31 protein-coding genes are annotated in these 41028 nt (G+C 73.1%); 18 read left to right on the top strand and 13 right to left on the bottom strand.

The window, feature by feature from the left end; all coding sequences use genetic code 11:
* Positions 1-139 precede the first annotated feature (139 nt).
* Positions 140-1477, bottom strand: a complete 1338-nt coding sequence (locus ACZ4UB_RS06385) for an LCP family protein (RefSeq protein ID WP_468068635.1) — start codon at positions 1475-1477, stop codon at positions 140-142.
* Positions 1478-1582: 105 nt separating this feature from the next.
* On the opposite strand from ACZ4UB_RS06385, the gene ACZ4UB_RS06380 reads away from it, so the two are divergent.
* The 3 genes from ACZ4UB_RS06380 (at position 1583) to ACZ4UB_RS06370 (ending at position 5145) form a co-directional block, all read left to right on the top strand.
* Positions 1583-2143 carry an acyl-CoA thioesterase gene (locus tag ACZ4UB_RS06380; protein ID WP_354382915.1) on the top strand — a complete coding sequence of 187 codons (561 nt, stop codon included), beginning with the start codon at positions 1583-1585 and terminating at the stop codon, positions 2141-2143.
* Between the two features lie 243 nt (positions 2144-2386).
* Positions 2387-3652, top strand: a complete 1266-nt coding sequence (locus tag ACZ4UB_RS06375; RefSeq protein WP_468068634.1) for an acyltransferase family protein — start codon at positions 2387-2389, stop codon at positions 3650-3652.
* Positions 3649-5145 carry a glycosyltransferase family 39 protein gene (locus ACZ4UB_RS06370; RefSeq protein ID WP_468068633.1) on the top strand — a complete coding sequence of 499 codons (1497 nt, stop codon included), beginning with the start codon at positions 3649-3651 and terminating at the stop codon, positions 5143-5145. The genes ACZ4UB_RS06375 and ACZ4UB_RS06370 overlap by 4 nt, the downstream gene beginning before the upstream one ends.
* A 32-nt stretch (positions 5146-5177) precedes the next feature.
* Here the strand turns inward: ACZ4UB_RS06370 and ACZ4UB_RS06365 are convergent, their stop codons facing one another.
* Positions 5178-6662, bottom strand: a complete 1485-nt coding sequence (locus ACZ4UB_RS06365; protein WP_468068918.1) for an LCP family protein — start codon at positions 6660-6662, stop codon at positions 5178-5180.
* Between the two features lie 156 nt (positions 6663-6818).
* Here ACZ4UB_RS06365 and ACZ4UB_RS06360 point away from each other — a divergent pair, with 156 nt between their 5' ends.
* Positions 6819-7847, top strand: coding sequence for a glycosyltransferase family 2 protein (locus ACZ4UB_RS06360; protein WP_468068631.1), 1029 nt, complete (start codon positions 6819-6821; stop codon positions 7845-7847).
* 70 nt (positions 7848-7917) lie between these two features.
* Here the strand turns inward: ACZ4UB_RS06360 and ACZ4UB_RS06355 are convergent, their stop codons facing one another.
* The 4 genes from ACZ4UB_RS06355 to ACZ4UB_RS06340 all read right to left on the bottom strand — a co-directional run bounded on the left by ACZ4UB_RS06355 (position 7918) and on the right by ACZ4UB_RS06340 (position 13815).
* Positions 7918-9594 (bottom strand): LCP family protein, encoded by a 1677-nt coding sequence (locus tag ACZ4UB_RS06355; protein WP_468068916.1) that lies wholly within the window; start codon positions 9592-9594, stop codon positions 7918-7920.
* 90 nt (positions 9595-9684) lie between these two features.
* A complete protein-coding gene (locus ACZ4UB_RS06350; RefSeq protein ID WP_468068630.1) occupies positions 9685-11448 on the bottom strand; it encodes an LCP family protein in 1764 nt (587 codons plus the stop codon).
* Between the two features lie 221 nt (positions 11449-11669).
* Positions 11670-12881 (bottom strand): LCP family protein, encoded by a 1212-nt coding sequence (locus tag ACZ4UB_RS06345; protein WP_468068629.1) that lies wholly within the window; start codon positions 12879-12881, stop codon positions 11670-11672.
* Between the two features lie 184 nt (positions 12882-13065).
* A complete protein-coding gene (locus ACZ4UB_RS06340) occupies positions 13066-13815 on the bottom strand; it encodes a TIGR03089 family protein (protein WP_468068628.1) in 750 nt (249 codons plus the stop codon).
* A 139-nt stretch (positions 13816-13954) separates the two neighbouring features.
* Here ACZ4UB_RS06340 and ACZ4UB_RS06335 point away from each other — a divergent pair, with 139 nt between their 5' ends.
* Together ACZ4UB_RS06335 and ACZ4UB_RS06330 are read left to right on the top strand one after the other, a co-directional pair.
* Positions 13955-15415, top strand: a complete 1461-nt coding sequence (locus ACZ4UB_RS06335) for a peptidoglycan recognition protein family protein (protein WP_468068627.1) — start codon at positions 13955-13957, stop codon at positions 15413-15415.
* A 458-nt stretch (positions 15416-15873) separates the two neighbouring features.
* Complete coding sequence (locus ACZ4UB_RS06330) at positions 15874-16887, top strand: DNA-3-methyladenine glycosylase family protein (RefSeq protein WP_468068626.1); 1014 nt, start codon at positions 15874-15876, stop codon at positions 16885-16887.
* Between the two features lie 7 nt (positions 16888-16894).
* On the opposite strand, the gene ACZ4UB_RS06325 is transcribed toward ACZ4UB_RS06330, so the two are convergent.
* Genes ACZ4UB_RS06325 through ACZ4UB_RS06315 form a run of 3 tightly spaced genes read right to left on the bottom strand, consistent with a single transcriptional unit; the run spans position 16895 to position 19729 of the window.
* A complete protein-coding gene (locus ACZ4UB_RS06325) occupies positions 16895-18196 on the bottom strand; it encodes a coenzyme F420-0:L-glutamate ligase (RefSeq protein ID WP_468068625.1) in 1302 nt (433 codons plus the stop codon).
* Positions 18193-19152, bottom strand: coding sequence for a 2-phospho-L-lactate transferase (gene cofD, locus ACZ4UB_RS06320; protein ID WP_399267821.1), 960 nt, complete (start codon positions 19150-19152; stop codon positions 18193-18195). The genes ACZ4UB_RS06325 and cofD overlap by 4 nt, the downstream gene beginning before the upstream one ends.
* A 13-nt stretch (positions 19153-19165) precedes the next feature.
* A complete protein-coding gene (locus ACZ4UB_RS06315; RefSeq protein ID WP_468068914.1) occupies positions 19166-19729 on the bottom strand; it encodes a cysteine dioxygenase in 564 nt (187 codons plus the stop codon).
* Positions 19730-20536: 807 nt separating this feature from the next.
* Here ACZ4UB_RS06315 and ACZ4UB_RS06310 point away from each other — a divergent pair.
* The 3 genes from ACZ4UB_RS06310 to ACZ4UB_RS06300 all read left to right on the top strand — a co-directional run bounded on the left by ACZ4UB_RS06310 (position 20537) and on the right by ACZ4UB_RS06300 (position 26143).
* On the top strand, positions 20537-20800 hold the full coding sequence (locus tag ACZ4UB_RS06310) for a WhiB family transcriptional regulator (RefSeq protein WP_003983763.1): 264 nt from the start codon (positions 20537-20539) through the stop codon (positions 20798-20800).
* Positions 20801-21014: 214 nt separating this feature from the next.
* Positions 21015-24650, top strand: a complete 3636-nt coding sequence (locus ACZ4UB_RS06305; RefSeq protein WP_468068624.1) for a glycosyltransferase — start codon at positions 21015-21017, stop codon at positions 24648-24650.
* Positions 24647-26143 carry a DUF5719 family protein gene (locus ACZ4UB_RS06300; RefSeq protein ID WP_468068623.1) on the top strand — a complete coding sequence of 499 codons (1497 nt, stop codon included), beginning with the start codon at positions 24647-24649 and terminating at the stop codon, positions 26141-26143. The genes ACZ4UB_RS06305 and ACZ4UB_RS06300 overlap by 4 nt, the downstream gene beginning before the upstream one ends.
* 613 nt (positions 26144-26756) lie before the next feature.
* Here the strand turns inward: ACZ4UB_RS06300 and ACZ4UB_RS06295 are convergent.
* Positions 26757-27221, bottom strand: a complete 465-nt coding sequence (locus ACZ4UB_RS06295) for a metallopeptidase family protein (protein WP_354382901.1) — start codon at positions 27219-27221, stop codon at positions 26757-26759.
* Between the two features lie 138 nt (positions 27222-27359).
* Between ACZ4UB_RS06295 and ACZ4UB_RS06290 the strand changes: the two genes are divergently transcribed.
* From ACZ4UB_RS06290 to ACZ4UB_RS06265, 6 genes are all read left to right on the top strand, one after another.
* Positions 27360-27782: a DUF3499 domain-containing protein gene (locus ACZ4UB_RS06290; RefSeq protein WP_468068622.1), complete on the top strand. Its 423-nt coding sequence runs from the start codon at positions 27360-27362 to the stop codon at positions 27780-27782.
* 98 nt (positions 27783-27880) lie between these two features.
* Positions 27881-29248 carry a phosphomannomutase/phosphoglucomutase gene (locus ACZ4UB_RS06285; RefSeq protein WP_468068621.1) on the top strand — a complete coding sequence of 456 codons (1368 nt, stop codon included), beginning with the start codon at positions 27881-27883 and terminating at the stop codon, positions 29246-29248.
* A 99-nt stretch (positions 29249-29347) separates the two neighbouring features.
* Positions 29348-29533, top strand: coding sequence for a Trm112 family protein (locus ACZ4UB_RS06280; RefSeq protein ID WP_468068619.1), 186 nt, complete (start codon positions 29348-29350; stop codon positions 29531-29533).
* Positions 29534-29643: 110 nt separating this feature from the next.
* Positions 29644-30777 (top strand): SIS domain-containing protein, encoded by a 1134-nt coding sequence (locus ACZ4UB_RS06275; RefSeq protein WP_468068617.1) that lies wholly within the window; start codon positions 29644-29646, stop codon positions 30775-30777.
* Between the two features lie 46 nt (positions 30778-30823).
* Positions 30824-31987 carry a mannose-6-phosphate isomerase, class I gene (manA, locus tag ACZ4UB_RS06270; RefSeq protein WP_468068616.1) on the top strand — a complete coding sequence of 388 codons (1164 nt, stop codon included), beginning with the start codon at positions 30824-30826 and terminating at the stop codon, positions 31985-31987.
* A gap of 96 nt (positions 31988-32083) precedes the next feature.
* Positions 32084-33052, top strand: a complete 969-nt coding sequence (locus ACZ4UB_RS06265; protein WP_468068614.1) for a cation diffusion facilitator family transporter — start codon at positions 32084-32086, stop codon at positions 33050-33052.
* A 64-nt stretch (positions 33053-33116) separates the two neighbouring features.
* Here ACZ4UB_RS06265 and lepB read toward each other — a convergent pair whose 3' ends face one another.
* Positions 33117-33788 carry a signal peptidase I gene (gene lepB, locus ACZ4UB_RS06260; RefSeq protein WP_468068613.1) on the bottom strand — a complete coding sequence of 224 codons (672 nt, stop codon included), beginning with the start codon at positions 33786-33788 and terminating at the stop codon, positions 33117-33119.
* A gap of 120 nt (positions 33789-33908) precedes the next feature.
* Positions 33909-35972, bottom strand: coding sequence for a fructose-specific PTS transporter subunit EIIC (locus ACZ4UB_RS06255; RefSeq protein ID WP_468068612.1), 2064 nt, complete (start codon positions 35970-35972; stop codon positions 33909-33911).
* 373 nt (positions 35973-36345) lie between these two features.
* Between ACZ4UB_RS06255 and ahcY the strand changes: the two genes are divergently transcribed.
* Entirely contained in the window at positions 36346-37797 is a 1452-nt protein-coding gene (gene ahcY / locus ACZ4UB_RS06250; protein ID WP_468068611.1) for an adenosylhomocysteinase, read from the top strand.
* A gap of 97 nt (positions 37798-37894) precedes the next feature.
* On the top strand, positions 37895-38518 hold the full coding sequence (locus tag ACZ4UB_RS06245) for a hypothetical protein (protein ID WP_354382892.1): 624 nt from the start codon (positions 37895-37897) through the stop codon (positions 38516-38518).
* A gap of 90 nt (positions 38519-38608) precedes the next feature.
* Here the strand turns inward: ACZ4UB_RS06245 and ACZ4UB_RS06240 are convergent, their stop codons facing one another.
* Positions 38609-39538: an RDD family protein gene (locus tag ACZ4UB_RS06240; RefSeq protein WP_468068610.1), complete on the bottom strand. Its 930-nt coding sequence runs from the start codon at positions 39536-39538 to the stop codon at positions 38609-38611.
* Positions 39539-39641: 103 nt separating this feature from the next.
* Between ACZ4UB_RS06240 and ACZ4UB_RS06235 the strand changes: the two genes are divergently transcribed.
* Positions 39642-40649 carry a stage II sporulation protein M gene (locus tag ACZ4UB_RS06235; RefSeq protein ID WP_468068609.1) on the top strand — a complete coding sequence of 336 codons (1008 nt, stop codon included), beginning with the start codon at positions 39642-39644 and terminating at the stop codon, positions 40647-40649.
* The last annotated feature ends 379 nt before the right edge of the window (positions 40650-41028 follow it).

Here is a 41028-nt window from a genome sequence, read left to right as displayed (position 1 = left end):
GCCACAGAGAACACCACCCCCCCCCCCTCCCCCCCCCCCCCCCCCCCCCCACCCCCCCCCCCCCCCTCCCCCCCCCCCCCCCCCCCCCCCCCCCCCCCCCCCCCCCCCCTTCCCCGCCGAGGGCTCCCGCCCGGGACGGCTAGTTCGCCGTCACCGTCACCTTCTGGTCGTTCTGGATCTGCTTGACCAGCTGCTGCACCTTCGTCTTGTCCCAGATGAGGTTGCCGTTCCGCTCACCGGAGATGGGCATGTTCAGCGAGACGCCGTCACCGCCGCTGATGCCCTTCATCGCGAAGAACATCTCGCCCAGGTCCCACAGGCCCATGTCCTTGTCCACGATCAGGGTGTCCAGACCCGCGCCCAGCGTCGGGTAGAGCCGGAACGGGTTCAGGATCGTGCCCGGCGTCGCCGCCTGGTGGGCCAGGGTCGACAGGAACTTCTGCTGGTTCTTGGTCCGCGCCAGGTCCGACTCGGCGAAGGCGTAGCGGGTCCGGACGAAGGCCAGCGCCTGCTCGCCGTTGAGGGTCTGCTCGCCCGCCTTGAAGTCGGCCCCGGACTTCTCGTCCTTGAAGCCCTTCTCGATGTTCATGTCCACGCCGCCGAGCGCGTCCACGATGTTCGCGAAGCCCGCGAAGCCGATCTCGGCGTAGTGGTCGATGCGCAGGCCCGTGTTGAACTCCACGGTGCGCACCAGCAGTTCCGGCCCGTCGTCGGCGTAGGCGGCGTTGAGCTTCTCCCGCTTGCCCTTGCCGGGGAACTTCTTGCCGGACTGCGAGCCGATGAAGGAGGGGATCTCCACATCGGAGTCGCGCGGCAGCGAGACCATGGTGTTCCCGCTGGAGCAGGCCGCCAGGATCATCATCGAGTCGGTCCGCTTGCCCTCGGCCGAGCCGGTGTGCAGCTTCTTCTTGTCCTCGTCGGACAGCCCCTCGCGGCTGTCGGAGCCGACGATCAGGTACGTCGTGCAGTCGCCCTCCTTCGGGCGCTCGATGACCTTGGAGAGGTCGACCTCGCGGCGCACCTTGGAATCGGCCCAGAAGTAGGTGCCGACGGTGGTCACGACCAGCGCCGAGACCAGCACGATCGAGCCGATCTTGATCCGCTTGCGCCAGTCCGGCGCGGCCCCCGGGGCGCGATCGGACCCGCCGCGTCCGCCGGGACCGCCGGGGCCCGCGGGGCCGCCCGGTCCGCCGGGGCGCTGGGGGGAGGGGGACCCGTAGACCTGCCCGGTGTTGTAACCGCCGTCGTAGCCGCTGTCGCGGGACTGCTGCTGGGGCGGTACGCCGTAACCGGGCGGCGCCTGCGCGGGGCGGCCCTGCGGAGGTACGGGCGGGCGTCCGGGCTGCTGGCCGGGGCGCTGCGGCTGGCGGCGCTGGACGTGCGGCATCCGCTGGGCGTCCTCCGGGCGCGCCTGGGCGCCCCGTCCGTACCGGTCGTCGCGGTTCTCGTTCCGCCGCCCATCAGGCCAGTCATTCATGTCCTAAGGATGCCTGGCCGGGGAGGGCCCCGGACAGGGTGGGCGGGGCTTCGTACCGGTGCTGTTGCACAGCTGATGCATCCGCGACAGCTTTAAGGTGGCGGTATGACAGACACACCGGACGTGCGGGGCGACCAGGGTGCACCGGCGCCCGGCAAGCCGATCTCGGCCTCGCGCACCACCCTGAGCCACATCATGACGGCCAACGACACCAACCTCCTGGGCACGGTGCACGGTGGTGTGATCATGAAACTCGTGGACGACGCGGCCGGTGCCGTCGCCGGGCGCCACAGCGGCGGCCCCGCCGTCACCGCCTCCATGGACGAGATGGCCTTCCTCGCACCGGTCCGGGTCGGCGACCTCGTGCACGTGAAGGCCCAGTGCAACTGGACCGGCCGCTCCTCCATGGAGATCGGCGTACGGGTCCTGGCCGAGCGGTGGAACGAGTCCACCCCCGCCACCCAGGTCGGCAGCGCCTACCTCGTCTTCACCGGCGTCGACGCCGAGGGCAAGCCGCGCACCGTGCCGCCGGTGCTCCCGGAGACCGACCAGGACCGGCGCCGCTACCAGGAGGCGGAGATCCGCCGCACGCACCGCCTCGCCCGCCGCCGGGCGATCATGGCGCTGCGCGAGGAGCGGGCGGCCCAGGGCTTCGACGACGAGTGAGCCGCGACGACGAGTGAGCCGCGAGGACGAGTGAGCCGCGACGACGTGTGGGCCGCGGCGACGTGTGGACCGCGGCGGCCCGCCGCACCGAGCCGTACTGAGGTGTCGCTCACTCGGGACCCCGGGCCGTCCCGTCCCACGGACGAGCGCACGTAGACTGATGAGCTGACGTTCTGCCCGGCCCGGTTCGCCGGGATCGGGGCGTCCGCCCGTATCCGGCTCTGCTGCGGAGAAGCTCCTCATATGTCGACGGTCGTACCGCCCTCCCCGGCACCCGGGGTCCACGTGTCCGCCGCCCCGCAGCACCGCCCGGCAGAGGCCCCAGCGGCCCCCGCCCGGCGGCCCCGGCTGCGCGCGCTCGACGGGCTGCGCCTCATCGCCGCGCTCATGGTGGTCGCGTTCCACTGGACCGGTGTCAACCGCTACCCGGAGATCTGGGGCGGCACCCCGCAGAAGCTGATGCCGGACGTGCACCGCTTCACCGCCTACGGATTCCTCGGCGTCGAGCTGTTCTTCATGATCAGCGGCTTCGTCATCTGCATGTCCTGCTGGGGCCGCACCCCGCGCCAGTACTTCACCTCCCGGGTCGTGCGCCTCTTCCCGGCCTACTGGGTCGCGATCATCCTGTCGGCCCTCGTGGTGAACTACGCGGCCACGGCCCGCCCCAGCCGCAGCCACCTCAGCAAGTCCGACATCTTCACCAACTTCACCATGCTCCAGCAGCCGCTCGGGGTCTCCGAAGTGGACCCGGTCTACTGGACGCTCTGGGTCGAGCTCCGCTTCTACCTGGTCTTCGCGGTCGTCGTGGCCCTCGGCCTGACCTACCGCCGGGTGCTGGCGTTCTGCGGGATCTGGATGGTCCTCGCGGTGGTCGCCGGCCAGTCGGACATGGCGCTGCTGAAGATGTTCGCGATGCCGGAGTACGCCCCGTACTTCATCGCCGGCGTGGCGATGTTCCTGATCTACCGCTTCGGGGTGAACTGGCTGCTGCTGGGCGTGGTCGGCTTCTCCTGGCTGGTGGCCCAGCACATGCTGCTGGGCACGAAGGGCAGTTACGAGTACGGCGTCATGCACAAGCTCAGCTGGAACGTCATGGCGGGCTTCTCCCTGCTGGCGTTCGGGATCGTGCTGGCCATCGCGCTGGGCGCCTTCGACCGGATCCAGTGGAAGTGGCTCACCGTCGCCGGAGCCCTCACCTACCCCGTCTACCTGCTGCACCAGGAGATCGGCTTCGCCCTGATCACCTGGGGCCGGAACAACGGCGTGGGCGTCTACCCGATGCTCGGCCTCGCCCTCGCCGCGATCCTGCTGCTGGCCTGGATCGTCCACCGCTACGCGGAGCGGCCGCTGTCGGCCCTGCTCAAGCGGATGCTGGACGCCCCCGGCCTCGCGCTGCCGAAGGGCGACCCGCCCGTCCGGCGCCGCGCCGGCGACCCGGCCGCCGCGGTGCCCGCCCCCGCGGGCGCACCGGAACCCGCCCGAGCCCACGCGGAAGGCCACGGCCGATGAGTCGCACCGAGACCCGGACCGCCCCCGCCCCCGCGTCGCGCACCGCCGCCCCCGGGGCCCGCCGCCGCACCGCCCCCGACTGGCTCTGGGCGGCCCTGCTCACCCTCGCCGTCGGGCTCGTCGGCAGTGGCACCCCGCAGATGTGGCGCGACGAGATAGCCAGCTGGAGCGCGGCCACCCGCGACACCGGCGACCTGCTCGACATGCTCGGGAACGTGGACGCCGTCTCCGGCGCCTACTACCTGCTCCTGCACGGCTGGACCTCGCTCTTCGGGGACTCCCTGGTCGCCCTGCGCGCGCCCTCCGCGCTCGCCATGGCCGCAGCCGCCGCCTTCGTCGTCCTGACGGCGCGCACGCTCTTCGACCGCCGCACCGCGGTCTTCGCCGGGCTGCTCTTCGCGCTGGTCCCGGTCGTCAGCCGCTACGCCCAGGAAGCCCGTTCGTACGCCTTCGTCGTCCTCGCCGTCGCCGCGGCGACCTGGCTGCTGCTGCGGGCGCTGGAGCGGCCGGGCGTGCGGCGCTGGCTGCCGTACTCCGTCGCGCTCTGCGCCGCCGGACTCTTCCACATCGTCTCGCTGCTGGTCCTGCTGCCGCACGCCGTGATCGTGCTGCTGCGGGCCCGCCGGGCCCGCCGGTGGCGGCTCGCCGTCGGGTACGCGCTGGCCGTCGTGCTCGCCCTGCTGCCCGTCCTGCCGCTGGTGCTGCTGGGCCAGAGCCAGGCCGGCCGCCAGATCGGTTGGCTGACCACCCCGCACCTGCGCACCATCGCCGAGGTGTGGAACAGCCTCTTCGGCTCGCCGCTGGTCGCGGCGGGCGTGCTGGCCGCCGCCGCGCTGCCGCTCGCCTGGAGCCGCGGGCGACGCCCGGCCATGGAGATCGCGCTGGTCGGCGCCCTGCCCGTGGTGGGCTGCTGGATCGTCTCGCAGGGCAGCACCGCCTACTTCTTCGACCGCTACCTCGCCTTCACCGTGCCCGCCTGGGTGGTGCTCGCCGCGGCCGGACTGGCCGCGCTGAAGCCCCGCGCGGCCGGCGTCGTCGGGCTGGTGCTGATCGTCGGTCTCGGGGTCACGGACCAGGTCCAGCTGCGCGCCGAGCTCTCCAAGGAGAAGGGCGTCGTCGGCGCCTCCGTCGCGGACGTCATCACCAAGGGCTACCGGCCCGGCGACGGCTTCGTACCGGTCCGCGGGCACGACAGCGTCTACATGGTCGACTACCAGGTCGAGTACAACCTGCCCGACCGGGTCAAGCTGCGCGACGTGTTCGCCGCGAAGTCGGCCGTCGCCAACGACGACCTGTTCCCGGTGGCCTGCGACCAGCCGACCGCCTGCCTCGGCGACACCCGCCGGATCTGGGTGGTCACCTGGAGCGGGACCAAGGACCCCTTCCACAAGCTGCCCGCGGCGGAGGCCGACGCGCTGCGCGCGCACTACAAGGTCGTGGAGAGCACCAAGGTGCGCGGGCTCCAGGTGACCCTGGTGGAGCGCAACCGCTGATCGCGGCGGCGGCCGGGTGCGGCGGCGGGGGCTCAGCCCCCGCACACCACCTGGTCGCCCGTGACCACGCCGAACTCGCCCTGGTAGGGGTCCTCGGCACGGACCGGGACCACCTTCTTGTAGTCCGAGCCCGCCGTCACGATCAGGGTCCGCCCCTGGCCGGCCACCGCCCGCAGCTCGATGCCGGGCAGCGCCGTCGCCACCGTCCGCGCCGAGCGGTCCCAGCGCGGGTCGTAGGTGACCACGGTGCGCTTGATCTCCCGGCTGGCCGCGTTGCCCGGGGCCCGGGTGGTGTCGAAGCCGGTGGCCCGCAGGGCCTCGTCGACCCGGCCGCCCATGCCGTCGATCCGGGTGCCGTTCTCCACCTGGATCCGGATCTGCTGGGGCGCCACGTCCACCGGTACGGCGGGCTGCGGCGCCGCCCTACCCGGCCCCGGCGCCGGCCGGGCCGGGGCCAGCGGGCGGTCGTCGCGCAGCGCGGCGAAGACCTTGGCCGCCTTCGCCTCGTCCCACTTGACGGTCTCGCCGAGCCCCTTCACCGGGAACGAGGCGTCGCCGACCGGTACGGACGCGAACTCCGAGGACGACGGGGCGAAGTCCCGCATCGCCTGCCCCAGCGCCAGCATCTGCTCGGAGCCGAAGCCCCGGTCGGCCCGGACCGAGCCCAGCAGGGTCGAGCTGACCTGCTTGAACTTCACCGGATTCAGCAGGATCCCGCCGCCGGTGGACTGCTTGATCAGCGCCGCGACGAACCGCTGCTGGCGCTGCATCCGGCCCAGGTCCGAGGCCCCGTCCACATGGCGCGCGCGCACGTACTGCAGGGCCTGGCCGCCGGTGAGGCGGTGCGTGCCGGGCTGGAGGTCGAGGCCCGTGTAGGAGTCCTGCATGGGCTTGGCGGTGCAGATCTCCACCCCGCCCATCGCGTCGACGGTCTTCATGAAGCTGGTGAAGTCGACCTCCAGGTAGTGGTCGATCTTCACCCGGGTCATGTTCTCCACGGTGCGCACGGTCAGGTTCGGCCCGCCCTCGGCGTAGGCGGCGTTCAGCTTCACCGGGTGCGCGCGCCGGACCTTGCCGGTCGTGGCGTCGATGTGCTCGGGGACCTCGGCGTAGCTGTCGCGGGGCAGGCTGACCACGCTGGCGCGCTCCCGGTCGGCCGAGATGTGCACCAGCATGATCGTGTCCGTGCAGTGGCAGGGCGCCCCGCCGAGCCGGTAGTCGCGCTTCTGGTCCGGGGTGATCTTGTCCCGGCCGTCGGTGCCGACGAGCAGGAAGTTCACGCCGTGGCCCGCCTGGGGGCGGTTCTTCATGTCCTTGAAGGGGTCCACCCGCTCGATCCCGGTGTCCAGTCCGGTCATCACCGCGTGGCCGATCGCGCCGGAGCCCAGCACCACCACCGACACGGTCGCCGCCAGCCGCACTCCCCAGCGCGGCCGGCGCGCGCGCTTGGCCGGGCGGCCGCCCCGCACGGCGGGATGCGGGGGTGCGGGGCGGGGGGAGCGGTGCGGGTGGGGCACGGGGGACACGTGGGGCACCTCCGCGGCGGCAACAGGGGCAGATTCGTCAGAACAGTAGGCCCATACGATCAGCGACTGACCGTACCGATCGTCCGGCGCGCCCCGGTTCCCCCGTACGCGGTAACGTGACACCGATACCCGACCTTGAAGGACCACATGCCCACCCAGCAGCCCGCAGTCTCGGTGATCATGCCGGTGCTCAACGAGGAGCGCCACCTGCGCGACTCCGTCCGGCACATCCTGGGGCAGGACTACGCCGGCGAGATGGAGGTGGTGATCGCGCTCGGCCCGTCCACGGACCGGACCGACGAGATCGCCGCCCAGCTCGTCCGTGAGGACCCGCGCGTCCACACCGTCCCGAATCCCACCGGCCGCACCCCGGCCGCCCTCAACGCCGCGATCAAGGCCTCGCGTCACCCGATCGTGGTACGGGTCGACGGGCACGGCATGCTTTCCGCGAACTACATCGCCACCGCCGTCCGCCTCCTGGAGGAGACGGGCGCGCAGAACGTCGGCGGCATCATGCACGCCGAGGGCGAGAACGCCTGGGAAGAAGCCGTCGCCGCCGCGATGACCTCGAAGATCGGCGTCGGCAACGCCGCCTTCCACACCGGCGGCGAGGCGGGCCCCGCCGACACCGTCTACCTCGGAGTGTTCCGCCGCGAGGCGCTGGAGCGCGCCGGCGGCTACAACGTGGAGTTCATCCGCGCCCAGGACTGGGAGCTGAACTTCCGCATCCGCGAGGCCGGCGGGCTCATCTGGTTCTCGCCCGAGCTGAAGGTCCAGTACCGCCCGCGCCCCTCCGTACGGGCGCTGGCCAAGCAGTACAAGGACTACGGCCGGTGGCGCCACGTCGTGGCGCGCTACCACGCGGGCTCGATCAACCTGCGCTACCTCGCCCCGCCGACCGCGCTCGTCGCGATCGCCGCCGGCGCGGTGGCCGGCGCGACGCTCACCCCCTGGGCCTTCGTGGTCCCGGCGGGCTACCTGGCCGCGATCACCGCGGGCTCCGTCCCCGCGGGCAAGGGGCTGTCGCTGAAGGCCCGCGCGCAGATCCCGGTGGCCCTGGCCACGATGCACATGTCCTGGGGCTTCGGCTTCCTGACGAGCCCGCGCTCGCTGGCGAACAAGGTCATCGCGAGCCGCCGCCCGTCGATGCGCGAGGACGCCCCGGCGGCCCCGTAGCACGCGCGCGACGTGCGAGAGGGGCCCGGCGGATGCGATCCGCCGGGCCCCTCTCGCACGTGCGCGGTGGCTACCAGGTGAAGCCCGGCTGGATCGCCATGCACTCCTTGTCGTCGTCGCCGTTGAGCGGGCGCGCCGAGTCCGGGGCCTTGTTCAGGGCCGGGGCGGGCGCCGCCGGGGCGTCGCCCGTGCGCCAGTCCTTGCCCACGAACAGGGTGATCCCGCTGACGTCCGTCGAGCGCTGCACGGCGCCGGCGGGCAGGCCGAGCGCGGTGGCCACGGCCTGCGCGTCGGCGGCCTGGTCCAGGCCCGCGTAGCGGACGACGGTGGTGTCCTCGCCGGCGACCTGGTTGTCGGCCACGGCCTTGGTGAAGCCCTTGGTCGTCAGCAGCGCGGTGACCTCGGTCGAGCGGCCCTTGACCTTGTTCTCCGGCGCGTCCTTGCCACCGGTCGCGTTGCGGACCAGGACCGAGATCTTGGCGGGCGGCGCGGGGGAGGCGGCGGCGGGCTGCGAGGGCGCGGGGGAGGCCGGCGCGGCGGACTTGGCGGCCGCCGGGGTGCCCTTGCCGTCGAGCGGGACGTCATCGCGGACCATCTTGAAGAGTTCCTCGGCCTCGACCGGCTTCGGCTCGACCCGGCCCTCCTCGCGGGTGCTGTACACCCACGGCATGGTCGTCATGGTGATCCGGCCCGTGGGGACCTTCTTCAGCTCCATGCTGAGGTCGAACAGCTTGTCGATCTTGTTCAGGCCGGGGTCCACGACCATGGCGTGGATGGCCGCCTGCGCCAGGCTGTTGAGCTTCACCGGGTTGGTGAGCTTGGCGTTCTTGCGGAACTCGCGGGCCATGGAGTTCATGTACATGTGCTGGGCGTGCGTACGGCCGATGTCCGTGCCGTCCTCGAAGCCGTAGCGGGTGCGCAGCCACTGCAGGGCCTGCTCGCCCTGGATGACGTTCTGGCCCTTGGGCAGCTTCAGGCCCGATCCGTGGCCCTCGCTGTTGCGCGAGATCACGTTCTGCTGGACGCAGACCGGGACGCCGCCGATGGCGTCCGCCATCGCCACCACGCCCTTGAAGTCGATCAGCATGAAGTGGTCGATCGGGATGCCGGTCAGCTCCTGCCAGGCCGCGACCGTGCAGCCGGGGCCGCCGCGGCCGAGCGACTCGTTGGTCTGCACGAGCCGCGTGCTGGCCTGGTAGACCTTGCCGTCCGTGTCGGTGCACTTCGGCATCTTGATCAGGGTGTCGCGCGGCATCGAGACGACCGACATGTTGGTGCGGTCCGCCGACAGGTGCAGCAGCATCTGCACGTCCGCCAGCGGCGGCCCGTCGAAGGTGTCCTTGGCCCCGCCGAGGGCCTGGTTCTCCTTGTCGTTGCGCGCGTCGGAGCCGATGAGCAGGATGTTCAGCGGGGTCTGCCCGAAGGCGTTGGGCTTGGACCCCTTCAGCCGGCTGTCCCCGAGGTTGAGGATGTCCGTCTTGATGTTGCCGTTCATGTAGCGGTAGTACAGGTATCCGGCGCCGGCCGTCCCGAGTATCACGAACGCCAGCACCGAGGCCGTCCAGCGCAGCACGCGTCTGCGCCCCCGCCGCCCCGGCCCCGTCGGGCCGCCCGCTCCGGGGCCGTTGCCGCCGGTGGCGGCCCCGCCCCCCGAGCCCTCGCGTGGGCGGGGTACCGCGCCGGGCGCCCCACCGCCGCTGCCGGGTATGCCTCCGGTGGCCCCGGAAGGCGCACCCTCCCCGCGCACGTTGCTGTGCGTCACACGTACCCCCCTCAAGATCCTGATTCGTCAGGCATTGTGCCGGTCATTCCTGTGGCGGTCCCCCATCGGGACCCCCTATTTGGCGCAGACGGCCTTGTCGGCCTCGACCCGCTGGACTCCCTCGGGTGCCTGCTGCGGCGCCGTGAGCGAGATTCCCGCACCCTTGAAGTCCGCGCCGAGCGTGAGCTTCATCGGGGTCTTGGGCGGTGCGTCCGCCGTGCCGGGCTTCAGGGCCGAAGCGGGCAGGCCCATCATGTCGGCGAGCGCCCGGGCCTGGGAGGCCTGGTTGGGCGCGTACTCCAGCGTGGTCCGCTCCAGCTTGGCGGGCGCGTTGCCCAGGTTGCTCGACCGCTCCACACCCTTGGAATTCTGCAGCCACGCGAGCGTGGTGGAGGCGGAACCCTGAGGTCCGCCACCGTTGGTGACGCTCACCCGGACGTCCGCGGCCGGCGCGCGATCGCCCTGGAGCAGCGCGTCCTGCTTGCTCTTGGCCGCGGCCTCGGCGGCCTTCTCCTTCTGTTCCACGGCGGTCAGCGAGACGTCCCCGCGGATCATCTGGAGCAGGGGGTCGGCCTGCCCCGGATTGATCACCACGGTCGCCTTGACCCGCTCGGCCGGATTGTCGAGCACCGGCAGCGTGGTGAAGGTGATGTTCTTGGGGTTGATCCCCTTCAACTCTCCGGCGAGTGCCGTGAGCTGGGAGATCGACCCCATGCCCTTGTCGACGCTCAGCGCCTTGGTGGCCGCCTCCGCGAGCGCGAACAGCTTCTTGGGGCTGCTCAGCGTCTCCTTCGACTTCATCTCGCGGATCATCGAACTCAGGAACTGCTGCTGGGTCTTGATCCGGTCCAGGTCGCTCTCGTTGCCGAAGGAGTGCCGGGTACGGACGAACGCGAGCGCCTGCTCCCCGTCGAGCCGGTGCTCACCGGCCGTCAGGTCCAGCTTCGAATCCCGGTCCTTGACGGCCTTCTCCAGGCAGACGGGCACCCCGCCGACGGCGGTGCTCAGCGTCTTGACCGCGTTGAAGTCCGCCATCAGGAAGTGGTCGACCGGGATCCCGGTCAGCTCCTGCACCGTGCGCATGGTGCAGCCCGGGTCGCGGCCCTCCTGGCCGAGGCTCGTGTTGAAGCGGACCCCGCGCTGGGAGGGGATGTTCTTCGTCGAGCCGTCCGGCTGCTTGGTGGGGCAGGTGGGGATGTTGGTGATCAGGTCGCGCGGGATCGACAGCGCCGTCGCGTTCGTCCGGTCCTTGGAGACGTGGAAGAGGAAGGTGGTGTCCGCGTGCCCGGGGCTGTCCGAGTCGCCGTAGCCCTGGTTGCCGTCACCGGTCCGCTTGTCCGTACCGATGATCAGGATGTTGATCGGCTGGTCCTTCTGGAAGCCGTTGCGGCCGGCACCGAGGGTGTCGGTCGTCTTGATGTTGCCGTTCAGGTGGTCGTAGTAGAGGTAGCCCGCCAGCGCGCCACCCACCAGGACGAAGGCGAGCGAGCCGCCGACGACGGTCAGCCCCTTGCGCCGGCCGCCGCCACCGGCGGCCTTGCGCCCGCCCCGCCGCCCGCCGCCCGCGCCTTCGCCGCGCCGGGGTTTGGGCACTCCCGGGGCCGGCGCGGTCGGGCTCGCGGGAGTGGCGGGAGTCGTCGTGGTCCGGCCGGGCCGGGCCGAGCGGGGGGCGAGCCGGGGGGAGGCGAAGGAGCCGCGGACTCGTCTGGGGGAGGCCAGGGAAGGCTGCTGCGCAGCGGAGCGGTCCAGTCGCAGCTCGTAGTTGCCCGTGCGGGGGTCGATGACCCATTGGTCTGCGGGGTCGACTTCTTCTGCTCGCCCACGGCTGTGCGCATCCACGGTTGCTCGAGTCCTCCGTCGGGTGCCTCGCGACGCGCCTCCCCCCAGGCGCTCGGTCAACGATCCGGCTGGTGCGCGGCCTCAGGCCCGCCCGCGCACCGGATCGCTCACCTTATCCGGCCACTTCGCTGTCAAACCATGCTGGTGAGAAATTCCACTCCCCCTATAACTGGGCAATCGCCCCATCCCGCTCGGTTCGGGCACCGGCTTTTTGGATTGCTTTACCGGCAGGTGGCGGTCCCCGCCGTGGTTCCGGTGAAAGTGGGGACGGGGGAGGCGCTCGCGGTGGTTCCCGTGCCGGCCGTCGGTGCGCCGCTGCCCTCGCCCGTGCCGTTGCCCGAGGCCTGTTCCCGCTGATCAACGGGCGCGGACGGGACCACCGTCACGGGCTCGTCCATGCGCAGCTGGCGGAAGAGCCGCTCCGCGTACGGCTCGGCCAGTTCGTCCCGGTTCGGGTCGGCCGCGTACGGCCTGCGCGGAACCGTCAGGAAGTTGATCCGGTCGGTCGGTATGTCCCGCAGGCCGCGCACCAGTTCGTAGAGTCCTCGCAGCGAGGCCAGCCCCGGGTCGGTGGTCACCGAGGAGGTCGCCGCGTCCAGCAGCGGGTAGAGCTTCGCCGGATTGAGCAACACCCCGTTGCTCTGCACCTTCTTCACCAGCGAGCCCAGGAACTCCTGCTGGCGGTCGATGCGTTCGGTGTCGCTGCCGTCGCCCAGGCCGTGCCGCGCCCGGACGAAGCCGAGCGCCTGCTCCCCGCCGAGGGTCTGCCGGCCGGCGGGCAGCTTCAGCTTGGCGTCGGTGTCGTCGACGGGCGCCTTGAGGCAGACCTCGACCCCGCCGACCGCGTCGACCACCTTCTTGAAGCCACCGAAGTCCACCACGATGTGGTGATCGACCCGGATGCCGGTCAGCTTCTCGACGGTGCGGACCGTGCAGCCCGCCCCGCCCCACTCGAAGGCCCAGTTGAACTGCGCCAACTGCTCACCGGTGCGGGTCCCGTCCGGCTTCACGCAGCTCGGTACGGTCGTCATCAGGTCCCGCGGTATCGACACCGCGGTGGCGCTGCGCCGGTCCGCGGGCAGGTGCAGCAGGATCGCGGTGTCCGAGCGCTGGGTGCCGCCGTCCTGCCCGTACCCGGAGTTCTCCTGGCCGGAGCGCGAATCGGAGCCGAGCAGCAGGATGTTCTGCGCCCCGTCCACGACGTGTACCGGGCGCTCGCGGTCGTAGCGGCGCAGCTCGGCGGCGGCGGAGGTGTCCTCCTTGATGTTGCCGTCGAGCCTGCGGTAGATCCACCAGCCCGTGGCGGCCCCCAGCAGGACCAGCAGGACCAGCCCGAGGCCGAGCCAGCGCAGCAGCCGACGCCGCCGGCGCGGGGGCGGCGTACCGCCCGTGCCCGCACCGGTGTGCCCGGGTATGCCTGCGCCGTCCGTCACGTCCGTGTCCGTCCTCACCGCTGGGCGAGCGCCCCGTACGGGTGAGTACGCGGCCTACGCCGATCCTGCCCCGGGGTCGCCGGAGCGGCCCGGGGGCAGGGGGGCGTACTAGGCCGTGTGGGTGACAAATAGCGCGTTTCCGCAGGTGGGCGATGTGGGAGTGGCGCGGCGGTTCAAACCTCTCCTAGGCGGTGTGGGTGACGCGCTCGCTCTCGGTCCGCTGGGCCAGGGCGCCCTCCGCCAGCTGCTCCAGATGACGGCAGAGCACCACGGAAGCGCCCGCGGCCAGCGGTGCGAACAGCCCCGCCGACAGCCCCTCCCAGGTGTCGAAGCCCTCTCCCGACAGCAGCCGCGAGCCCGCGACCAGCCCGCGCCCGGCCGCGTCCGCACGGGCCAGGTCGACCAGCTCCGCGTACGAGAGCGTGCGGCCCCCGACGCTCAGCGCGGGCCCCGCCGGATCGACCGGTACGAAGGGCGCGAACCGGTCGCCCTGCCCCGGCACCTCCACCGCGTAGTCCGCGAAGCCGGCCGGGGGCTGCGGGAAGCGACCGCCCAGCGGCCGCAGCGCCAGGGCCACCCGCTCCCCGGAACAGGCCAGCGCCTCCTCCAACGTGTCCGGCCCGCTCACCACGAGGTCCGCGTCGGCCGGATCCCCGCCGATCTCGACGCTCACGCCGACCGAGGCGCAGGCGAGCAGCCACACGGCGCTCTGCCAGTGCGCGGGCAGCAGCAGCGCGAGCCGGTCGCCGGGCTCGGCGCCGAGGTCGCCCTGGAGCAGATTGGCGGTCTTGGCCACCCAATTGGCGAAGGTCGCGACGGACAATTCGACGCGCTCGCCCGTCGCGTCGTCGTAGAAGGTGACGAGGGGGCGGCCCGGGTCGGCGGCGAGCGCGGATCGCAGCAGGTCGGCAGGGGTGCGGTCAGTGGTGTTCACGCGGCTCAGGCTACGCGGGGCCCTCCCCCGTACGGCGGTCATACCCCTCCCCCGTACGGAGGAGGGGGCGGGCCGATGAGCCGACGATCCGTCAGTTCTCGGATGGCGGGCCGTCGGGGACGCGTTCAGCATCCATTGCATGCGTGGATTCCTTGCTTCCTCGATCGGCGTCGCGACCGCGGCCGCACTGTCCCTCCCGCTCGCCCTCGCCCTCCCCACGGCGGCGGCGGCCCAGGCCGGGACGGCGGCGGCCCCCGTGGCCCCGACCGCCCCGGCCGGGTCCACCCAGTCGCTGCCACTCGTCCCGCTCCGGTCCGCGGCCGACCGGGACACCGGCGTGCCCGGCATGAGCGCCACCCCCCGCCTCCCCGAGACCAAGGGTCTGCCCGCGCGTGACGTGGGGACCTTCTCCATGGTCGGCGTCGTCTGGGACGACGCGACCACCCAACTGACCGGCCGGGTCCAGGTCCGTACCCGCTCCGTCGGCACCGGCACCTGGTCCGGCTGGCAGGACGTCGAGACCCACAACAGCGAGCACGCCGCCGACCCCGACACCGCGGAACGGGCTGCGGGCCGGGTCCGCGGCGGCACGGCCCCCCTGTGGGTCGGCGCCTCCGACGGCGTCGAGGTCCGCGTCATGGCCGAGCCGGCCGCCGCGCCCCGCTCCGGCGACCGGGCAGCCGTCCCGGGCGGCCCGGGCACCGCGAAGCTGCCGTCCGGGCTGCGGATCGAGCTCGTCGACCCCGGGGCCACGCCGGCCCGGACGCTCCCGGCCGCCGACGCCAAGAACGGGGCGGAGCCGGCCGGTGACGACAAGGGGGAGGCGGCGATCGGCGCCCCCGGCATGAGCATGGAGATGGCCGAGTCCTCGGCGGCCAACGTCCCGCACGCGCCGCTCGGCGCCCTGCTGATCCCGCAGCTGAACAAGGCCGACTCCACCGCCGACGCCATCCTCGCGAGCGAGGGCACGCTCAGCCCGGCGGCCCGGCCCTACATCGGCCCGCGCCCGGCCATCGTCACCCGGCGGGGCTGGGGCGCCGACGAACGGCTGCGCGAGTCCGGGTTCGTCTACACGAACACGGTCAAGGCGGCCTTCGTGCACCACACCGCCTCCGGCAACGGCTACGCCTGCAAGGAGGCCCCGGCGGTGCTGCGCAGCCTGTACCGCTACCACGTGGTCAGCGAGGGCTGGCGGGACATCGGCTACAACTTCGCCGTCGACAAGTGCGGGACCGTGTACGAGGGCCGGGCGGGCGGTGTCGCCAAGCCGGTGCTCGGGGCCCACACGATGGGCTTCAACACGGACAGCATGGGCATCGCGGTGATCGGCACCTTCACGGACGCGCAGCCGCCGGGCGCGGCGGTGAGCGCGGTCGCGCGGCTCACGGCGTGGAAGCTCGGCCTCTTCGGGGCGAACCCGCTGTCGAAGACGACGCTCCGGTCGGGCGGGGGCAACCTCTACGCCAAGGGCACGAACGTCCGGATGAACGTGATCTCCGGCCACCGGGACGGCTTCGCCACGGAATGCCCCGGCCGCCTCCTCTACGGCAAACTCCCCACCACCCGAACCTCCTCAGCCCACCTCCAGGGCCGCCCCTGACCCCCAACCACCGGGCAGGCCCATTGACCCCCACCCCAGCCCCGGCTGGTGCCCTCAATCGCCGGGCAGGCTTGATGGGCCCCACCCCAGCCCCGCCGGCGTTTGAGGCGCGGCTCCGGCCGGAGCTCCCGGGTGCGGGCCGTGCCCCCTCCGGGTGGGTGCCCTCAAGCGCCGGGCAGGCTTGAGGGGCCCCACCCCAGCCCCGCCGGCGTTTGAGGCGCGGCCTCGGGGCGGGTGCCCTCAAGCGCCGGGCAGGCTTGATGGGGTCCACTTCAGCCTCGCCGGCGTTTGAGGCGCGGCCTCGGCCGGAGCCGCCGGGTGCGGGCCGTGTGCCCTCGGGGCGGGTGCCCTCAAGCGCCGGGCAGGCTTGATGGGGTAGACCTCAGCCCCGCCGGCGGATGCGGCCGACCTCAGCCTCGCCGGCGATTGAGGCGTGGTCGCGGGGCTACGCTCGAGGCATGGCCGGCCGCTTCGATCCCCTCACCCGCACCGCGATCCGCGGCGGCCGCACCGACATCCCCCAGCCCCCGCGGCCCCCCGCCCCCGCCCCCGCCCCCCGGTCACGGGAATGGGCCGCCACCGCCCCGATCGACCTGGGCCTAGTCCTCGGCCCGCTCCGCCGCGGCCCCGGCGACCCCACCTTCCGCACCACCCCCGACGGCTCCGTCTGGCTCGGCACCCGCACCCCCACCGGCCCCGCCACCCTCCGCCTGACCCGCACCGCGGACCGCACGGTCACCGCCGCCGCCTGGGGCCCCGGCACGGAATGGGCCCTCGACACCCTCCCCGCCCTGCTCGGCGCCGACGACGACCCGACCGTCTTCGTCCCCCGCCACCGCCTCGTGCACGCGAGCCACCGCCGCCGCCCGGGTCTGCGCCTGACCCGCACCGGGCTGGTCCTGCAAGCCCTGATCCCCACCGTGCTGGAGCAGAAGGTCACCACCGACGAGGCCTACCGCGCCTGGCGCCGCCTGGTGCGCCAGTACGGCGAGCGGGCCCCGGGCCCGCACCCGGACCTGTACGTCATGCCCGACGCCCGCACCTGGGCCCTGATCCCGTCCTGGGACTGGCACAAGGCGGGCGTGGACGCGAAGCGCTCGGCCACGATCGTCCGCGCCGCCCGCGTCGCGCCCCGCATGGAGGAGGCCGCCGCGATGGACCTCCCGGCCGCCGCCGCCCGGCTGGAGGCCGTCCCCGGCATCGGCCCGTGGACCTCCGCCGAAACCCTCCAGCGCAGCAACGGCGCCGCCGACGCCGTCACCACCGGCGACCTGCACCTGCCGGGCACCATCGGCTACGCCCTCACCGGCGACCGCGACGCCGACGACGCCGCGATGCTGGAACTCCTGGCCCCGTACGCCGACCAGGGCGCCGGCCAGCGCCACCGCGCCGCCCGCCTGATCCTGCTCGCGGGCCGCACCCCACCCCGCCGCGTCCCGAAGATGCCCCGCACCGACATCGGCAAGCTCTAGGAGGAGCTCAGCGCACCCGGATGAAGTCCGCCGGATCCCGCTCCGCCCGCTCGCGCGGCGCCCCGGCCGCGTGGCCGACCGCCACCGCGCCCATCGGGTCCCAGTCGTCCGGGAGCCCCAGCACCTTGCGGACCACGTCACGGCAGAACATCGTCGAGGACACCCACGCCGAGCCGAGCCGCTCCCCGGCCAGCGCGACCAGGAAGTTCTGCACGCCCGCGCCCATCGCGACCACGAACATCTCCCGCTCGGCCGCGTCCCGCCGCGCGTGCCCGTAGTCGTGCGCCCCGTCCGTCACCAGGCAGGGCACCACCAGGTAGGGCGCCGCGCGCAGCACGTCCCCGCGCCGCACCCGCTTCGCGATCGAGTCCGCGGACTTGCCGTCCCGGCGCAGGTCCGCGATCCACGCGTCCCGCATCGCGTCCAGCAGCTCCAGCCGTGCCGCGGCCGACTCCAGCAGGACGAAGCGCCACGGCGTCGTGTGGTGCGGCGCGGGCGCGGTGACGGCCGCCGCGACGGCCCGGCGCACGGCGCCCGGGTCGACCGGCTCGGCGGTGAACTCCCGTACCGTCCGGCGCCCGTGCACGGCTTCCCGTACCGCCTCGGAGGTCCCCAGCCGGAACATGTCGTCGGCGGGGGAGCGGATCAGCTCCCCCGCCGAGCCGCCCTCGGCGACCAGGTGGCCGAGCCCGCGCACGACGGCCACCGGCAGCCCGGTCGCCTTGCCCTTGACCAGGTCACCGGCCGCGGCCAGTTCGTCGGCGGTGGCCACTATCGTCGCGCTGAGCGGGTTGCCGTGGGCATCGGCGCCGCCGCGCAGGTCGTCCAGGACGCGCACTCCCGCGGCGCCGATCGCGACGTCGGTGAGCCCGGAGCGCCAGGGCCGGCCGAAGGTGTCGGTCACGACGACGCCGACGTCCACCGACAGCGCCGCGCGCAGTCCTTCGCGGATCGCGCGCGCCGAGGCGTCCGGATCGAGCGGCAGCAGGAGGACCGTGCCCGGCTCCGTGTTGGAGGCGTCGACCCCGGCGGCGGCCATGACCAGCCCCTGCCGGTTCTCGACGATGCGCAGCGCACCGCGGCGCGCGACCACCCGTACCGTCTCGGCGTCGATGGCCTCCTCGCGGGAGTCCGCGGCGACGACGCGGCCCTCCGCCTTGGAGACGATCTTCGAGGTGACGAGCAGGACGTCCCCGTCGCGCAGGTCGGGCGCGGCGCCCGCGATCAGCTCCGCCAGGTCGTCGCCGGGGCGGACCTCCGGCAGCCCGGCCACCGCCCGCACCTCGTAGGAGGGGACGTCCGCGGTCATCGGGAGGCCTCGGCCAGGTCCAGCGCGGCCCGGGCCATCGCGGTGGTGGCGGCCAGGTCGGTCATCATCAGCGGCACCGCGCGGCAGGTGATCCCGGCGGCCTCGACCTCGGCGGTCGCGTCCGCGTCCGAGGTGTCGACGAGCCAGGCGTCCAGGAGCCCCGTGCCGTAGTGCAGGGCGACCGCGGCGGCCGAGGACTCGACGCCGACGGCGGCCAGCACCTTGTCGGCCATGCCGCGCACGGGCGCGCCCCCGACGATGGGGGAGAGGCCGACCACGGGCGCCCCGGCGGCGGCCACGGCCTCGCGGATCCCGGGCACGGCGAGGATGGTGCCGATCGAGACGACCGGGTTGGACGGCGGGAAGACGATCACGTCGGCGGCCGCGATGGCCTCCAGGACGCCGGGCGCGGGCTTGGCCTGCTCGGCGCCCACGGGTACGACGGCCTCCGCGTCCACCGCGGCCCGCAGCCGGACCCAGTACTCCTGGAAGTGGATGACCTTGCGCTCGCCGGTGGCCGCCTCGGTGATCGCGACGTGGGTCTCGACCCGGTCGTCGGACATCGGGAGCAGGCGCACCCCGGGCTGCCAGCGGTCGCACAGCGCTTCGGTGACGGCGCTCAGCGGGTAGCCCGCGGCGAGCATCTGGGTCCGCACGATGTGGGTCGCGAAGTCGCGGTCGCCGAGGCCGAACCAGTCGGGTCCGACCCCGTAGGCCGCGAGTTCCTCCTTGACCTTGAAGGACTCGTCGGTGCGGCCCCAGCCCTGGTCCTCGTTGATGCCACCGCCGAGGGTGTACATCACCGTGTCCAAGTCGGGGCACACCTTGAGCCCGAACAGGTGAATGTCGTCACCGGTGTTGCCGATGACCGTGATGTCCGCGTCGGGCTCGGCCGACTTCAGTCCCCGGAGGAAACGGGCGCCGCCGATGCCGCCGGCCAGTACAACAATGCGCATGTAGCGCAGTGTGTCAGGCGGATACCGGCGTCTGGCGGGTCGGGGAGCAGGAGTGAGCGGCGTTACTCCGGACCGTGTCGCCGGAGTCCTCGGGGGAGCCCTCGCGGGCGCCGCCGCGCGCGTCGTCGTGCATCGGCATCTCGGTCAGGCCGGGGAAGTACACGTGCAGGCTGATCGCGCCGTCGAGGGCGTCGTTGACCACCTCGTGCGCGTAGCCGGGGGCGAAGACCCGCTGGCTGCCGGCGGCGAGGGTGCGCGGTCCGCGGGCGGTGTGCTCGGTGAGCTCGCCCTCCAGGACGGTGAGCACGCCGGAGGAGGGGCCGTGGTCGTGGGTGCCGCTGCCCTGGCCGGGGACCCAGCTGAGCAGCCACACCTCGTAGCCGGGGCCGGTGCGCAGCCGGTGGTACCAGCGGGAGGCGGCGTCGTACTGGACGAGGTGCTCCCACTGGGAGCGGTCGCCGGCGATCGAGCGGGCGAGCCCGACGAACTCGGCGACGGTGCTCGGGTGCTCGCGCCGCGGCTGGAGGAGGTGCTGGACGGAGAGGATGTCGCCCGCGATCTGGAGGTCGCTCTCCATGCCGGCCGGCCATGCGACCTGCCGACCCGGCTGGCCCTGCCGCGCCCGCGGGGCGTCCGGGGCGTCCGGGAGGTGCTGGGCGGCAGCGGCGGGGTCGTGCTGCGGGGTGTGCGTCGTGTGCGTCGCGTTCATTGCGGAGGTACCTCGACGGATGTCAGTGGCGCGGTCGCGCGGTCGGTTGCTGGGGGTGCGAAGCCGGTGCTCGGGGGAGCCGGAGCTCCGTGGGCATCAACAGCTGCAACAGCAACAGCGAACCTGGGCAGCGCACAGGAACCCACGAATGGGGGTCCGGGTGGCGACTGCGGGCGCTGACATGGCAACAAGGAGACCGGCTCCGGGGGGCGACTGTCAACCCAATGTCCGGTTTGGTCGGAAACTTTCACCTCATCCGGTTAAGTTGCCTGGAGAAAGGTTTGTGCAACCCCTGACCGGGGATGTGGCCGTGCAACCACATCGGAATCGCGCCAAGGCGGGTCCCCGACCCCGTCACCTCGTGACCGGAATGTGATCTGCGCCGCTTCCGTGACCGGAATGCAACCTCGATCGAAAACGGCGCGTCGATCTTGGGCGAGGGCGGCTTGGCGCACCATCTGGTCACCATCCGTCCGTACGTGTTGCATGTGTCACGATTTTTGGCGATATGAACACTTTCTGCATACGCTTGGTTCCGCAGAGTGAATAAGGGGCCCAATAGCAGATCTCGGCTTGACTGCGCAGTAGCCCCGCCTTGTAATTTCACTCGTGTCGTTCCGTAGCTATCGGTGACGACAACACCACGGGGACGCGAAAACAGAGCGAGGGGCGCACATGACCGAGCTGTTTCAGGAACTGCTGGTCGAGGAGGCGGACGAGGAGCTCGGCTGGCAGGAGCGCGCACTCTGCGCCCAGACCGACCCCGAATCCTTCTTTCCCGAGAAGGGCGGCTCCACCCGCGAGGCCAAGAAGGTCTGCCTCGCCTGTGAGGTCCGCTCCGAATGCCTTGAGTACGCCCTCGCCAACGACGAGCGATTCGGGATCTGGGGCGGACTGTCCGAGCGTGAACGCCGGCGGCTGAAAAAGGCCGCAGTCTGATTGCGCCGATACGTCCCGGCCCACCCGGTCCGGCCCGCCGCACCGGGGCGATACGCACACCACACCAAATGGGTAACAGAGCAAACGGTCCGCCTCCCGCACCTTCCCCGCAGGAGGCGGACCGTCGTGTTCCCAGCCGTTAGTGTGGGGCGCTGTCCAGCAGCCTCCGAGGGCACACCACCCCCGGACCCCCGGCCGGAGGGCCCGTACCGCGATGTCCCTGCACAGCCACTCGTCCTCCCACCAGGGCGCCGCCGTCCCCGAGTTCCCCCGGCACGTCGTCACCGCGGTCGTCGTCGCCCACGACGGTGCCCGCTGGCTGCCCCAGACCCTCTCCGGACTGCTCGGCCAGGAACGGCCCGCCCAGAACCACGTCGCCGCCGACAACGGCAGCTCCGACGACTCCGCGCGCCTGCTCGCCGAGGCCTTCGGCGACGACCGGGTCCTGCACCTCGCCCGCCGCACCGGATTCGGCACCGCGGTCGACGAGGCCGCCCGCACCGCCGGCGTCCTCACCCCCGAGGAACTGACCTACCTCAAGCGCCCCAGCGGCTGGGACCCCGTCAGCCGCACCTGGCAGGACGACCACTACGACCTCCCCGAACTGCCGTACGGCGAGCCCGTCCAGTGGCTCTGGCTGCTCCACGACGACTGCGCGCCCGCCCCCGACGCCCTCGCCGAACTCCTGCGCGTCGCCGAGGAGAACCCCGAGGCCGCCGTCATCGGCCCCAAGCTGCGCGGCTGGTACGACGGCAAGCAGCTGCTCGAAGCCGGCGTCAGCATCGCCCGCAGCGGCCGCCGCTGGACCGGCCTGGACCGCCGCGAACAGGACCAGGGCCAACACGACCAGGTCCGCCCGGTGCTCTCCGTCTCCACCGCCGGCATGCTGGTGCGCCGCGACGTCTACGACGCGCTCGGCGGCTTCGACCGCCGACTGCCCCTGATGCGCGACGACGTGGACCTGTGCTGGCGCGTCCAGAACGCGGGCCACACCGTCCTGGTCGCCCCCGACGCCGTACTGCGCCACGCCGAGGCCTCCGCCCGCGAACGCCGCACCGTCGACTGCGCCGGGCGCTCCGCCGTCAGCCCCCACCGCGTCGACAAGGCCGGCGCCACCTACACGGTGCTCGTCAACTCCTCCGGCCGCGCCCTGCCCTACGTCCTGCTCCGCATCCTCCTCGGCACCGCCCTGCGCACCCTCGCCTACCTCGTCGGCAAGGCCCCCGGCCAAGCCGTCGACGAGGTGGCCGGCCTGCTCGGCACCCTGCTGCGCCCCGGCCGGATCCTCGGCGCCCGCAGACGCCGCGGCCGCCCCGCCGTCCCCGCCGGGGACCTGCGCCCGCTCTTCCCGCCGCCCGGCGCCACCCTGCGCGCCAACGTCGAACAACTCGCCGGATACTTCGGCGCCGACCGCGACTCGGAACCCGCCCGCGCCAGCCGGCACGGCGGCGCCGTCGAATCCGGACCCGGCGGCGACGACGCCGACTTCCTGGAGATCGAGCAGTTCGCGCGCCTCAGGCGGATCGCCCGCAAGCCCGCGCCCGTCCTCTTCGCCCTCCTGCTCCTCGTCTCCCTCGTCGCCTGCCGCGGCCTCCTCGGCGGCGGCTCCCTGATGGGCGGCGCCCTGCTCCCCGCCCCCGACGGCGCCCTCGCCCTGTGGCGCGGCTACACCGACGACTGGCACCCCGTCGGCACCGGCTCCACCGCCGGCGCACCCCCCTACCTCGCCGTCCTCGGCGCGCTCGCCACACTGCTGTTCGGCTCCACGCAGGCCGCGCTGACCCTGCTCCTCGTCTGCTCGGTCCCGCTCGCCGGACTCACCGCCTACTTCGCCTCCCGGCCGCTGGTCGGCTCCCGGCTGCTGCGCGCCTGGGCCGCCGTCGCCTACGCCTTCCTGCCCGCCATCACCGGCGCGCTGGCCACCGGCCGCCTCGGTACCGCGGTCCTCGCCGTCCTGCTGCCCCTCATCGCCCGCAGCGCCGTCAGCGCCTGCGGGTTCGCGCACTCCCCGGCCGAGGGCGCCAAGGGGAGCTGGCGCGCGGTGTGGACGTACACCCTGCTCCTGACCGTCGCGAGCGCCTTCACCCCGGTGCTCTGGCCGCTCGCCGCCGTCCTCGGCCTCGCCGCGCTGGTCGTGCGCCGGGCCGAGTGGAAGACGTACGCCCCCCGGCTGGCCGCCTCCCTCACCGTCCCGCTCCTGGTCCTCGCCCCCTGGTCGCTGGGCCTGTTCACCCACCCCGCCGCCTTCCTGCGCGAGGCGGGCCTGGCGTACGGCGCCGGCGGGGCCGGGGCCCTCGACCTGCTCGGCACCAGCCCCGGCGGGCCGCGCGCCGGCTCCGGGCTGCTCCTGCTCGGCGTGGTCGTCGCCGCGCTGGCCGCCCTGCTGCGCGCCGAGCGCCGCTTCGCCGTCACCGCGGCCTGGGCCGTCGCGCTCACCGGGCTGCTCCTCGCCGTCCTGGTCAACCGCACCGCCTGGGCCGGTCCCGGCACCCTCGTCTACGGCCTGGCCCTGCTCGCCGCCGCCGCCGTCGGGGCCGACGGGGCCAAGGAACGCGTCGCCGCCCGCAGCTTCGGCTGGCGCCAGCCGCTCGCCGCGCTCGTCGCCCTCGCCGCCGCCGCGGGCCCGCTGGTCCTCGCCGCCGCCTGGATGCTCGGCGGGGCCGACGGCCCGCTGGAGCGCCGCGACCCCGTCCAGGTGCCCGCCTTCGTCGCCGAGGAGAGCGGCACCCGCGATCAGGCCCGCACCCTCGTCCTCGGCGGCTCCTCGTCCGCCCAGGTCGACTACACCCTGGTCCGCGGCTCCGGCGGCCGCCTCGGCGACGCCGAACTCGCCGCCTCCGCGGGCAGCGACGGCCGCCTCGACAAGGTCGTCTCCAGCCTGGTCGCGGGCTCCGGCGCCGACCAGAGCGCCCAACTCGGCGGCTTCGCGATCCGCTACGTGCTGGTCCGCGACGGCGCCCCGCAGCAGATCCGCCGGGTCCTCGACGCCACCCCGGGCCTGAGCCGCCTCAGCCAGCTCGACGGCGACGCGCTGTGGCGGGTCGACCGCCAGGTCGCCCGCGTCGTGATCGTCCCCGGCAAGCCGGGCGAGGCCCCGATCCCGGTCGCCTCCGGCCCCGTCGAGGTCCACGCCAAGATCGCGGCCGGCGAGCCGGGTCGCGTCCTGCGGATCGCCGACCGGGCCGCCCCCGGCTGGCAGGCCACCCTCGACGGCAAGCCGCTGAAGGCCAAGACGGTCGACGGCTGGGCCCAGGGGTTCGAACTCCCCGCCTCGGGCGGCCGGCTGGGCCTGGTCTACGCCGACTCCCTGGCCCGCACCGGCTGGCACTGGGCCCAGGGCGCGCTCGCCGTGCTGCTCCTCGTGATGGCCCTGCCGGGCCGCCGCCGCAGCCTGGACGACGACCTGCCGGACGAGGAGGGCGCCGTACCGGCCCAGCCGGGACCGGCCGAAGCCGGCGAGGGCCGCCGCGCCCGCCGCCTGCGCGCCGAGGCCGCCCCCGCCGCGCAGGAGGCCGTCGTGGCCGACCCGTACGCGCAGATCCCGACCCAGCAGGACCACGCGCACGGCGAGGACACCGCGTACGCGACGTACGCCCCGCAGGACCCGATGTACGCCGACCAGGGCCACGCCCCGGGCTACGGCCAACAGCCCGCCCCGCAGTACGGCCACCCCCCGCAGCCGGGTCAGCAGCCCGACCAGCCGTACGACCCGTACGCGCAGCAGTACCCGACCCAGCAGTACCCGACCCAGCCGTACCCGCCCGAGCAGCCGTACGACTACGACGCGTACGGCCAGTACGACGCCTACGGACAGCCCATCCAGCGCCCGGACGGGAGCCCCCAGCAGTGAACCGCGCCCCCTTGGCCCTCGCGGCCGTCACCGCCGCCCTCGCCGCCGTGACCGGCGTCGCCGTCCTCACCGCGCCCGCGGCCCCGGCCGCCCCCGACGCCAAGGGCCACCAGCGGTCCGCCGCCCGGCTCCCCGTCGAACGCTCCACCCTGGTCTGCCCGGCGCCCAGCACCTCCGACATCGCCGACACCACCTACACGACGATCACCCCGGGCAAGCCCCAGCCGCAGGCCAAGGGCAGCGCCCGGCTCAGCGGCGCCACCAAGGACGCCAAGCCGGTCCTGGAGCCCAAGACCCCGGGCACCCCCGTCGGCGCCACCTCCACCGGCGCCGAGGCCCCCGCGCTCACCGGCACCGCCGACGGCGCCCTCGCCCCCGGCTGGACGGCCCAGCAGACCACCCAGGTCGCCGTGGGCCAGGCGCGCGGCCTGCTCGGGGTCGCCTGCACCGCGCCGGGCACCGAGTTCTGGTTCCCCGGCACGAGCACGGCCAAGGGCCGCCAGGACTACGTCCACCTCACGAACGCGGACGACACCCCCGCCGTCGTCGACGTCCAGCTCTTCGGCCCCGAAGGCGCCCTGAAGACCGAAGCGGGCAGCGGCGAGAACATCAAGATCGGCCCGAAGTCCAGCGTCTCGGTGCTGCTCTCCACGATCGCGCCCACCGCCCAGATCGCCGACGTCACCACCCGCGTGACGACCCGTTCGGGTCGGGTCGGCGCCTCCGTCCAGGTCGCGGAGGAGGGCGTCGGCGCCGACTGGCTGCCCGCCTCCACCGACCCGGCGGGCTCCCTCGTCCTGCCGGGGATCCCGGCCGACGCCACCTCCGTACGGCTGATCGCCTACGCACCCGGCGAGGAGGACGCGGACCTCAAGCTGCGGCTCGCCGGACCCGGCGCCTCGATCACCCCGGCGGGCAACGAACAACTGCACGTCAAGGGCGGCATGTCGGCGAGCGTCGACCTCAAGGACGTCACCCGGGGCGAAGCCGGTTCACTCGTCCTGACGCCTTCGGACAGCCGCAAGGCCGTCCCGGTCGTGGCCGCGCTCCGCGTCGTGCGGGGCACCGGGGCCAAGCAGGAACTCGGCTTCATCGCGGCCTCCGGCCCGGTCGGCGCCCGCGCCACCGTCGCCGACAACCGCACCGACACGGGTGCGACCACCGTGTCGCTGACCGTGCCGGCCGGCGCGGCGGACGCGAAGGTCCGCATCACCGCCTCCCCGGGCACGCAGGGCGGCGAAACGGCCGCCAAGGAGTTCACCGTCAAGGCGGGCACCACCCTGCTGGTCCCGCAGCCACCGGCCCCCGCGGGCGGCAAGGGCTCCTACGCGCTGACCGTCGAAACCCTCTCGGGCGGCCCGGTCCACGCGTCCCGCACCCTGTCCCTCCCGCACGAGGGCGTCCCGATGTTCACGATCCAGCCCTTCGTGGACGACCACGGCGAAGTCCAGGTCCCCAAGGCCGTCCAGGACCTCGAAGTCCTCACCCACTGAGACTCACCCAGCGGTCGGGCCGGGGACGGGCAGGAGTGTCCCCGCAGGCCGAGCGGTCCCCACCGCCCCCCCGGGCAGCAGCATCCCCGGAGGTCGGGCCGGGGACGGGCAGGAGTGTCCCCGCATGCCGAGCGGTCCCCACCGCCCCCCCCGGGCAGCAGCATCCCCGGAGGTCGGGCCGGGGACGGGCACGAGTGTCCCCGCAGGCCGAGCGGTCCCCACGGCCCCCCCCGGGCAGCAGCATCCCCGGAGGTCGGGCCGGGGACGGGCACGAGTGTCCCCGCAGGCCGAGCGGTCCCCACCGCCCCCCCGGGCAGCAGCATCCCCGGAGGTCGGGCCGGGGACGGGCAGGAGTGTCCCCGCAGGCCGAGCGGTCCCCACCGCCCCCCTACTCCGACGGTCCCGAGCCCGCGAGCCGAGGAGACACTCGTGCCCGTCCCCGGCCCGACCGCCACCCGACCCGGCCCGACCGCCACCCGACCCGGCCCGGCCCGACCGCCACCCGACCCGGCCCGACCGCCACCCGACCCGGCCCGGCCCGACCGCCACCCGGCCTGGCCCGGACCCGGCCCGGACCCGGCCCGGACCCGGCCCGGACCCGACCCGGCCCCGGCTACTCCTGCCCGTAACGCGGATCCACCGTCTCGGGCGTCAGCCCGAGCAACTCCGCCACCTGCTCCACCACGATCTCGTGCACGAGCACCGCCCGCTCGTCCCGCGACTTCGTCCGGATCTCCACGGGCCGCCGGTAGACCACGATCCGCGCCGCCCGCCCCCCGTCGGGCGCGACCGTCCCGCCCAGCGGCACCGCCTCGTCGTTCCAGCCGCCGTCCGGCCCGCCGGGCGGCGCCGGCACCTCGCCCACCATGAACTCCACCTCGGCCAGCTGCGGCCAGCGCCGCTCCAACCGCTCGACCGAGTCCCGCACGAGATCTCCGAAGAGCTCCGCCCGACTGGCGGCCAACGGCACCTGCGGGGGCGCGAGCGGTCCGCGCATCCCCCGCCCGTGCCGGTCGCGCCTACGCGTGCGCGGTTCCTGGGGAGGTCCATCGGCAGGGGGAGTCAGAGGGGTGTCCATCACCCTCGCAGGGTAGCCCTCGACGCCGCGCCGGGGGCGGCCCGCAACGACCCCCGGCCCGGGATCGGGTGACGACACGGCACCCGGCCGCGGGGGAGTCGTCGCGGCCCGGTCAAGAGTGCGGTACCGTCCAACGTCGTGAGCCTTGTACGTCGCTGTTCTCGCACCGCGTGCGGCCGCCCTGCCGTCGCGACACTGACGTACGTCTACGCCGATTCGACCGCAGTCCTCGGCCCGCTCGCCACCTACGCCGAACCCCACTGCTACGACCTGTGCGCCGAGCACTCGGAGCGCCTCACCGCGCCCCGCGGCTGGGACGTCGTGCGGCTGGCGGACGCCGGCGCGCCCTCCCGACCCAGTGGGGACGACCTCGAAGCCCTGGCCAACGCCGTGCGCGAGGCGGCCCGCCCGCACGAGCGCACGGACCGGTCCGCGGGCTCCTCGAACGGCGCCCCGCAGAGCGGCGGTCCGGGCGGAACGAACCCCTCCGCCACCCCCGGTCAGGCCAACGGGCCGACCCGGCGCGGTCACCTGCGGGTCCTGCGCTCCCCGGAGTCCTGAGCCGTCCCGACCCCCGGCCTTCATCCGATCGTCGGAAGAGATGCCCGGCGGCCAGGGTAGGTTTGGTGCCCCGCACAGAACCCTCAGGAGGGCAGGCAGTGGCTGCTGATCTTTCGAACATCGTCAAGGCGTACGACGTCCGGGGCGTCGTCCCGGACGAGTGGGACGAGCGCTTGGCGGAGCTCTTCGGCGCGGCGTTCGTAGAGGTCACGAACGCCTCGGCGATCGTCATCGGCCACGACATGCGTCCCTCCTCGCCGGGCCTGTCGAGCGCCTTCGCCCGCGGCGCCGCGGCCCGCGGCGTCGACGTCACCCTGATCGGGCTCTGCTCGACGGACCAGCTCTACTACGCCTCCGGCCTGCTCGACCTGCCGGGCGCCATGTTCACCGCCTCGCACAACCCCGCCCAGTACAACGGCATCAAGCTGTGCCGTGCGGGCGCCGCCCCCGTGGGCCAGGACACCGGCCTCGCGCAGATCCGCGAACTGGTCGAGAAGTGGTCCGAGGAGGGCGCCCCCGAGACCGCCCCGGTCGCCGCCGGCACCATCACCGAGCACGACAGCCTGCCCGGGTACGCCGAGCACCTCAAGGGCCTGGTCGACCTCACCGCGATCCGCCCCCTGAAGGTCGTCGTCGACGCGGGCAACGGCATGGGCGGCCACACCGTCCCCACCGTCTTCGACGGGCTCCCGCTGGAGCTCGTACCGATGTACTTCGAGCTCGACGGCACCTTCCCGAACCACGAGGCCAACCCCCTCGACCCGAAGAACATCGTCGACCTGCAGGCCCGCGTCCTCGCCGAGGGCGCCGACCTCGGCCTCGCCTTCGACGGCGACGCCGACCGCTGCTTCGTCGTCGACGAGCGCGGCGAGGGCGTCTCCCCCTCCGCGATCACCGCCCTCGTCGCGGCCCGCGAGCTGGCCCGCAACGGCGGCACCGGTGTCGTGATCCACAACCTGATCACCTCCTGGTCCGTCCCCGAGGTCGTCCGCGAGCACGGCGGCACCCCCGTCCGCACCCGCGTCGGCCACTCCTTCATCAAGGAGGAGATGGCCAAGTCCGGCGCCATCTTCGGCGGCGAGCACTCGGCGCACTACTACTTCAAGGACTTCTGGAACGCGGACACCGGCATGCTCGCCGCGCTCCACGTCCTCGCGGCCCTCGGCGGCCAGGACGGCCCGCTCTCCGAGCTGGTCGCCGCCTACGACCGCTACCAGGGCTCCGGCGAGATCAACTCCACCGTCGCCGACCAGGCCGGCCGGATGGCCGCCGTCAAGGCCGCGTACGCCGGCCAGGACGGCGTGGGCACCGACGAGCTCGACGGCCTCACCGTGACCGGCGCCGACTGGTGGTTCAACCTGCGCCCCTCCAACACCGAGCCGCTGCTGCGCCTGAACGTGGAGGCCCGCGACACCGCGACCCTGCACAAGGTGCGCGACGAGGTCCTGGCGCTCGTCCGCGCCTGAGGCGCCCCGCACCCCCGCACCACCCACCGCCGGGCCGCGCGAGTCGCGGCCCGGCGGTACGCTGACCTGGCCCAATCCGCATGTTCGAAGGGACGCCCCATGCCGCTCGAAGCCGGCCTTCTGGAGATCCTCGCCTGCCCCGCCTGCCACGCCCCGCTGCGTGACGAGTCGGCCGACGCGGACACTCCCGAGCTGATCTGCACCGGTCAGGACTGCGGCCTCGCGTACCCCGTGCGCGACGGCATCCCCGTCCTCCTCGTCGACGAGGCCCGCCGCCCGGCCTGATCCGGTGACCCGTCGCGTCCGGAGCGCGGTGATCGGCAATCCGCGCCCCCCGCTCCCTCCGGGCGCTACGTTGGGCCCGAGACGCCCCTGACGACGACCGGAGGCCCGCCATGATCGACGACTCGCTCCTCGACGCACCCGAGGAGCTCGCCCGCGCGGACCGCCGCGGCCTGCTCCGCGGCGCTGCCGACGCGGGAGCCCGGGTCCGCACCGCCGTGCGGCACGCCGCCGAGGCCGGCCTGGACGACCTGCGCCCCGACGGGCGCCCGCGCGCCGTCATGGTCGCCGGCCCCGGCACCGCCGCCACCGGCGTCGCGGACCTGATCGCCGCCCTCGCGGGCGCCGTGGCCCCGGTGACCCGACTGCACCCGACGGGCGTGGCCCCCGCCGCCGGAGCCATGCGCTGGACCCTGCCCGGCTGGGCCGGACCGGTGGACCTGCTGCTCCTGACCACCATCGACGGCACCGAGCCCGGCCTCGAAGCCCTCGTCGAACAGTCCTACCGGCGCGGCTGCACCATCGTCGCCGTGGCCCCCGAGCGCTCCCCGCTCAGCGAGGCCGTCCTCGGCGTGCACGGGCTCTTCGTACCGATGGCCAAGGCGCCCTACCAGGAGTACGACGAGAGCGCCGCCGCCGGCCCCGGCGCCCTGTGGGCCCTGCTGACCCCGCTGCTCGTCCTCCTCGACAAGCTCGGCCTGGTCACCGCCGCCCCGTCCACCCTCCAGCTGGTCGCCGACCGCCTCGACCGCACCGCCGAACGCTGCGGACCCGCGATCGCGACCTACGGCAACCCGGCCAAGACCCTCGCCTCCGAGCTCGCCGACTCCCTCGCCCTGATCTGGAGCGAGGGCGCCGCCGCCGGCCCGGCCGGCCGCCGCTTCGCCGCCACCCTCGCCGAACTGGCGGGGCGCCCCGCGCTGGCCGCCGAACTGCCCGAGGCGCTGCCCGCCCACGGGGTCCTGCTCGCCGGCGCCCTCGCCGCGGGCGCCGACCCCGACGATTTCTTCCGTGACCGGGTCGAGGAGCCGCAGGCTCTGCACGCCCGGGTCGTCCTGCTGCGTGACCGGCCCACCGGCGGACTCTCCGCCGCGCCCGCCGCACGCGAACTCGCCCACAGCCACGACACGGCCATCAGCGAGATCGAACCGGAGGAGGGCGGCGAACTGGAACAGCTCGCCGAACTCCTCGCCGTCACGGACTTCGCCACCGCCTACCTCGCGCTGGCCACCAGGGGACGCACCTGAGGGCACGCACCTGTGCCCCGCCCTCCACCCAGGAAGACGAAGACCGATGGACCGCCTCACGAACACGATCCGCCCCTACGCCTGGGGCTCGGCCACCGCCATCCCGGCGCTGCTCGGCAGCGAGCCCACCGGCGAACCCCAGGCCGAGATGTGGATGGGCGCCCACCCCGGCGCCCCCTCCCGGCTCGACCGGGGCACGGGCGGGACGACCCTGTCCGAGGTCATCGACGCCGACCCCGAGGGCGAGCTGGGCGCCGCCACCGTCGCCAAGTTCGGACCGCGGCTGCCCTTCCTGCTCAAGCTCCTCGCGGCCGGCGCCCCGCTCTCCCTCCAGGTCCACCCCGACCTGGCCCAGGCGCGGGAGGGCTTCGCCGACGAGGAGCGCCGCGGCGTCCCGATCGACGCGGGACACCGCAACTACAAGGACGCCAACCACAAGCCCGAGATGCTCTGCGCGCTGACCCCCTTCGACGGGCTGTGCGGCTTCCGCCCGCCGCGCGAGGCCGCCGACCTGCTCGCGGGCCTCGAAGTGGACAGCCTCGAGCCGTACGTGGACCTGCTGCGCGCCCACCCGCAGGAGGCGGCGCTGCGCGAGGTGCTCACCGCCGTCCTGACCGCGGACCGCGCCGAGATGGCCCGTACGGTGACCGAGGCCGCGGCCGCCGCCGAGCGGCTGGGGGGCCCGTACGCGCCCTACGCCGCGCTCGTCCACCACTTCCCGGGCGACCCCGGGGTGATCGCGGCCATGCTGCTGAACCACTTCCGGCTCCAGCCCGGCGAAGCCGTGTTCCTCGGCGCCGGGGTCCCGCACGCCTACCTCGACGGGCTCGGCGTGGAACTCCTCGCCAACTCCGACAACGTGCTGCGCGCCGGACTCACCCCCAAGCACGTGGACGTGCCCGAGCTGCTGAAGATCGTCCGCTTCGAGTCCGGCGACCCGGGCGTGCTGCGCCCCGAGGACGACGGCGACGGCGAGGAGGTCTACGCGACCCCCATCGACGAATTCCGGCTCTCCCGCTTCGTCCTCGCCCCCGGCGGCGCCTCCCGCACCCTCCCGGACGACGCCCCGCAGATCCTGCTCTGCACCGCGGGCGCCCCGAGCGTCGGCGAACTGGCCCTGGCCCCGGGCGGATCGGTGTTCGTCCCGGCGGGCGAGAAGCCCGTCCTGTCGGGTACCGGTACGGTTTTCCGCGCCACGGTGGTGCTCTGACGTACCGTCCGTGGGCAGGGCTGCTGCAACAATGTGCGGCCGTAGCACGGCGCACCGGCCTGGGCCGCCGTACCGATGAAGGGAAGTCACCACACCATGAGCGCGTCGGGCGGTACCAAGGCGATCGTGGCGGCACTCGCCGCCAACCTCGCCATCGCTGTAGCCAAGTTCGTGGCGTTCCTCTTCAGCGGCTCGTCCTCGATGCTCGCGGAAAGCGTCCACTCGCTGGCCGACTCCGGGAACCAGGGCCTGCTCCTCCTCGGGGGCAAGAAGGCCCAGCGCGAGGCGACCCCGCAACACCCCTTCGGCTACGGCCGCGAGCGTTACATCTACGCGTTCCTCGTCTCCATCGTGCTGTTCACCGTCGGTGGCATGTTCGCCATCTACGAGGGCATCGAGAAGATCAAGGAACCGCACGCCATCGAGCACTGGTACTGGCCGGTCGGCGTCCTGGTCTTCGCGATCGTCGCCGAGTCCTTCTCCTTCCGCACCGCGATCAAGGAGTCGAACGAGATCCGCGGCTCGCTGTCGTGGGGCCAGTTCATCAAGCGGGCCAAGGCCCCCGAGCTGCCCGTCGTCCTCCTGGAGGACTTCGGCGCGCTGATCGGTCTCGTCCTCGCCCTCGGCGGCGTCGGCATCGCCCTGGCCACCGGCGACGGCGTCTGGGACGGCATCGGCACCCTGTGCATCGGCGTCCTGCTCATCGCGATCGCGATCATCCTGGCCGCGGAGACCAAGTCCCTGCTCCTGGGCGAGGCCGCGGGCGCCGACGAGGTCGAGAAGATCAAGGCCGCGGTCGTCGACGGGGACACCGTCACCGGCGTCATCCACATGCGCACGCTGCACCTCGGCCCGGAGGAACTGCTGGTCGCGGCCAAGATCGCGGTGCGGCACGACGACACCGCCACCGAGGTCGCCCACGCCATCGACGCGGCCGAGGAGCGCATCCGCGCGGCCGTCCCGATCGCCCGCGTGATCTACCTGGAGCCCGACATCTACAACGCGCAGGCGGCGGCCAAGGGCGCCAACCCCGCCGCCACCCCCGGCGGCCCGGACGGCCACTGACGGCCCCCGCCGCCGTACGCGCGAAGGCCCCCCGCACCCAGTGGTGCGGGGGGCCTTCGCCCGTTCAGAGCGCGCGGGCCGCCCGCCGCCGCGCCACCAGCGAGGCGATCCCGAGCCCGCCGCCGGTCAGCAGGACCGGCACGCCCAGCAGGGACACCGCCCCGGCGACCAGCAGCCCGGTCGGGGTCCCGACCGCGACCCCCCACGCGGCCGACCTCGGCACGCTCCCGCCGTCGTCCGCGATCCGCATGTGCGAATCGGCCGAGTTCACGCGGTTGTCCCCCATGACGAACATCCGGCCCTCGGGCACGGTCACGTCGAAGGGGACCACCGCCGGCACGGCCGGATCCTTCAGGTACGGCTCGACCAGCGGCTTCCCGTTCAAGGTCAGCGTGGCATCACCCTTGGCCCAGGAGATCCGGTCCCCGCCGACCGCCACCACGCGCCCCAGGAGGTCCCCCTCGACGCCCCACGACGCCGGGGGCGCGAACAGCGCGACCTCCCCGCGCGCCACGTCGCGCGCGGCGAGCCGTTCGAGCCACACCTCGCTGCCGCTCGGGTGGGCGGGAGCCATCGACGCACCGGGCACGGAGCGCAGGTCGTAGTCCTTCGTGAACAGCAGCCCGCCCCAGCCGATCCCGACGACCAGCAGCGCGCCCAGCCCGAGCAGCACCACCGCCCAGATCCCGCGCCTGCGCCCCGGTCCGCGCCGTTCCCCTTGTCGTGCCTGTTCCATCTGCCGTGCCCCTCCGATGTGCCGACGTGCGCGGGGAAGCGTACGCAGCGCGCCCGGGCCCCGTACCGCCGAGGTGGCGGTACGGGGCCCGGGGGACGCGAGGAGGGGAGGGGGCCGGGGCTACTGGATCTCGCGCAGCACGTCGAGGATGGCCGCCTCGTCCGGCGCCGACTGGAGCCGGGCCCGGAAGTCGGAGTCCATGAGCTTGCGCGAGAGCAGGGCGAGGATCCGCAGGTGCTCGTCGCCGGCGGCGGCCTCCGGTACGGAGATCATGAAGACCAGCTGGGCCTTCGTACCGTCGAGGGCGCCCCACTCGATGCCCTCGGTGGACCGGGCGAAGCCGACGGTGGGTCGGCTGACCGCGTCCGTCTTGGCGTGCGGGATGGCGATCGACTCGCCGAGCCCCGTGGTGCCCTGGGCCTCGCGGGCCAGGGCGACCCGCACCAGCTCCTCGGTGTCCCGGACGTTGCCGGTGGTGGCCAGCATCGCCGCCATCTCGCGGATCGCGGCCTCCTTGCCGTCCGCGGCCAGCTCGGTCTTCACCGTCTGTTCGGTCAGGTAGCCGGAGAGCACCTCGGCCTTCCCGTCCGCCCTGGCGGGCGCGGCGACGCCCGCGGCGCCCGCGGGGGCCGTCCGCACGGCCGTACCGGCGCCCGTACCGGCGCCCACGCCCGCTCCGACCCCGGCGAGGACCGGCTCGGGGGCGAGCGCGCCGCCGCCGGAGCCGGCCGCGCCGCCGTTCTGCTTGCGCGCCTTCAGCTCGATCAGCGCGTTCGTGGTGAGCGCGGTGACCACCGTGCCGGCCGCGATGGCGATGAGGAACCAGACCCAGCCGCTGATCGCGCCGAGGGCGGCGACGACGGGACCGCCGTGGGGGACGTGGTCGCCGACGCCGGCGACGCCCGCGATGGCACCGGCGACGGCGCCGCCGAGCATGTTCGCGGGGATGACGATGGCGGGGCGGGCCGCGGCGAAGGGGATGGCGCCTTCGGAGATGCCGAACATGCCCATGAAGAGGGCCGCCATGCCGGTGTCGCGCTCCTGGTCGGAGTACAGCTTGCGGCGCAGCACCGTGGCCAGGCCCTGGCCGAGCGGCATGACCGGAATGGCCGCGGCGCACATGCCCATGACCGCGTAGTTGCCGGAGGCGATGAGGCCCGTACCGAAGAGGAAGGCCGTCTTGTTGACCGGACCGCCCATGTCGAAGGCGATCATCAGGCCGAGCAGCGCGCCGAGCAGGATCGCGCTGGTGCCGGTCATCCCGGACAACCAGCTGGTCAGGTTCTCGAAGATCCAGGAGATCGGCTTGCCGATGACGTAGATGAAGAAGAGGCCCAGCGCCGTCGTGGCGATGATCGGGATCACGATGATCGGCATGATCGGCTGGACGACCTTGGGAACCTTGACCTTCTTGATCCACAGGACCAGGAAGCCGGCCAGGAAGCCCGTGACGATGGCGCCGATGAAGCCCGCGCCCGCCTTGGAGTCGTAGAGCGAGCCGGTGTTCGCGATGAAGCCGCCGATCATGCCCGGCACCAGTGCGGGCCGGTCGCCGATGGCGTAGGCGATGTAGCCGGACAGGATCGGGATCATCAGGGTGAAGCCCAGGACGCCGATCTGGAAGATGTGGTCCCAGAAGGTGCCCGGAGTGACCGCGTAGCCCGTCTCGGTGGCGTGGCCGCCGAGCGCCAGCGCGATCGCGATCAGCAGGCCGCCGACCACCACGAACGGGATCATGTACGAGACGCCGTTCATCAGCGCCTTGTAGGCGAGGCTGCGCTCCTTGCCGCCGCCGCCGGAGCCGGCCGCGGCCGCCGTGCCCTCCTGCACCGGCGCGGTCCGCACGCGCGTGATGAGTTCCTCGGGCTTGTGGATGCCGTCCGCGACGCCGACGGACAGGACCCGCTTGCCTATGAAGCGCTCCCGGTCGACCTCCTTGTCGGCGGCGATGATGATGCCGTCCGCCTGCCTGACATCGTTGTCAGTGAGGACGTTCTCGGCTCCGATCGAGCCCTGCGTCTCCACCTTCATGTCGATGCCGAGGCGCTCGGCCGCCTGCTGGAGCTTCTCCGCGGCCATGTAGGTGTGCGCGATCCCCGTGGGGCACGCGGTCACGGCGAGCAGCCTGACGCGCTCCTGCCCGCTCGCGCCCCCACTGCCCGAAGGGCCTGCCGGACTGGTCACTGCTGTCTCCTCACGCCGTGGACCGCGCGGATGTTCCGATCCACCGGCATCGTCTCCCACATAAGGGGTGGATCAAAAGTCCAAAAGGCCCTAAAAAGTTCCGGCGGACGGCCCGAAGCCGGGACGTGGCCGCTTCCGCGACCCCCCGGACGGCCCGGAATCCGGACGTGGACGGTTCCGCGACTAGCTGGGGCGCACTGCGCCGATCGGTGTAGATTCTTCAGCAGTGTCAGGCGTCGCCGCTGATGGCGGTCGGGCGGTCCTCGCGACCGGCCGTGGGGAGAGAGGGCCTCCGACGGACTGTGCTCGGTGCACCGGTCCCGCTGGTGCACGGCTCAGCCGTATCCACCTCTCCACCATGAGGAGCACACGCATGACTGCCGACTTGACCGACTTCAAGGTCGCTGATCTTTCCCTCGCCGCCTTCGGCCGCAAGGAGATCACCCTGGCCGAGCACGAGATGCCCGGTCTGATGTCGATCCGCGCCGAGTACGCCGCGGCCCAGCCGCTCGCGGGTGCCCGCATCACCGGCTCCCTGCACATGACGGTCCAGACCGCGGTGCTCATCGAGACCCTCGTCGCGCTCGGCGCCGACGTCCGCTGGGCCTCCTGCAACATCTTCTCCACCCAGGACCACGCCGCCGCCGCCATCGCGGTCGGCCCGACCGGCACCCCCGAGGCCCCGGCCGGCGTCCCCGTCTTCGCCTGGAAGGGCGAGACCCTGGAGGAGTACTGGTGGTGCACGGAGCAGGCGCTGACCTGGCCGAACACCCCCACCGGCGGCCCGAACATGATCCTCGACGACGGTGGTGACGCCACCCTCCTCGTCCACAAGGGCGTCGAGTTCGAGAAGGCCGGCGCGGCCCCGGACCCGTCGACGGCGGACTCCGAGGAGTACGCCTACATCCTCACGCTGCTCAACCGCACCCTCGGCGAGTCCCCGCAGAAGTGGACGCAGCTCGCGTCCGAGATCCGCGGCGTCACCGAGGAGACCACCACCGGTGTCCACCGTCTGTACGAAATGATGTCGGAGGGCAACCTGCTCTTCCCGGCGATCAACGTGAACGACGCGGTGACGAAGTCGAAGTTCGACAACAAGTACGGCTGCCGCCACTCGCTGATCGACGGCATCAACCGTGCCACGGACGTCCTCATCGGTGGCAAGACGGCGGTCGTCTTCGGCTACGGCGACGTCGGCAAGGGCTGCGCCGAGTCGCTGCGCGGCCAGGGTGCCCGTGTCATCGTCACCGAGATCGACCCGATCTGCGCGCTGCAGGCGGCGATGGACGGCTACCAGGTCGCGACGCTGGACGACGTGGTGGAGACGGCCGACATCTTCATCACCACCACGGGCAACAAGGACATCATCATGGCCGGGGACATGGCCAAGATGAAGCACCAGGCGATCGTGGGCAACATCGGTCACTTCGACAACGAGATCGACATGGCCGGTCTCGCGAAGATCGAGGGCATCGTCAAGGACGAGGTCAAGCCGCAGGTCCACACCTGGAAGTTCCCCGACGGCAAGGTCCTGATCGTGCTGTCGGAGGGTCGTCTGCTGAACCTGGGCAACGCCACCGGTCACCCGTCCTTCGTGATGTCGAACTCCTTCGCGGACCAGACGCTGGCCCAGATCGAGCTCTTCACCAAGCCCGAGGAGTACCCGACCGGCGTCTACGTGCTGCCCAAGCACCTGGACGAGAAGGTCGCCCGCCTCCACCTGGCCGCCCTCGGCGTCAGGCTCACCACCCTGCGCCCGGAGCAGGCCTCCTACATCGGCGTGGACGTGAACGGCCCGTACAAGCCGGACCACTACCGCTACTGATCCCTCCGGATCGGCGGCACCACCCCCGCACGATGGACAGGCCCCCGGCAGCGACACGGCCGGGGGCCTGCCCCGTACCCAGCCTGAAAGTTGAGCCATGCCGCGCGGCCGCTACTCGCTCCACGACACGCACGACCACACCCCGCTCGGCGAGGAGCACTTCCACTGCGCGCCCGGGCCCTCGGGCTGGCGCTACGTCGCCCAACTCACCACCCCGGAAGGCGGCCACCGGGGCTCCGTCGACCTGGCCGTCGACGAGCTCGGCCGTCCGATCCGGATGGAGCTGAACGCGTCCAGCTGGCAGGTGCGCGGCGCCGCGATCGACGGGGTCACCTGGGTCCGTACCGACCCCACCGGCGCCGAGGCCACCGAGGGCAACGTCCGCGCCTCGGGGTTCACCGGAACCTCGCCGGCCTTCCTCGTCTCCACGGCCCGCCTGCTGCGCCTCGCGCCGGGCGACCCGGCGACCCGGATCCGCCTGGTGGCCCTCACCGACCCGGTGCTCGCGCCCCGCACGGTCGACCAGGCCTGGCAGCTGACCGAGCGCGCCGAACACGCCACCGACAGCGGCCCCCTGCTGGTGGACACCTACCGGATCAGCGCCCTGGACACCGGCGAGGTACACACGATCCACCTGGCCGGCGACGTCGTCCTCTCGGCCCCCGGCATCGAACTGGAACACCTGGAAACCCCACCGTCGACCTTCCCGACCCAAGACTGAGCCCCGGATCACCTCTGTAGCCCCACCGGCCGCAAATCCAGCCCCGCCGGCGTTTGAGGCGCCCCCGGAGGGAAAGCCGGGGAACGGCCCCTACCCGGGTGGCGCGAACCCACCGGCCCGCGGCGCCTGCGGCACGACCGGAGCAGCGGGCCCGGCGGGAGCCACCGGCACCACAGGCCCGGCGGGAGCCACGGGCTGCGCCGCGTACGGCTGCGACCCGTACCCGGGAGCCCCGTACGGCGCGGCATGCGGCATGCCGTACGACACGGGAGCGGCCCCGAAGGCCCGCGCCGCATCGCGCGACTGCCGCTCGTGCACCACGGCCGCCAGATACGCCGCGGCCGGCACCCCCGGCGGCGGAGGCGTCCCCGTACGGGCCACCAGCTCGTCGGCCAACCGCACCGCCATCGCCGCGCCCACCTGCGGGTCGAGCTGTCCCATCCGGGTCAGGTACTGGCGGATCGCCAGCCACAACGGGTCCGGTACGCCCGACAGGTCCAGCCCGGTGAACCGCCCGGCCAGCCCCGGCGGCGGAGGCGGCACCGGCACCACCCGAGCCCCCGGCACCCGCTCGCGGACCACCAGCGTCCCCGCGAAGACGTCACCGAGCCGCCGGCCCCGCTCCGACACCAGCGAAGCGATGCAGGCCACGATCCCCGAGGTGCCCAGCAGCTCCACCGCGCCCATCGCGCCGCGCACCAGCGCGTGCCGGAAGCGGATCGGCCCGCCGTCGTCGCGCACCACCCGCAGCCCGAAGGCCAGCTTCCCGAGCGAACGCCCGTGGCTCAGCGTCTCGACCGCGATCGGCGCGCCGATCATGAACAGCAGGAAGCTCCCGACCGTGACCGCCGCGAAGGCGGCGCTGTCCAGCGAGCCGATGGCGAAGATCAAGCCGATGTTGATCACCTGATAGCCGACGAAGTACACGATCAGGTCGAGGACGAACGCCACCCCCCGGCTCGGCAGCCTCGCAGGCCTCAGTCCCAGGACGACCGCGTCCCCCGTCACCAGATCGCTCACCGATGCACACCCTTCACGTGACCTGCCCCGCCCCTTGTTCATCAAGTCTGCCAAGCTGACCACAGTAGGAACAGGGAACCTGGGGCAGGGGAGCGGCAACCGGATGGATCTCGATGTCTTCGTGGCCGCGCACCGCGCGGAGTGGGACCGCCTGGAGGTGCTCCTGCGCCGCGGCCGCCGCCTCACCGGAGCCGAGGTCGACGAGCTCGTCGCGCTCTACCAGCGGACCTCCACCCACCTCTCCCTGATCCAGTCGAGCGCGCCCGACCCGATGCTGACGGGCCGCCTCACCCAGCTCGTCGCCCGCGCCCGCGCGACGGTGACCGGCGCCCGCCGGGCCGGCTGGCGCGACGTCGCCCGCTTCTTCACCGCCGGATTCCCGGCCGCCGTCTACCGCAGCCGCCGCTGGTGGATACCCACCGCGGTGCTGTCGACCGCGCTGGCCGCGCTCATCGGCTGGTGGATAGCCGTCCACCCCGAGGTCCAGGCCTCCATCGGGGCGCCGCAGGACCTGCGGGAGATGACCCGCCCCGGCGGCCAGTACGAGACGTACTACTCCAGCCACCCCGCGGCCTCGTTCGCCGCCCAGGTCTGGACGAACAACGCCCAGGCCGTCGCGATCTGCCTGGTCTTCGGCGCCTTCCTCGGCCTCCCGGTGCTCTGGATCCTCTTCCAGAACATGCTCAACCTCGGGATCGGCATCGGCCTGATGGCCTCGGCCGGCCGCCTCGACGTCTTCCTCGGCCTGATCCTCCCGCACGGCCTGCTCGAACTGACCGCCGTCTTCGTCGCCGCCGGTACGGGCCTGCGCCTGGGCTGGACGGTCATCGACCCGGGCCCCCGCACCCGCCGCGAAGCCCTCGCCGAACAGGGCCGCTCGGCCCTCGGCATGGCCATCGGCCTCGCCGCGGTGCTCTTCGTGGCGGGCACGCTTGAAGGGTTCGTCACCCCCTCCGGCCTTCCCACCTGGGCCCGCATCGGCATCGGGGTCGTGGTGGAGGTGCTGTTCCTGCTGTACGTGTACGTCCTCGGCGGCCGCGCCGCCCGCGCGGGCGAGGTCGGCGACGTCGAAGCGGCCGACCAGAGCGCGACCCTCCCGACCGCCGCCTGATGTGCGGAGCGGGCAGCTGAGCTGCTAGTCTCCTCGTCGTCCCGCAAACACCGTTGACACGGTGCCAGCGGGGAGGTAGATTCGAACGGTTGCCTCGAACTGGACAAGTTCGGCAGCGATGGTTTAAAGTCTTTCTCGCCCCCCTCAAGGAATTCAATTTCCATGCATGGGGCACAGCCAACTCATTTTCAGGATGTGAACGCCGGGAAAACCGGTGGAAAACTTCTGATAGAGTCGGAATCGCCGGAAAGGGAAACGCGAAAGCGAAGAACTGGAAAGCGAAACCCGCTTCGACCGGGAATCGGACACGAAAGAGTCTGATAGAGTCGGAAACGAAGAACGAAGCCCGGAGGAAAGCCCGAGAGGGTGAGTACAAAGG

The organism is Streptomyces sp. NPDC028419, from assembly GCF_055565515.1.
The sequence above is the reverse complement of the archived record's forward strand: the minus strand, read 5'-3'. Positions and strand labels throughout refer to the sequence as shown.

Coding starts and splice junctions, on each gene's coding strand:
- ACZ4UB_RS06385 (WP_468068635.1), bottom strand. CDS start 1,477: ATGAATGACTGGCCTGATGGGCGGCGGAACGAGAACCGCGACGACCGG.
- ACZ4UB_RS06380 (WP_354382915.1), top strand. CDS start 1,583: ATGACAGACACACCGGACGTGCGGGGCGACCAGGGTGCACCGGCGCCC.
- ACZ4UB_RS06375 (WP_468068634.1), top strand. CDS start 2,387: ATGTCGACGGTCGTACCGCCCTCCCCGGCACCCGGGGTCCACGTGTCC.
- ACZ4UB_RS06370 (WP_468068633.1), top strand. CDS start 3,649: ATGAGTCGCACCGAGACCCGGACCGCCCCCGCCCCCGCGTCGCGCACC.
- ACZ4UB_RS06360 (WP_468068631.1), top strand. CDS start 6,819: ATGCCCACCCAGCAGCCCGCAGTCTCGGTGATCATGCCGGTGCTCAAC.
- ACZ4UB_RS06335 (WP_468068627.1), top strand. CDS start 13,955: ATGCGTGGATTCCTTGCTTCCTCGATCGGCGTCGCGACCGCGGCCGCA.
- ACZ4UB_RS06330 (WP_468068626.1), top strand. CDS start 15,874: ATGGCCGGCCGCTTCGATCCCCTCACCCGCACCGCGATCCGCGGCGGC.
- ACZ4UB_RS06325 (WP_468068625.1), bottom strand. CDS start 18,196: ATGACCGCGGACGTCCCCTCCTACGAGGTGCGGGCGGTGGCCGGGCTG.
- cofD (WP_399267821.1), bottom strand. CDS start 19,152: ATGCGCATTGTTGTACTGGCCGGCGGCATCGGCGGCGCCCGTTTCCTC.
- ACZ4UB_RS06315 (WP_468068914.1), bottom strand. CDS start 19,729: ATGGAGAGCGACCTCCAGATCGCGGGCGACATCCTCTCCGTCCAGCAC.
- ACZ4UB_RS06310 (WP_003983763.1), top strand. CDS start 20,537: ATGACCGAGCTGTTTCAGGAACTGCTGGTCGAGGAGGCGGACGAGGAG.
- ACZ4UB_RS06305 (WP_468068624.1), top strand. CDS start 21,015: ATGTCCCTGCACAGCCACTCGTCCTCCCACCAGGGCGCCGCCGTCCCC.
- ACZ4UB_RS06295 (WP_354382901.1), bottom strand. CDS start 27,221: ATGGACACCCCTCTGACTCCCCCTGCCGATGGACCTCCCCAGGAACCG.
- ACZ4UB_RS06280 (WP_468068619.1), top strand. CDS start 29,348: ATGCCGCTCGAAGCCGGCCTTCTGGAGATCCTCGCCTGCCCCGCCTGC.
- ACZ4UB_RS06275 (WP_468068617.1), top strand. CDS start 29,644: ATGATCGACGACTCGCTCCTCGACGCACCCGAGGAGCTCGCCCGCGCG.
- manA (WP_468068616.1), top strand. CDS start 30,824: ATGGACCGCCTCACGAACACGATCCGCCCCTACGCCTGGGGCTCGGCC.
- ACZ4UB_RS06265 (WP_468068614.1), top strand. CDS start 32,084: ATGAGCGCGTCGGGCGGTACCAAGGCGATCGTGGCGGCACTCGCCGCC.
- lepB (WP_468068613.1), bottom strand. CDS start 33,788: ATGGAACAGGCACGACAAGGGGAACGGCGCGGACCGGGGCGCAGGCGC.
- ahcY (WP_468068611.1), top strand. CDS start 36,346: ATGACTGCCGACTTGACCGACTTCAAGGTCGCTGATCTTTCCCTCGCC.
- ACZ4UB_RS06245 (WP_354382892.1), top strand. CDS start 37,895: ATGCCGCGCGGCCGCTACTCGCTCCACGACACGCACGACCACACCCCG.
- ACZ4UB_RS06235 (WP_468068609.1), top strand. CDS start 39,642: ATGGATCTCGATGTCTTCGTGGCCGCGCACCGCGCGGAGTGGGACCGC.